Below are 51,803 nucleotides of genomic sequence, written 5' to 3'. Positions count from 1 at the left end.
ACTTCGATGAGGACCGTCTCCCGCTTCTTCGCCAAGCCAAAGCGGAGCTAACAACGCCAATGCCGGTGAGAGCGATGGGTGATCGCAGGCTCGATTGGCAGGCACTCAGATCTCTAGATAAAGAGGTTGAGGTTAGCAGCAACATCGACGATTAGATCCACGAAGAGATCAAGACCGCCGAGACGAAAACGTACGCGGTTCAGTAAGCCCTTGGGAGATGGAGTAATCGGCTACGGCACATAGGGTGGTAGCCATTGCCGGCCGGATGATCGGGAACGTTGTGGCGCAATGAGCGGGGCGGTTACGTGTGTCCGGCATTGGCTGAAGATTGAATTGGCAACCCACCGATAGGGTTCTTCAACGATGCGCACCGAAAAGGTGGACCGCACGGCAGCTGCCATAGGGGTGTAGCAGTGCAGCGGACTGCAAACCGTGCGGCCCGCCGCATAAACGAGCGGCGAGAGTCCTGAGTTCCCTTTAAAGTAGGGTGTTCGCCGGCATACAATAACGCCAGTAAATGGTCGCGAAGGCCGCTGGGCGGCGCCAAAGGGCAGTCGGATCGCGCAGATTAGAAAGGGGTGTGCGCGGAGACAGGAGAGCTCCATCTACGCGATCCGGAAAAAAACAGTATCATCAAAAGATGGTTGCCGTACGTTTTCGTACAAATCAATCGCTTCGTAGACCCTCGATAATTATAAGCAGCCTTAGTGCCGGAGGCAGACACTGGAAATCAATACCGCCAATTCGCTTCCCGAAATGATATCGTAGCGATTTTCTTCGCCATGGACGAAGACTTCGATGGCGTTAAGTTCGTCGGAATGTTCGCGGGCGTATTCGATGGCTTTTCCCAGACACTCGAAGGTTTTGTTCGGGGTGCTGACAATCCAGCTATGGACCGTGCTTCGTGTTGTAGAATAGACAGAAACCTTATCCATCATTGAAGCACCAGCCGATCTAATCACAATTCTTAAGATCAATTTTTACACCAAATCAACTTAAGACGCTAACCGGAACAGCAAGCCTGGTTACTGCACAGTTACGAAAGCTCGCAAGAATTGCGGGGCGATGAGCATTGGAAAGGAGGACGCGTAGAGAGGAACCCACAGATCAGCAACCGCAGCAATGCGTCATCGTTCCTTCACCCATGCTGAATGGCTGGATGATCTAGCTGGCCAACCCTTACGCAGGCGCTTTTTCGTGATGCGTTTCCCCGAGATAACATGGTCATAGATCCGCTGACAAAGAGCCAGCTCGACGTCATTTCAACGCTGCGCAATCACAATGGAGCCGCGCAGAGGGTTGGAGAAGGAGTGGACTAATTGACCTCTGCGCGGCCCCAACCCCTTGAAAGGGGTATATCGCGAACAGTGGAGGGCATATCGCCATCCGACGATCCAAGCACGTAACCACCTGCCCGAAGTCGCGGTTCCTGTACCGTTCCGCACCAATCGTGTCGCTGCGTTGCTCGATGTCCGCGCGAACCCCTCTCGCAAAAATTTTCTTGCGACGGCGGGATGGACTTCTCGTAGCAGAAGCCTAGGTCCACTGTATCGTCAGCAACCGAAACGTAGGCGCTGGCGGCTGAGGGTTCTCGTGTGCCTCCGCCTGCAAGTAGCGGTGTGCGCCTATGGACAAGGTCTTCCAGCCTGCGATTTCATCCTCCCTTTCTCTACTGGGGCAATCATACAAGCTGCTGAGATCAGCCGGAAAGGAACCTTCTCGGGCGCCAGAGAAAGGCAATTGCGCCGCGCCAGGTGCCGAGCAACGCGATAATGGGTCTCCCAAAAAGCCAAAGCCTCCATAAAATGAGCCACAGATGGAGCGGTCGGCGCGCTGGACGCGCTGCTAACGCGCGGGGCGAATCAGTATGGCATTGCTGTTCCATCGTTCGCACGTTGGACCGGAGGTTGAACGTTCGAAACATTTGATGGCGGCTTGCGGCGCGCTGGTTGCGGGAAAGACAGCCATCGGTAGTTCCTCGCAGGTTCGCGTTATCGCTAAACGCATTCATTCAGTGCCTACTCCGCCGCGATCGAGATGCGATCAACGACCCCCGTCGGCTCGAACACAGGATCCTTTCGCGATCGAGATCTCGCTCGCTACACAATGGATCCACCAAATCCGGTCCATGGTCTCGTTAGCCAAGCTCAAACTGCCGATCAACCCGATACGACGGCGGCAACCCATCGCCGCAGGCCCGGCTTTTAAAAAGGCTACTGGAAGATCTTGCGATCGCCACCGGACTTATCGTCGCGGAAATCGCCGCTGCAGAGGAACCGGGCACGCAAGTCCCGGGCAATTCATACGCATCGAGCACGCTCTCGCTTGAAAGGCGTCGAGCCGGCAATTGGACTGGCCCTGCTTGTCGCGGCGCACGTAGCGCTTTTCCGTTCCGGTGTCGATCATCTCGCGTCTAGACATGTTCTTCTCACTACCGGACCTACCTGGACAACCAGGAAATTTTGGATTTGACCGCAACCGCCCCGATCCTGCCGACGGACTTCGGTCTGAAGTGACAAACGATGTTCACTTCGATACTTTAGCCTCGCCCCAGAAGGAGAAGCATGACCACCATCCTCATCCTTGAAGACGAACCGTTCATCGCGCTTGATATCGAGACGATACTGGAGGAGCGTGGCCACGGCGACTTTGTTACGTTCTCGACCAAGACAGAGGCTGACATCTGGCTGAAGGAGAATACGCCGCCAGTGGCAATCGTCGACCCCCGTCTTTCGGACGGCGTCTGCACGGGCGTCGCACGCCATCTCGTCGATCGCGGGATCCCCTTCATCGTCTATTCGGGGGAGACCGAGTCCGTTTCGGAGCTGGAGCCTGCGTTCGCGCAGGGCGAGCTACTGATGAAGCCGACGGCACCGGAAGTCCTAGTGGATGCCGTCGAGAGGGCCTTGAACTGCTTCGAGGCCCGGCGTAACTCGGCATCATGACGACACGTTAACTCTGGCCGCTTGAACGAGACCGCCTCTCGACCCGCAGCGGGCTCGACACTCTCGACAAGTTCATAGCGGCTCTCGTTGCCGAGGATGCGCCGGGCGCGACGCCCGCGACTGGGGCGTCCCATTAGTGCAGATCGACGCCGATCTCGAGGGCTCTGTGGTGCACGAGTCCCTGCAGCCGGACGCTTCGATTGCAGAAGTCGAGAGCGTAGCTCGTTTCGCTGCCAGTCTTAATGTTCTATACGGCACCCTTCCGAAATGCTTTGTAAGGCTGCCGATCCCTCCGCTGCCATTCTAGAACACCTTACCGGGTGCAGCGGGATGGCCTCAGGCGGGGCTTCTTTTTGTCAGCCCGCAATCTTCGTTTCGGTCATGTCGTCGGGGAGGACGTGCATTCCCGCGGCATGAGCTGCCTTCACGAAGGCGCCGCGAGCGACCTCGGGATCGAGGTATAGTTCCATCGCGTCGAGCGACGTCGCAAGCGCTTGGTGAAACTCCGAGGATTGTTTGCCGCCGGAAGGCCAGCTCACGCTGAGCAGAAGCAGGGCGAGTTCATCCACGCTGTGTGCCTGTCGGTAGCGCGCGAGACCTTCGATCTCAACGTGGAGCGGACGAATAGGAACCTTGATCTGGGAGTTGTTCATGACGCGAGCCTCTCCTGACGTGTAGCCAATCAAAGCGTGAACATCGATTCGGTTCCGTGCCGGCCCGACCCACGGCGACAAGCACCCTCGCAGATGCCATAGCAGTCCTCGGCCATGGCAGCGGCCTGGCTGCAACTACGCAGATGGACATCGGATACCGCGTCATGGGCCCCCTGTTCTAGCTGGTCGGCCGGGGGCATTCCTGTAGGCAGTTCCGGTCGTCGCCGTTGCAACCGTCAAACGCTTCCGAGGGCAATCTCACACCGGCACGTTCACATATTCCGCATATCCTCTGCTGCCGCCAGCAAGACCGCTCGGAAAGCGCACCATCGAATAGACCTCGTCTCCGATCGCGAAATCTTCGACGTCGTCTGCGATGGCGTCGACGACGTCTGAGATATCGGTCCCTAAAATGACGGGGAATGCCACCTTCGGCTGCCACTCGGCCGGTAGCATCTTATATCCATCGCGCAGATACCAGTCGGGCGGATTAAGTCCGACCGCGCGAACGCGGACGAGCACCTCGCCGGCCGCAAGTTCCGGCTTCGGTGCATCCTCGTACCGAAGCACCTCAGGACCGCCGAATTCATGAAATCGAACTGCCTTCATCAACTGGCTCATAGAAATCTCCATGGTTTGTTGTCGCTCCCATCAGATATGTCGCGCCCTGCGGATTGATAATTGTGCCGAAGTTCGCATCTGTAGTGCCATGAAGGAACCAATGGCACTTGAACGCTTGACCGGCCTTGTCGCATTCGCGCGGGCCGGGTCGATGGGAAGTTATGCTGCTGCTGCTAGTGCACTGGGGGTCTCGCCGTCCGCCATCAGCAAAAGCGTGCAACGGCTTGAGCAGCGGCTGGGAGTGTCTCTCTTCACCCGCACAACCCGAGCGCTTACGCTGACCCCAGAGGGCCGAGAACTTTTCGAACGCGCGCTAAAACTCCTGAACGATGCAGAGGCAATCGAGCAGGTCGCAACGGCGGCGCGGTCCGAGCCGTCGGGCACGCTGCGAATTGCTGCGTCACTGCCAATCGGCATACATCTGATTGCGCCAGCGCTGCCGGCGTTTTGCCACCTCTACCCCAAGGTAACTGTCGATCTTCGGCTCGGCGATCAAATTGTCGATATGATAGAGCAAGGCATCGATGTCGCGGTGCGCATCGGCGACCTTGCGGACTCGCGGCTTTTGTCGCGCAAGCTTGCGCCGCACCGGCTCTGCGCTTTCGCATCGCCGGGCTATCTTGCAGAGCGCGGAAACCCCACGCATCCAGATAGACTGGAGGAGCTGATACTATCGGTCTACGCTACCAAAGCACTGGCCAGGTTTTCCGCTGGCCATTTCAGATGGGCGAGCGGACAATCGAGATTGTGCCGCGATCAAAGGTTATCGTGGATGCAAGCGATGCACTGATCGCCGCGCTCGCTGCTGGCGGCGGTATCGGCATGGCTGCGACCTTCGCAGCGGTGCCTCATGTAGTACGAGGCGAGCTGGTTCCGGTGTTGTCGGCGTATTCTGTTGAGCGGCACAACATCACCGCCCTTTGGCCCGAAAGCCGCCGTAGCAACCCCGCGGTCCGCGCCTTTATCGTTCAACTTCAGGAAACGTTTCAGGCACGGATGATGGCTGTGGCGACACTCGGCACGACCGCGCCTCGGTGATGTCTGCTGACCTTGCCCCGTTGAAATAATCCATTTTGAAGTAAGCTCTGGCCCATTGAGAGGACCAGGGAATGAAGCGCAATCGTTTCACAGACGAACAGATCATCGGCATTCTGAAGGAGCACGAGGCTGGCACGCCGGTCGCGGAGCTTTGCCGCAAGCACGGCGTCAGCGATGCCAGCATCTATAAATGGAAGGCCAAATTCGGCGGCATGGAGGTATCCGAAGCCAAGCGGCTGAAGACGCTGGAGGACGAGAACACGAAGCTGAAGCGGCTTCTGGCGGATGCCATGCTCGACAATGCCGCTTTGAAAGACCTTTTGGGAAAGAAGTGGTGACGCCCGCGGCCAAGCGGAAAGCTGTCGCGCATCTGATGAGCCATCATGAGATGAGCGAACGGCGGGCGTGTAAAGCCATTGGTTTTTGCCGAATGACGATTCGTTACGAGACCAGGCGCGACGATGATCATGAGCTTCGCGAGCGAATGAAGGCGTTGGCGCATGAACGCCGCCGCTTTGGATATCGACGCATTCATGTGCTGCTGAGGCGGGAGGGTCACCTCGTGAACCACAAGAGGCTCTTCCGGCTCTATCGGGAGGAGAAACTGACGGTGCGCAAGCGCGGCGGTCGCAAGCGAGCGATAGGCACGCGAGCGCCGATGCTGGTGCCGATGGTGGCCAATGACCGTTGGTCGCTAGACTTCGTGTCGGATCAGTTCACCGATGGGCGCAGGCTGCGGATTCTGACCGTCGTCGATGATTGCACGAGGGAGTGCCTGGCGCTCGTCGCCGATACATCGCTTTCCGGTCTTCGCGTCGCACGGGAGCTTGACCGGATTATCGAGGAGCGCGGCAAGCCGAGGATGATCGTCAGCGACAACGGCAGCGAGTTCACCAGCAACGCGATCCTGCAATGGGCGGACCGGACCAAGGTTGACTGGCATTACATTGCGCCTGGCAAGCCTATCCAGAACGCTTTTATCGAAAGCTTCAACGGGCGGCTGCGAGACGAGTTATTGAATGAAACTCTGTTCTCGTCGCTTGCTCACGCCCGGTCTGCGCTTTCAAACTGGCGTAGCGATTACAACGATCAACGCCTGCATTCAGGCCTTGGCTGGCTGACACCGGCCGAATTCGCTCAGATACTCAACCCGCGACGTGATGCGGTGCTGCGCAGCCGAAATGGCTCCGCACCGCAACCCGCCGCTACCGAACCAACAACAGCAACCAAAAACCGCTGGAGCGAACGCAAAACTGGATAAAACTTGGGGGCAAGGTCACTGCTCCAGCCGCCTGGAGCATCGTGGCAAATCTCTGTCCGCATGCCGAGGCGGCCCAACCCGTTATTCACTCCAATCTCAAGTCGCCGCCGTAAGTGGCCTGATGGGTGAGCACGCACCCTGACCCGATTCTCCAGGCGCTTGAATGGTCTGGCTCAGCGTCGGCCTGCAAAATACCGGGACGGTTATGAATGCACAGGGCCGTTGATGCCGCGGCCGTTGATGCCGCGGCCGTCGTTACCGCTCGGCTCGTCACTCCGGTCAACCGTGGCTTCTACCGCCAGAAACGCGATTTCCACCACTTCCTCCAGGGTGCGACGGTCGGGGGTGCCGAGCCAATCCGCAACAAACTGGAGATCCGGAAGTTTAGGAAAGATATCGAGATCCACCAATCTTCCATCCGCCGATTCAGCCGTAACGATCGAGGGCGGGATGACGGCAATTCCAAGGCTGTCCAACGCCATACTACGCCTCTCCATTGCAGCGGTGTCCTTCTCAGCCCGTCGTTGACCATCCGATGGGAACTTCGGTAGGTCGGCCAAGTTAGTCACAGGATTGCGGGCCGAGAGAGATGAACGATGGGCAGTGCCGATACAACCACTGATCACACGAGTGGGCGGCGCGCGATCGGCGACCGGTCACCCCCACGAAAGGGAGGAATGGGCTGGGACGGGTTCTTCGAGATTTTCGACGAAGCAACTGACCTTCCTCCATCATGAGCCGCAAAAATTCCGTGAGAGGTGATGAGCCTCTGTGATCGCCCGCTGTGGCCCGAACGCACCATCAGAGATGACAAGAGAGTGGTCATGCAAAAGTCCGGCAGCGGTCTCGACAGCCCAACAACCACAGCCCCCGAGGGACTGAACCCAGCGCTTGCACGTAACATCGACGCGGTCATGCAGCGTCGTCGTAAGAATCAGGAGACGGCGAGCGCACAGGAGCGGGCAGCTGCCGCAATCAGCAAATTTGCTGGCTCGATGATGTTTATCTACATTCACATAGTCTTTTATGGGGCGTGGATCGTTGCAAACCTAAGTTTGATTCCCTCGCTGCAACCGTGGGATCCTTCATTGGTGATTTTGGCCATGGAGGCATCGGTAGAGGCGATTTTCCTATCTACATTCGTGCTGATCAACCAGAACCGGATGGCGGCCGAGGATGACTTGCGTGCTGATCTCGACCTGCAGGTCAGCTTGCTAAATGAACACGAGACAACCCGTCTGATCGCAATGGTAGAGGCAATCGCGAACAAGCTGAATGTGCCGAGCGGAGCGGACGACGAACTGCACGAACTCAAGAAGGATGTCGCCCCCGAGGCCGTGCTGGATCGCCTTGAGGAAGGCGAACGATAAGGCGAGGAGAGGCGCTGCTACAGACCTTTTCAAGCCTTGTCTTCAGGCTGCGCACTTGTTTCAGCATTCAGTTGATCACCGGCTCCGCGACGATCTTGCCTGTGCGTCGCGAAAAAATGGAGCAGCTCCTGGCGAATGAGAGCGGCGGACCGGCGCCCAATACCCGGGATCTCTAGCAATTGCTCATCTGACAAGACGGAGAGCATGCTCATACGCTTGATCCCGCTTTGTCTCAACGCTGTTTTGATCCATCGCGGCAGACTGCTCCTGATCACCAAATCGTTAGGCGCCGCCGCTTTCCTCTTCTCCCAATCAAAACGCCTCCGCATTCCCGGCTCCTATCGTTTCCACTCATAAACCGAGGCTTTCAAAGCATGGTTCCGCAGCTCCGTGGCGCAAGTCGCCTTTATCTTGTCCCGTCACAAACCTCGCGACTATCGCCGTTGTAGATGCGATCGATGACCTCCGAAATCGCCACGAGACGCTCGGCGGCAGGATCGAACCGGGCCCTCCGGCAATTGCTGTAGCCGTGCGACGGCAGCACGGCCAACTCATTCGTCCGGCGCCTCGAACAGCCGGTCCCGACTTTTCCGATTGAGCGCTCGCCAGTGAATTTGTAAAAGCAGCCATCGCCATTGCAAGACTGTCCGATCCGTTGGAATCGCGTCCTTCTGCCCATGGAGTGAGGTTCGCCGCAAAAACGCTTCCTCAAGCGTCCCCCGTACCTCGCTCTAACTTGTTGGCGCAGCGAAAGCCCGAGCGATCGAGCGGATTAGCTCACCGCGACGGCTCCTGCGGCCGTGGTTTCACACTCCCACTATGTTCTGATTAGCTACCGCCACTCGGCAGATATAGCGGCAACGAAGCTTCTATGGATTTTGAGACGCCCGAGTGACATTCGAACGCACAAGCCTGACCGCTTCCTGCTTACCGGAATATTTTCTTTTGCCAACCGCACAGATTAGGCGCACGGTGGGTCTTCAGTAGCCGTTTATCCGGGCGCTACTGCGTGGAGGTCGGTCGTTGCCTTCGCCCCAAATTGAAGGAGGACGGCATGTCTTCCAATCTCAACATATGTGTGCGGACTTCCGACCTAACTGTATTGCAAGGCGTCCTCGACGACGCGGGATACGATTCCACCAGTAGCGTCGCAAATCCGAAAGATTACAACATCGCCGTCAGACTGCTGTTCAAGCTTTATCGCGACGGAATGATCTCGCCCGCTGCCCTTTCTATCGAACTCAGCCGGCACTTTGCAAAAACACACCTGCCCTCGAAATAATCCGTGGAGTTCGGACAACGTTGGGGAAATCGTATTGAAGCTATCGAAGTTCGCTCCCAGGCAATCAGAGGTGTGTTTCGGCGTGCAGATTTTGGACGCCGATTGACACCTTATGGGCCCCGAGGTCACCGCCTGGAATGTTGTGGCGTCTGCTCCTGACCGCCCCCACCTTTTCCTCGTTGCTACGACGGCACCGACCTCTGAAAGACCCGTGCAAGCCGCTCGGCAAATCGGCGGGGATCTGCTGGCCGATCACCATCCAGAATACGCGCCTGGTCGAGCAATAAGAACGCGGCGTCCTCCTGGTACGGGGCATCATCCTCCACGCTCGCAATCGCTTTGATCAAGGGGTGCAGCAAATTGATCTCCAGGATCGGCTTGGCGGCATCTTGAAGGCGACCCGCGTTTCGCAGGATTTTTTCCATCTGCCTGTCATAGCCCTCTTCGGGCGCAACGAGGCAGACCGCACTCTCCGTCAGACGGTCGGAGGCGCGGACATCGGCAATCTGGCCGGCAAGTTTCTCCTTGGCGAATGCAAGGAAGGTCGCCGCGCTTTCGTTGTCCCCCTCGGGCATTGTGTGGCCATCAAGCTTTGCAAACTGTGCCAGATCCGCAGCACCCTGCGTGATGGACTTGAACGCCTTGCCTTCATAGTCTGGAGCATTCATCGTCCAGAAGCTATCGATGGAGTCCGTCAAAAGCAGCACTTCGATGCCGCGCGCCCGGAACCCTTCAAGCTGTGGTGACGCCTTAAGCTGATCGAGGCTGCCTCCTGCCAGATAGTAGATGGCGTTCTGGCCTTCCTTGGCGTCTTTGACGTAGTCGACAAGTGATCGGTAGCCTTCGTTCGATGCGGACGTTCGAAACCGAGCAAGCGTCAAGAGCTGAGGGCGTCGCTCGATATCTTCGTAGATGCCCTCCTTGAGGACTGGTCCAAAGTTCTCCCAGAACTTGAGGAAGGCCTCGGCGTCCCTTTCAGCCAGTTTCTCGATCGCGGTGATGATCCTGCTGGTGATGCCTTTGCGGATCGCCGTCAGGATCGGGCTTTCCTGGATCATCTCGCGAGAAACGTTAAGCGGGAGATCGGCGGTATCCACCAGCCCACGAACAAAGCGCAGGTATCTCGGCAGCAGATCCGCATCATCGGTGATGAACACCCGCTTGACGTAAAGCTTCATCCTGTCTTTGCGTTCGGGATCGAACATATCGAAAGGCTGCGTTCCGGGTATGAACGCCAAAGCCGTATATTCCTGCCGGCCTTCAGCACGGAAATGTACGGTCAGAGCTGGTTCATCGTACTGCCCCGAGACGCTACGATAAAAGTCGGTATACTCTTCCTTGCTGACATCGCTCTTCGACTTCGTCCATAGTGCGGTGCCGTCCGTTATCTGGACTGGCTCTTTGCCAGGTTTCTCGACAAGGCGTATCGCAACTGGCACGTGGCCGGATTGTTCCTTGACGATACGCTCGACGGTCCAGCGGGACGTATATTGCTTAGCGTCCTCCATCAGATGCAAGACAATACGTGTTCCCCGGGATGGAGCTACAGTGAGGGTGGTTTCAGGGCTGACGCTATAACTTCCCTTCCCGTCCGAAGTCCATGTCCAGGCTTCCTGCGTTCCGGCTCGACGAGAGATCACATCGACACGCTCCGCCACCATGAAACAGGAATAGAAGCCGACGCCGAACTGCCCGATCAGTTGAGCACCTTCAGCGGCTTTGTTCGCTTCAATTCGCTCCATAAACACACGAGTACCCGATCTCGCGATCGTTCCCAGCGCCTCGATCATTTCGTCGCGGCTCATGCCGATGCCATTGTCCTCGACGACTAGCTGCCGGTTATCTTCGTCGAGCGTCAGCGTGATCCGGTTTTCAGCATCAGCCCCAAGGAGTAACGGTGTTTCGATCGCCTCATATCGAAGTTTCTCGCAGGCATCGGCCGCATTCGAAATCAACTCACGCAGAAACACATCCCTATCCGAATAAACGGAGTGGACCATCATGTGCAGAAGGCGGGCAACGTCGGCCTCAAAGACGTGGCTTTCAGCGATCTGTTCTGCAGTCTTTGTCATGTGCTCGGGTTCTCCAGAAAAGCGAATTAGCGCCGATCAAATGGTGAAACAGGTTTGAAAATTCAAGGTGGGAACAGCCCCGATCGTGATGAAACGAGCAGGCCAATCCTCGCAACGTCTCATCGACAACCGCCTGGCGAATGCAACCTCCAAAAGGGTTCGCGCCTTTCACTTGGAGCAGCGAGTTTCCAACAATTGCCGCTGCCTCTATCAATGGAGCCATCCATCGGAACGCGAAGCCAACCCCTTTGTTACTAGCTCGACCACGTCGAGTAACCGATCGCCATGTGCGCCATTAATCAGGTGTAAACCAGCCCGGCGGTGACGCTTTACCGATTTTGCAAACGAACGGTGGCCTTGATCGGGAGCGAACCGGCGTTGGCTAATCGTAAAGCATCTGATAGGTCATACGCCGCCGAGTATGAGGTCTTGGCACCAACTTCAGAGAGAACCTCGGAGCGGACTGGAGAGCTTTTGATGGGCTGGAAAACACCGAAGATCGAATACGTGAATGGCTATAAGATCGTTGAAGTTGAGGGGCCGACCTTCAAAGTCTACGATGGCAACCGTCAGCTCGGGGACGATTTTCCCTACCCCGGCGAAGCTGCTGCTTACGCAACCTCGTTGCCAAAACGGGATCATCCGCGCAACTAAGCGAGAAGCCGCGGACGATTATTCAAAAACCCTTTATGGCAACCTTATCGAATGTGGAACTAGATTTGACCAGCCCCCACCTTTCTTCAGCTCTGGAACTGCTTGGGTGGTCTGAATTCTTCGCGGACCAGGTCCAGCCCAGCGAAACGGACTTGGTCCCCCGGCGCATCGCTTCAGTTCACCGGGCACGCATAGAGGCGATCGATGTCACCGGGCCGGTCGGATTGGGATTTCCATCCAACACCAGTACTGGTGACTACGCGGTGGGGGACTGGGTTCTTGCCGATGCATTGACTGACACGCTTACCAGGCGTCTCGACCGAAAAAGCGTCCTTCAACGACGCCCGGAAGGCGGACGTGGCCAGCAACTCGTTGCCGCCAACGTCGACACCCTGTTGATCGTGACCTCGTGCAACGCCGATTTTAATCTTGCTCGGCTGGAACGTTACCTGATCATGGCCAACCAGGCCGGGAGCAATCCGGTAATTGTGCTGACGAAGGCTGACACCGCGGAAGATGCCGGCATATTCCAAGCGCAAGCCGAGGCTTTGCGGCGCGATCTGCCTGTCATTGCCTTGAATGGCCGCTCCGCGGACGCCGTTTCCCTGTTGAGGCCTTGGTGCGGCGTTGGCCAGACGGTTGCGCTGGTGGGATCGTCTGGTGTCGGAAAATCAACGCTGGTGAACACCATGACTGGGCCCGGCTCTGACACAAAGCAAAAGACAGGGACTATCCGCGAATATGACGCGCAGGGCCGCCACACAACCACGGCGCGATCCCTGCATGCAATTTCAGGCGGCGGCTGGGTCATCGATACACCGGGAATAAGAACGCTTTACGTCAGTGATGTTTCCGACGGTATCGACACCCTCTTTGCTGAAATAACCGAACTGGCGCCGCTTTGCCGCTTTCGCGATTGCACGCATGCCCATGAACCGGGGTGCGCCGTTCAGGCGGCTGTCGCAAGCGGTGCCCTGGCCGCCGATCGCCTGGAACGCTGGCGGAACCTGCTTGCAGAAAACCGCGATCGAACACCGGTTGTGAGCGGACCCCGCGGCAACAAGATCGTTCGCAAGAAGAAATATTGAAAGTGTAGAACGTTTGCGACGGTGCTCATCGGCGTCAGCCATGGCCCGCCACCTGAATTGGCTGGGCTGAGGGATAGCGTAAGCGCTCAATGATTGGGATTGCGGTCACGAAGAAGACCCTGCAAGCGGCCGCTCCCGCTTGTGAGGGACATATCTTTAAACAATCGCGATATGAGGCGCGGTTGCAATCCTTGCCTCTCATCGATGAGGAGGAATGACATCCTCTTTATCTCGATCGTGATCACGCCTGCATTGTCATGGCGCCGATAATTTCCGGAATCCATCGCTTGGAATCCATTCTCAACCGCCCAGGCGGCTATCATATCCGCGTTCATCAAGGTCCTGCTTTAGGAGATAAGGACGTGCCATCTCTAGCTGTCCCGCTCGCGAAATCGCTTTGCGCTCCCACGGATACCGTAACTGAAACGCTTTAATCCATCCGAATCCGGCCAGAATCAAAGTTCCTGCTTATGTGTTGCGAGAAAGACTCGATGCAATGTTTGTAAATCCCTATTGCTGTGCCGCATCGAACATCATCCGGAGGATGGCGAAGACAGACAATACACATACCAGCCACGTGAAGGCCGAATTCAGGAGCAGCAGGGCGAGCTTTCTCAGATGGCCATGAACGTAGTCTTCAATGATCGTCCGCATGCCGAAGTCCATATGGATGGCGCTCAGGAAAATAAATGCAAAGAGGGCAGGGCCAATCCAGAAGCTGCCGATCGAAGCAACGACAAAGTCGCGATTTCGTCCAAACAGATAGATACCGATCCCGATCAAATAGGGGGTCAAGATACCTAATGCCAATCCCGAAGCTTGTTTGAGAACGTAGGCTCGGGTGCCTCCTTTAGCAGATCCCAAACCCCGAACGCGTCCGAGCGGTGTAGTCATCGTCGTTCTCCCGGTAGCGAGGCGCCTCTTGGTCGGCTCTCGGATGAAGGCATTCGCGCCTTGCACAGTAAAAGTGCCCATTTTTTGCTTACGTCGTCTGCATTGACCCATGAGGACATCGTTGGCGGGAAGACCTTCGCCAGTTCCCTGCAATGGTTGTATCTACCGGTAGGCGTCGTTTCCGCTCTTGCCAGGCTTTGCCGGGTCAAGCACATACGGTCGTCCCTCAGGTATCGCAATCGCCGAAAAATTTGCGGCGAGCTCGTGGAGACAAGCACGCATGTGTTCTCCCCGTACTGGCGGGCCGTGCCCCGTGATGACGAGTTCCGGTTCCAGATTAGCCAGCATGGCAACGGATCGTTCGGCATCTTCCCAATCGGGTGTCAGGTACCGCGGCGGCCCGTGCATCTCCGGTTTTTGCGTCATGACCTCGTAAATTGATTCCTGGCCTGTCGTGACGATCGCGTCGCCCGCGATCATGGTGCGGTCACTTTCACGGAACAACGAGATGTGACCGGGCGAGTGCCCTGGCGTGTGCAGCCACTTCCATCCTGGCATAGCTGGTACGCTCTGATCCGGCGGAAGCATTTTCAGCCACTGACGCACGTCAACGGGCGAGCGTGGAAAGAGAGGCGTCAGCAGCGCCATCGCGCCCCCTCCAACTAAGGCATCTGCTGGCGGATAGGAAGCTCGCCCGTCGAGGTACGGAAATTCGAGAGGATGTGCATATACCGGAACCTTCCAATGTCGTGCGAGCGCCTCCAGGGAGCCGGAATGGTCGAAATGGCCATGCGTCATGATGATTGCCGCTGGCCGTGTGCCTTGGCCGAAACGCGCTTGCGCCGTTTTGACGATCGTATTCTTCGACGTCGGCAGACCCGTATCGATCAGCACCCAGCCGTTACCCATTGCGGGGTCGCCATAGAAAATCACATTGACGATCGACATCAGGCGATATGCGAGATCGGCTGCGAATACTAACGCGCCAGAGCCGGTTTCCTCAGTGGGCGCAATGTCACCGGTTTCGAGCGAAAGCTGTACAACCATGGCCATCTCCTTCGTGAACGCAACGAACTTCGCCCCGACGAGAATGTTCCCGGGCGCCGCGCAATCTTGTTTTTTCTCGAAGAGTGCGCCCGAAGAAAAGGGAAACTATTGTTCGTGTGGTCCAAACAGAGAAGATTTCCCATGTTCATACCGCCGGTAAGCTTTATTAACCTGTCCGGGTCGAAACCCCTGCTCCATTAATCGCGCGAGCCCTGCAGCAGGCGATCGGGCGGCGAGGGCGACATATGTGCGCGATGGAATATTGTTCCAAGCGTGCAGCGGCGCGGCAATTCGAAATCCCGCGACCTGTTGATGAACGCGACTGCGGAACGGCTCGGTCCTATCGAAATCGTCGCGACCGCGGTTGCCATGAACTTCGAAGGCACGCCGCAAAAGCTCAAGCTTTGGCGGCTCGCGCTTTCGCGTGTACGCTTCCTGACCGAAGCCTTGACCCTGCAGATCCCGTAACCATCTTGAGGTCGCAAGGCCGCCACAAAGAGCGCCTTTCTGGAGGCATAACATGTCGGAAAAATGGAGCAAACCGGTCGAGGTCGCCTTCGGTGTCTCCGGATACAGAACCGTCACCGGTCCATTCGACGCGATGATTGTCCTCACGGACCTGTGGCCAAAGAGATCGGGCCTGCGTTTCATCAAGGCTCGCAATGCCTGTAGCGCAGCCATTGCTGGTCGCATTGGTGCCGAGGATGCCCGAAGGGAATTTCTAGCCGCAGCAGAAGAGGCCGAACTCAGCACCCACTGAGGCGGATATCTTTCGATGTGTTGTTCTGCGTTATCGCGCGAAACGGAAGTTCAACTTTTTCGCGGTTCTTTTTTGCGCCGTCGATCAGGACCTCCCGCGCCGGTTAGAATAGCGTCTTTCCAAGCTTGCCCGCGCTCCCACGCTTCGTTGTAGACGAGCGCCAAGTCGGCAGATCGTCTTGTCTGCTGCAGGGCTCCAAAGAGCAGCGCAGCTTGACGAATGTCCTTCTCTCGCTTCGCCAGCCCCTGCCCGTCAGTGTGTCGGCGGCACCAAGGGCGGGCATCTCCGCCGGTTGGTCGACGTAGTCATCGGAACCACGGTTCCACGTATGTCTTGAGACCGCGGCTGAAGGTCGGCTTTCCAGCGCTGAAGCCAGATGGCCGCGACTGAACCTACAGACAGCATCAGGGTGGGCGCATTCGTGTGGCCGTCCCGCGCATTGGGGTTGGAGATGGCGCGGCAACCGCACGGTCCCTCATTGTGTTCTCGTTTGAGACGAGCCGCTTATTCGGCTCACCCTCATCGAAGCGCTGCGCAATGCCGGTTTCCAGGTAACCGAAGCATGGCCACCGCCGTGGCGTCGCGTGCGCGGCCCGGCGCCACGGTGTCGACGCCGCTCACCACAGGTGAAGTCCGATCTGGAAACTGGCTTACGATCCGCTGCGTGCCGGCGCTGCTTCCCAAAAGCTCAGCCCGTCAGAACTATCGGACTGCGATTGATCGCTGGAGCAGGCAATCAAGCGGCTCGGAAAATCAATGCGGGCATCCTGGTCACGAGGGGCACGCCCAATGAAACCGAGGACTCTTGCTCGCCGCCCTGAGCGCCGTCTTCGTGGCGTCGCTCATCACCCTCATGTTCTCGCTTTATCTGGCGGAACCCAGGGCCCGTCCGCTTGATGCCACCTTAGCGCTGATCGACGACCAGGGGCAGCCCGTCGATCAATCGCTCTTCAAAGGGCCATCCCTCGCTGGTATATTTCGGGTCCACGCGTTGCCAGGAGGTCTGCCCTACGACGCTTTATGAAATGGCCCACTCGATCAATGCGCTGGGGCGCTGAAGGTGCCGGTCTCCGAGAAGCTGGCAGCCGGCAAATCACCGTCGAATGGCAAGCGCTTTCGAACGACGGCCATAAGACCAACGGCAGCTATAGCTTTACCGTGACGCCGTGATCGGCCCCGACGCGGCGCTCTTCGTCTGCCGCTTCCTCTTTGACGGCGCTGGCCTTTTCCTATGGGGTGCCGGCGCCTATCTATGCACGATGGTGCCACAGGATCTGCAACGGCAGATCTGGGCGCAGCTTGCGCCGCATCGGCGGATCGCAGTTGCCTGCGTCGGCGTATCGGCGATCGTCCTACTGCCGATACGGTCAGCAATGATTGGCAATGGCTGGCCGGATGCATTGAATCCGGACATGCTCCTTGCTATCGCGTTCGATACGACCGTCGGCACCGCCTGGTGCTGCCAAATCGTCGCGACCATCCTGCTTCTCTTCACGGGGTTCGTTCCAGGCAGCATGAACGTCGCTGCGACAGCAATCGTGAGCGCCCTTCTTCTCGCCAGCCTTTCTTTCACCGGACATGCGGTGATGAATGATGGCTGGCGCGGCGTCCTGCATCAGGCAAACGACGTCGTCCATCTGCTGGCGGGTGGCGCCTGGGTCGGCGCCCTTTTGCCCGTTTTTCTGATCCTGCCTCGACTTGAGGATTCCAGCACTCGCGATCAAGCACGAGCCGCGTTGAGCCATTTCTCGATGGCAGGACATCTTGCCATCGCCGGCGTTATTCTGTCCGGCGTCACCAACATGCTGTTCATCCTCGATGGACTTCCGACGGATTGGACGTTCGAGTATCAGCGGCTGTTGACAGTCAAGATCGGGCTGGTCGCGGCGATGATCCTGGCCGCTATCACGAACCGCTATATCCTCGTGCCCCGAATAGTCCGACATCGCGGTTCCCGCGCTCTGGCGATAGGAACCATGGCGGAGATAGTCCTTGCAATCGCCGTCATTGGTTTCGTCGCCTGGTCCGCTATGCTGGAGCCGGCAGCATAGCAACCGGCTTCGGTATGGCGACGATACGCCCGGCTGTGCTGCGGTGATCCGAGATGTCAGAGAAGGCCGGTGAGTAGCCCGACGCTAGCGATTGCGGCGATCCAGCCTGCCGATTGCATGACGATGCGCCAATGGCGTTCGCGGGCCTTGCCGATAAAAAACGCTACCGCGATACCGGCGGCATGCTATAGCGCCGTTGCGATCATGGTCGGCCGCAAAGGCAACACCAGTTGCATCGTCCGGCATCTCGGCCCATGGGCATCGTCCTGGATAATAGCAATAAACACAGGAACTCAGGAAGCCCACTCCTACGCCTTGACGGTATACGAACTGGGGGCCTGCACGTTTCTCCTGCACTATGGTCGCTTTCTTCCGTAGGACATGGCAGGATTGGCCGCCGAGATTTTGGATTAGGTCTAGAGAGCGGCGTGAAGAGCTGAGTCTGACAAAACTTAGGCCCAGCACAACCTGATGCGAATAAGCGTTGTCGTAGGGACCTTTTCAAGCGGCCTAACCGTCATCTCTTGAGAATGCCAACCATTCGATTGATAGCGCCCCCATATTCCTTGTGCATGGTTTCGGCTGCTTCCGAGATCGCCAGCTTCCACGCAGGCCCGCGATCCCATGCCTCTTCCAGGGCATCAACCAGTGAAGGCCCATGGCCCGTGACCGGCAGGGCGTCGAATAGCATTCCTGCCTGTCTGAGGTCTTTATCCCGCTTGGCTTGGCCGCCGGCGTCATTTTGGCGCCGACCGGCAATGATAAGCTTGTGCACCGCGTACCTGCAAGGATCAGGGATGACAACTGAGATACCGGCACCATGTAGCAAGATCGAACGAACGGGATCGCGGATCAAGAAATCCATGAATCTTAGCGGTTCGGCTGACGCACCACCAAGTGCGGGCATGTTGGCGGGTTTGTCCGAATATTCTTCGGCTCCCCTGTTCGTCGTCATGAACTCGACCCTGTAACCGGTTTGATTCCGAAAAGCATGAGATCGAGAGCTGCCGCTGATATGCGGCACGGCCCCGAACGTTGGATCAAGCCCTTTTAGGAGATCGAGGATCGGCGGCAGCGAATCCGCCACCTCAGCGGAGATCGCGAAATCCTGGGCTATGTCTGCATCACCTGTTAGGATCGCGGCCGAGGGCAGGCGGATGCCAAGATATGCCGAGTAGCATTGAAAAGCGACGGTCCCGATGAGAACACCGCGCAGCCGGAAGAGACCGGCCTTGGCAAGGACCTGTACGATATCGCCGGTAAAGCGATCAGCGGCAATCAAACCGGCTTCACGCGTTAGCGTGGAAACGAACTTACGGCGAGCCTTATAATCTGATTTCTCACCCTTGAAGGTTTCGACCCGTTCCGAAATCGAGGGATCGTCGGCAGGTCCGACATACCGGCGCTTCTGCCCACCCTCACCGTCGGGTTGGTCGAAATACCAATAACGCCGACCATCGACTGCCACCGGCACGAATCTACCCGATGGCGGGAAATCTTCCGCCCAATCATCATCAAATGCCCGTTGCTGGAGTTCCGCGACCATGGTGCGGAACATGAGATCAATCTGCTTAATCACGGCTGCCTCTATATCGTTTTTACAAATCTAGTATAGGAAAAACCCGAAAGCAAGCTTGGCGGCTTTTGCCCAGTGGACGCTGCCCCCTCCTCTCCAATAATCGGCATAACCAATTATACTAATTTATAAACTCTAGTATAGCACTACGGTTGAGATGCCACCGCGGCAATCGCTGCGGCGCTGGCCCTTGAGCCAGCACCCTCCGTTACGCAACATGGGAAGAGCGGTGGAACACGCGGAATTTGGATTTGTCCTGCCGGGCTCCACCGGAGGTGCGCTGGGCCGCCGCTGTAATCTTATCATCCGAGGACCCTAGCCGACACCGCCGCATCAACAAACGCGATGCGGGCAAGCTCCGGGCTACCGTGACTCGCGATCGCCTCGACGCAGCGACGCTTGGCGACCGCGTATTCCGGTTGACTGCTCGACGGCCAGCGGTGGAGAAGCGCCGCCAATGCCGCGTCCGGCCCGTCAATGCGTTCCCGCATGCCGTTGCCAATCCGGACTAAGACATTGCCAGGTGACGTGGAAAGCGACGTCGATGACCTTGTCCATGAAAGAACTCCGTTTGTTTCGTTACGACAAACCTTCGCATGGGATGCAAGTTCCAGAGGCTCCGAATTGGGTGCGGAACCGAACGGGCCGCACGATCTTCGCGACGACGAAGTTCCTGGCGTTGCAAAGCTTGTCGGGATTGGCTCGAAGCACGTGCTGCGGAAATCAACGGACGCGACTATGCCAGATCTCTAGCAGGGGTGAGCTCTCAGGTCTTGATCGGAATCGAACCAACGGCCCCGCGATTGCAGCAATCAGGCCGCGGCCAATCTAGTGAAAATTCCGGCTCTTGATCTTCAGCGTATCGATATGAAGATCCGGCGTGAACATATCCCTGGCCCGAACCCCTGCTGGGGCCTTTTCGCGCGAATCCGGGCTGCCGGGCGAGCCATGGGCGAACTCGTCGCCGCGCCCGGTCGGCGGATGAAACGCGCCGTCGCGCCCGGCAAGCCCTGACAGATCTGCCGATAGATCGAAGAGCTGCTGGGCGACCAGGTGAACAACCTCGCCTTCCCGCTGGATCCTGCCGTTGATTGCCATCATGCTGGCGCCGAGCACCACGCGGCGCGACCGCTCGAACAGCTTCGGCCAGACGACGATATTGGCTATTCCGGTCTCGTCCTCGATGGTGATGAACATCACGCCCTTCGCCGAACCCGGCCGCTGGCGCACCAGCACCAGGCCGGCTGCCATCAGCCACTGGCCATCGCGTGCCGTCATCGCCTCAGCACAGGTGACGATCTGGCGCTTGGTGAGATCGGCCCGCAGGAATCTCAACGGGTGCTCCCGCAGGGTCAGGCCGATGTGGCTGTAATCCTCGACGACGTTATGGCCGTCGGTCATCTGCTGCAGCTCGACGTCCGGCTCCTGCTGCTCGGCAATCGCCCGCGCCTCGCGTTCGGCTGCCGCGGTGAACAGCGGCAGCGGCTCGTCGCGCAACGCCTTGATCGACCAGAGCGCATCGCGCCGTTCGAGCCGCAATGACGGCAGGAAGGCGTCCGCTTCGGCAAGCTCGACAAGTGACGCCACCGGCACACCCGACCGCCTCCACATGTCGTCCACCGATGCGAAGGGTTCGTCAGCGCGCGAGGCGACAATACGTGCGGCGTCGGCAGTCGCCAATCCGCGTACCAGGCGCATGCCGAGCCGTACCGCATGCCGGTCGGTGCCCTCCACCTCCTCGAGCGTGCAATCCCACCGCGAGCGGTTGACGCAGATCGGACGGACCTCGACGCCGTGTTTCCTCGCGTCGGAAACGATCTGTGCCGGGGCATAGAAGCCCATCGGCTGCGAGTTCAGGAGAGCTGCGCAAAATACATCCGGAAAATGGCATTTCACATAGCTTGAGGCATAGGCGATCAGTGCGAAGGAGGCGGCATGGCTTTCGGGAAAGCCATAGCTGCCAAATCCTTCCAGTTGCGAGAAGGTCTTCTCGGCAAACTCCTTTGTGTAGCCTTTCCGGATCATCCCGTTGACAAGCTTGTCCTGGAATCGAGAGACGCCGCCGGTGAACTTGAAGGTCGCCATGGATTTCCTGAGCTGGTCGGCTTCACCTCCGGTAAACCCGGCACAGACCATCGCCACCTTCATCGCCGACTCCTGAAACAGCGGCACGCCCAGCGTCTTGTAGAGGACCGCCTCCAGTTCGGGCGTCGGATACTCGACCTTCTCCTTGCCTTCGCGCCGGCGCAGATAGGGATGGACCATATCGCCCTGGATCGGTCCGGGGCGAACGATCGCCACCTGGATGACGAGGTCATAAAAGGTTTTCGGTTTCATACGGGGAAGCATCGACATCTGCGCCCGGCTCTCGATCTGAAACGTCCCCAAAGTGTCGGCCTTGCGGATCATCGCATAGGTCGGCGGATCCTCCTGTGGGATGGTGGCGAGGTCGAGATCCTGATGCTTGTGCTCGCCGATGAGGGCAAAGGCCTTGGCCATGCAGGTCAGCATGCCGAGCGCCAGCACGTCGACCTTCATCATCTTCAGCGCCTCGACGTCATCCTTGTCCCATTCGATCACCTGGCGGTCGGCCATCGCCGCCGGTTCGATCGGCACGAGATGATCGAGCCTGTCATGGGTCAGGACGAAGCCGCCGGGATGCTGGCCAAGATGCCGCGGTGCTCCCATCAGCTGCTGGGCAAGCTGCAGGGTCAAGGCGAGACGACGGTCATCCGGATTGAGGCCGAGGGCGAGCACCTGGCTCTCGCCGACCGTCTCCGACCAGGACCAGATACCGGAAGAAAGCGACTTAATAAGATCCTCGGGCAGGGCAAGGGCCTTGCCGACGTCGCGAATGGCGCCCTTGGCGCGATAGCGGGTCACGGTGGAGCAGAGCGCCGCCTTGTCGTGGCCGTAGGTCTTGTAGATCCACTGGATCACCTCCTCGCGCCGTTCGTGCTCGAAATCGACATCGATGTCGGGCGGCTCGTCGCGCTCCTGGGAGACGAAGCGCTCGAAGAGAAGGTCGTTGGTGTCGGGATCGATCGAGGTGATGCCGAGCACATAGCAGACGGCAGAGTTCGCCGCCGATCCCCTGCCCTGGCAGAGAATGTCCTTCGATCGGGCATAGCGGACGATCGAGAACACCGTCAGGAAATACGGCGCATATCTCATGGTCTCAATCAGCGTCAATTCATGGCGGATGGTCTTGTCGACATGCGCCGGCAGCCCTTCCGGATAACGCGCCCTGACGCCCTTCCAGGTGTAGTGCTCCAGCGACTGTTGCGCCGTCATGCCCGGGATCAGCGCCTCTTCCGGATACTGATAGACGAGCTCTTCCAGTGAAAACCTGCAGCGCTCGACGATCTCCGTCGTCCGCGCCAGCGCTTCCGGATAGCGGGGAAACAGACGCGCCATCTCTTCGGGCGGCTTCAGATAACGGTCGGCATGCCGCTCGCGCTCGAAGCCGACATCGTCGATGGTTGTCCTTGTGCGGATGCAGGTGACGACATCCTGCAACTGCCGCCGGCCGGGCTCATGAAACAGCACGTCGTTGGTGACCACCGTCTTCACCCGGTGCTTTATCGCCAGGTTCGACAGCTCATGCAGCCGCAGTTGATCATTCGGGCGCCGGCGCAGACAGAGTGAGACATAGGCGCGGTCGCCGAAGATTTCTGCCATCTTCCTGAGCTGCACGGCGCAGGTGTCGTCTGGCATATCCGGCACCAGGATGCCGATTAGGCCTTCGCAATAGTGCGCCACATCGTCGAGCTGCAGGATGCACTTGGCCTTCCCGCCCCGGCCCTTGCCCAGGGTTAGCAGCCGCGTCAGCCGCGAATAGGCGGCGCGGTCGGTGGGGTAGACGAGAATCGACGTTCCGTCAGTCAAATCGAGCCGACAGCCGACGACCAGCCGCAGACCGGTGGCGCGCGAGGCCTCGAGCGCCCGGACGATGCCGGCCAGGCTGTTGCGGTCGACGATGCCGAGCGCCTCGATGCCCATCAGCTTGGCGGTCGCGAACAGCTCCTCCGCCGAGCTTGCGCCGCGGAGGAACGAGAAATGCGTGGTGACCTGCAGTTCGGCGTAGCGCATCAGGCAAAGACTCCATGCAGGAACCATGCGTGCGATCCGGTTTCCGTATCGACGCCGTCGCCGGAGCGGAAAATCCAGAAGCGCTCGCCCGCATCGTCCTCGACGACGAAGTAGTCACGCACGGCGACCCATTCGGAGCTGCGTTGCCACCACTCACCGAAGATACGCTCCGGGCCGTCGGCACGCTTCACCCGACGCCGCTTGCCGCGCCAGGTAAAGGAGACCGGCGGATGATCGGGCAGAAGCGCAATCACCTCGATCGCCTCCGGATGCGGCAAAAGCCTGGAAGGCCGCGGCCAATGGAGCGGCCAGGTAGCGCCGATCTCGTCTGCGGTAGGCGCAATGCGCTGGACGCTGCGTTCCGGGACGTCGCTTGCCACTGGCGCCACGCGAAAAATCCGCTGGCCTCCGCGATTGCCGAGCACATCGATGAGCGGCGTCACATCGGTGACCTGTTCTTCCATCAACGAGGAGGCCGACTGCACGTCAACGAGCGGTTCGGCAATGATAGCGGTCAGGCTCAGCTTGTCGATACCGAAGCCAGGCTCGATCTTCTCGATCCGATCACGGAAGAGTTTGGTCAGCCAGGCAATGTCACGGACCGGTTTGGCTGTGCCGGCCCGAAGCGACTGAAGCGTGTTGTCGACGCGGTGGACGATCAGGTCGGCGCGCCGCACCCCAAGTCCCCGCTTCTCGAGCTCCAGACAGAGCTGCCGCACCAGGCGGCTCACATATTTCTCGATGGTCTCCGGTGCGCCGATCGGTTCAGCAAAGGATTTTTGCACCTCGACGAGGTCGGCCGGCCGGATCGGATCGATCGGCTCGGCGATGCGGCCGAACATCTGGTCGAGGCGCCGCCCGATCTCCGGACCGAAACGCAGCGTCAGCGGCGCGCGCGGCGTAGCGGCAAGATCACCGACGGTGGCGAAGCCGAGGGTGCGGAGACTTGCGACGATTTCGACCGGCAGGCGCAGCGAGGACAGCGGCAGCCGGTTCACAGCCTTGGCGGTCTCGCCGCGTGAGATGATAATCGTCTCGCGATTCGTGGAGCGGGCGAGCGCATGCGCGGCGCCCCAGCTGTCGGCGACCGCCGCTCGCGCTGCAAGACCGCGGCCGCGGAAACGGTTGACGAGACCAGAGAGCATCAGGTCTTCGCCACCCTGCAGATGATCGGCGCCTGCGGTATCCATCACAATGCCGTCCGGAGGATCCATGGTGACCACGGGAGAATATTGCGACAAGGCCCATAACGTCAGCCGTTCGAGTGTTGCGAGGTCGGCTACTGGGTCGGCATCAATCATCGTCAGCCCCTGGACCAGCGCCTGCGCCTTGGCGGCCGGCATGCCGACGCGCAGCCCGAGTTTGAGGGCTGCCCGGTCGGCCGCCGCCACCCATCGCTTCGAGCCGCTCCTGGCGATCACCACGAGCGGCGTGTTAGGGGAGAGCGAAGGATCGGCGCGTCTGATCCGGTCGGTCGGCAGTGTCGGAAGAAAGACAGATACGACCCTGGCCATCACATGCTCCGATAATGAACTCTCCTCCCTCGCCTGCCCTCACCCGCATGAGTTCTGCGAGCCAGCGCGCGCGGCCGACACCCGGTACGGGAAGCGGCTCGGATGGCAGCACCGAGATCCGCCAGCGGGTTACAGCTGCCGTCGGCATACCGAAATCGGAGGCTTCCGTCTGGCGCCGCCATCGGCGGATCACCAAGCCCAATGTGCCGGACTTTTCCGCCGCAAGCTGCAGACGGCGCGATGCCGTCATCGGCAGGCGCACCAGTTCGGCGACGACGGCGCCGAGGCCGCCATAGCGCAACGCCTCTTCGAAGCTCGCCAGCACCGTCTCTTCCTTGTCGCATTCGACGAAGATGACGCGGTCGGGATGAAGCCCGATCTGGGCAAGTGCCGGAAAGAAGAGATCGAAGCGCGTTAGGCACCAGACCACCTTGCCGGTGGTGCGCGCCGCAATGCCGCCGATGAAGAGTGCCGCGGCCGCCCCGTCGATCGCGCCGTTTCCGCCGCCGGCGACTTCATGCAACGCGCCATAGGCCAGGCCGCCTCCCGGAAGCTGCGCATCGATCTCGCTAAGGCCGAACGGCAGGAAACTGCGATGGCGCAGGCCGGTCCCTTCCAGGCTGGCTATTTTCTCGCGCAACTCGTCGAGAACGGCATTCGAAGTGGCGACGGCTGTGGTCATGATCTCCTTACGGCAACCCGTTTTCGACTTGAGAAGAGGCGATATGTTCTTTATTTGTTCTCAAAGTAAAAACGAGTCAATGCGCGTCCGGCGCGCTCAAGTTGAGCGCGGGCGCGGCCCTGACGGATTCCATGAACGGATTCAACCCGATGACTGAATTAGGAATTTTTTCGCATGGCCGGACCCGGCCCATTGAGTGATCTGAGACTGAAGGATTATCGTGAGCCGGTTATCGAATTCATCTGTCGGCGATGTGACCGCCATGGCGCGATCGAGCGCAAGCTGTTGGTGAAAGCGTTCGGCGCCGGTGTGAGCTTCGCGGTCCTTCGCCGTCGGATGGCCATGGGCTGCGAGCGCATGCAAACGCCGGAAGGTGACAAATGCGGCGCGCACTTCCCATCTCTGGGGGACATAGATGGTCCTGATGGAAGCCAGTCATGACAAACGATGAAGGTCACGAGCGGCCGCGCAAGATCGTTCATGTCGACATGGATGCCTTTTACGCCTCGGTCGAACAGCGCGATAACCCGGAATTGCGCGGCAAGCCGATTGCCGTCGGTGGATCGGCCGCCCGCGGCGTGGTGGCGGCGGCGAGCTACGAGGCCCGTGCCTATGGTGTCCACTCGGCGATGCCGTCAGTGACCGCCAAGCGCAAATGTCCGGAGCTGATTTTCGTGCCGCCGCGCTTCGAAGTCTACAAGGCGGTGTCGCAGCAGATCCGCGACATCTTCACCGAATACACGCCGCTGATCGAACCACTCTCGCTCGACGAAGCCTATCTCGATGTCACGCACAATCTCAAGGGCATGGAGATCGCTACCGAGATCGCGATGGAGATCCGCGCCAGGATCAAGCAGGTCACCGGCCTCAACGCCTCGGCCGGGATTTCCTACAACAAGTTCCTCGCCAAGATGGCGAGCGACCTGAACAAGCCGAACGGCCAGGCCGTCATCACGCCGAAGAACGGGCCGTCCTTCGTCGAAGCGCTTCCCGTCAAGAAATTCCACGGCGTCGGCCCCGCCACGGCCGAAAAGATGCACCGGCTCGGGATCGATACCGGCGCCGACCTCAAGCAGAAGACGCTCGAGTTCCTGGTCGAGCATTTCGGGAAGTCCGGTCCGTATTTTTACGGCATCGCCCGCGGTATCGACGAACGCCAGGTAAAGCCGAACCGGGTGCGCAAATCCGTCGGCGCCGAAGATACGTTCTCCCAGGACCTCCATGCCTACGACCCGGCCCGCGAGGGGCTTCAGCCGCTGATCAAAAAGGTGTGGGGTTATTGCGAGGCCAATGGGATTGGCGCCAAGACGGTGACGCTCAAGGTCAAATATGCCGACTTCAACCAGATTACCCGCAGCAAGACGGTAGCGGCACCTCTGGCGGCGATCACCGACCTGGAGGAGATCGTCAGCTTGCTGCTGGCGCCGATCTTTCCGCCCCGAAAGGGCATTCGTCTGCTCGGCGTCACCCTGTCCTCGCTGGAACGGCGCGCCGCTTCAACGGAGCCGCAGTTGCGGTTGGCGCTTTAGACCGCCAGCATCGGCTGGGCAGATGCGCCCGCGTGGCGCTTGATCCGGAAGGTCCCGCTCGGCAGCGGCCGCAGGATTTCGTCTTCGGGGACGAGACCGTCAAGCCAGGCCATGCGTTGGTCCCTCGTCAGCACCGCCATCTGGCGGTCGTGGAATGGCGCGATATCGGCATTCGCCTCGATGGTCATGATGGCATAGGCTTCCGGCCAATCGTCGACCGCCGGCCGCCAGATCCCTGCGAAATAGAACCAGTCGCCATTGGCGAGCGAGAAGCTGAAGCTCTCATGACGAAACTCCGAGGCAGGGACGAGACAGCGGTGGTTCGGGAAGGTCCGTCCTTCCGATCGGACGACGTTGACGGCGCGCGGGCCGCCGTCGCGGGGACGAAGCCCCCATGGCAGCTCCACCATCTCCACATCGCCGTCATGGCGTCTTATGATGACGCGGCGCTCGTCGAGCGGCGCGTCGGACTGGAAAACCTTCGCGCTCATCATAGATAGAACATATCAGGAACGATTTTTCGAAGCAACCAACCTGTAATGGGGGACGCATGTGCAATGATTACCGGCTTATGGTGGATGCTGCTTCGATCGCGAAGGACTTCGCCGACCTGAAGATCAAGATCCGCTTTGGTGAAGGCATACCCAACCTCCAAGCGCGGGAGGATATCAAGATCACCGATCCCGGTCCCATCGTCAGGACGATCGATGGAGCCAACGATGAGGCCGAGCTCGTGCAGCGGCGCTGGAGCTGGCCCGGACCCAATAAGCGGCCGGTGTATAATTTCCGGTCGGAGGGTCGGGAGTTCGCCTCCAATCGCTGTCTCATCATTGCCGACGGCTTCTACGAGTTCACAGACCCAAAGGACCCGAAAAAGAAGCGCAAGGACAAGTGGCTATTCACGAAGAAGGACGAGCCGATCTTCTGCATCGCCGGCATCTGGCGCGAGACACCCGAGGTAGGCCAAGCCTTCACGATGCTGACGATGGAACCGGGGCCGGACATTGCGCCGTACCACGACCGTCAGATCGTCATCCTCGAGCGCGACGCATGGGCCGACTGGCTAGATCCGACCGTTTCGGCAAAGTCGTTGATCAGGCCGCTTACCGCGGGCACCCTCGCTGTGGAACAGGTTGGGTAATCCCCGGCGCGCAAAATTGACTCGCTCCAACGGTTTGTTTGAGGATGACGTGTTTTATCTGCGTGACATGCGGCACCCAGTTCAGCGAGAGCTCCGAACCGCCGGCCGCCTGCCCGATCTGCCAAGACGATCGCCAATTCGTGCCGAAAGCAGGCCAAGAGTGGACGGACAGTGCGGAATTGAGCCAGACGCACAGCGTCATCTGGAACGAGGAAGCGCGCGGCATTCACAGCCTGCAGATCTCTCCTCACTTCGGAATTGGTCAGCGTGCCTTTTTCATCGAAGGACCAGGTGGCAATATCCTGTGGGACTGTCTCAGCCTCATCGACGAAGCTAGCAAAGACCGGATTTCTGCCATGGGTGGGTTGAGCGTAATTGCAATCTCCCACCCCCATTTCTATTCATCGATGATCGAATGGAGCGAGGCCTACGGAGACGTGCCGATCCATATCCACGCCGATGACGGCGGATGGCTGCAACGATCTGGCGCGGCCCTAACGTGTTGGACCGGCGAGACGCTGCAGCTGGACCGGGCGACCATGGTCCGGTGTGGCGGCCATTTCGCGGGCAGCTCTGTGCTTCATTGCCCCTGGCTTGAAGGCGGACGCGGCGCACTCTTCGTCGGCGACACCATGCAGGTGACCATGGATCGCAACTGGGTCAGCTTCATGCGCAGCTACCCGAACCTCATCCCGCTCGACGCCCGAACAGTGAAAGGGATTTCGGACGCGGTGCTGCCATATCGTTTTGAAGCAATTTATGGTGCGTTCCCGGGCAGGACAATTGAAAGCAACGGCACCCGTGCCGTGGAGCGGTCTGTAGAGCGATATTTGACAGCCATTGAAGGCCGAGCGCCTTGAAGGGATACGAACTGCCGACCCGTGATTATTGCCCACCACGCCCCCCGTACGACCTTTGGGATGAATTCAAGAGGCTGTTGAGTTTGTGCTTGCATAATCAGCAAGCGTCTCTATATTTGCTAGCATGAACAGCAAGCAGAGAAAGACTCTCGCGGCGGTCTTCACGGACCCGGTCTCGGGAACCATTGAATGGGCCGCTATAGAGAATCTGCTTGTGGCTGCCGGAGCCGACCTCATTGAGGGGAACGGTTCCCGCGTTAAGTTTGAAAAAGACGGGATCATTGCGAGCTTCCATAGACCACATCCGGCCAAGGAAGCAAAGCGTTATCAGGTGCGCGATGCTCGCGAGTTCCTGATGCAGATTGGAGTAACGCCATGAACATCATGACCTACAACGGATATCACGCTCGCATCGAATTCGACGCTGAGGACGATGTGTTTTTCGGCAGGATTGCAGGTATCTCCGATGTAATCGGCTTTCACGGTGACAGTGTCGCTGAACTCAAGAAAGCCTTCCATGAGGCAGTCGATGACTACCTGGAGACCTGCAGGAAAATCGGCAAAGAGCCCCAGCGACCCTATTCTGGGAAGATGATGTTTCGTGTCGCTCCCGAAGTCCATCGCCGAGCAGCTCTTGCTGCTGAGCTTTCGGGAAAGAGTCTGAACCAGTGGGCAGAAGAGGTGCTGGAAGAGGCCGCCGACCATTATGCCGAGGCGCGCTTGCCGGCGTAGATCCCTTCACAGTACCGCCCATCGGCGTGTCCGATGAATTGGTGTTCCCGTCGATCCATTATGCGATCTTCTTGGCCTAAAACGCGAACTCTGTGGCAACAAGCCGATCGCTGCGCCGCGCCAGAACCGGCGACCGCGCTATCTCAGCGTCAGTGGCGTAAGGGGCGGTCGTGTCAACCGATCGACCACAGCGGCTTGCGTTCAGCTGCTGTCGGGTGCACGCAGTGGCCGACATTTACGCCGGCTCCGAGACCCCCTATAACCGATAGAAGCGCGCAGCGTTGTCGTGAAACAGTGCGAGGCGCTCGTCTGGAGAATAGCTGGCGGTGATGGATTTGAAACCGTCCATGATCTTGTCGTAGCTGCCGAACAGCTTGTCGACCGGGAAGTTCGAAGCGAACATGCACCTCTCGATGCCGAATGCTGCAATCGCCTCCTCGATATACGGCCTGATGCTTTCGACGGTCCAGGTCCAGTCTCCCATGCCAAGGCCGGAAATTTTGCATGCAACGTTGGGCGCCCGCGCGAGCACGCGCATTCCGTTTCGCCATCCCTCGAAATGGCTCGGGCCGTCAACCTGCATGCCCGTATGGTTCAGTATGATCTGCACATCGGGAAAGTCGCGGGCCAGATCGAGAAATTCTTCCATCTGCCAGTAGTAGACCTGGAGGTCGAAGCTGAGCTCCCTGCGAGCGAGCTCCTTGAAGCCTCGCCGCCATTCCGTTGTCCGGCTCACTCCGGGTGCCGTCAGGTAGGTCTTGGCGAGATCGTCGTGGAAGTTCATCGATTGCCGGATCCCGCGGAAATTCGCGTAGGACATGTGTTCGTCGAGGAGGTCGCCGACGTCGGGCTTGCGGAGGTCTGCATATCCGACGATGCCGTGGGGGAACCCGTGCTTGTCGGCCATGCCCTGCAGCCATCGCGTCTCGCCGGCCGGATCCTTCGGGTCGTATCCGACGTCGAGATGCACTGCCTTCACCAGGTTCTGATTCCTGGCGTCCGCCAGAAAGTCGCCGATGAGGTAAGTCTTGTTGATCGCGGTATAGTCGCCGAAGGCAGACGGTTTCACGCCATCCGACAGCCAGGGATAGTAGTTATTGTCGAGGTCCCAAAGATGAAAATGCGGATCGATGATCGGTAGGTCGTCCATAGATGCTCCTCGAAGACGATTTAGTTTAATGGACGCCGGCCACTGTGTCCGGCGTCCGACCGCACTTTAGTTGGCCGGCGGGAAGACGCGCGCGATGACGGCCTTCGCTTCAGGGCTTTCGACCTTGTCGGCGGTCACGAGCGGCATGACGAGAGCGAGATCCTTCTTCACCGGGGCACCGGAGATCGCGTTGAAGACCTGCTGCGTCCCATCGATTCCCTGTCCAACGGCTTCCTGGAAGAAGATGCCCTGGATCGCGTTCGACTTCAGCAGCGAGATCGTCGTCGGGCTGCCGTCGGCAACTGCAATCCCGACTTTGCCGGTAAGACCGCGGGTCTGCAGCACCTTAGCAGCGCCGGTGCCTGCCTCATCATACATGCCGTAAATGGCCTTGATATCAGGATGGGCCGTCAGCATGTCATTGGCCTGTGTGACCGCCTCGTTGACGGTAAGCCCCCTGGTCTCCAGCATCTGCGCCAGATCGCAGCCGCTCGACTTGAACGCCTCTTCGGCACCCTTCAGATATTTCTGGGCGTTCTCGCGGTCTTGCGGCAACGAGAGCATGCCGACCTGGTTGCCACCGCGCTCCTTGGCAAGCTTGCAGACGAACTCACCCTGCGCCTTGCCGGTCTGGTAATTGTTTGCCGTAACCGACGACGTGTAGTCGGTCTGGCCGGGCTGCGGGCCGATGCCGGCGAATGCGATCGGGATGTTCTGCGATTTCAGATATGCGAGGAGCGGTGGTGTGCTCGTCGAGCTGACGGGGCCGATTACGATGGCGTCGACGCCCTTGGTCACGGCGGTACGCGCGTTATCCATCTGCTTTGCGGGCGAGTTTTCCGAAGTGAACTCGACGTAGTCCATGCCGAGTTCCTTGGCCTTTTCCTTGACGCCGTAGCCGACCCACTGCCAGTAGGAGATGTCGAGCGATGGCGCCAGGTAGGCCACCGTTTTCTTCTCCCCGGCCTGGGCGGCCGCAGCAAGTGAAAGGGCCGCCATTGCGACGCCGGCAAACAGCCCAACTGCGCGTTTCGATTTTGTCATTTTCATTCCTCCTCCAAAGACCGGCTCGTGCCGGGTTGATGTCAGACGGCCCCCCGCCGCGACTTGCTGAAGCGGTCGATGAGGACCGCAATGAGAATGGCGACGCCGGTGACCGACCCCTGCCAGAAGCTGTTGATGCCTATGAGATTGACGCCGTTCTGGATGACCGTGATCATCAGGGCTCCCAGCACCGCGCCGATCGCGGTTCCTGTGCCGCCAAGCAGGCTTGCGCCGCCAATTACGACCGCCGCGATGGCCTGGAGCATCAGGCTGGACCCAGCCGTGGATTCCGCGTTCAGAATGTAGGAGATCGTCAGCAGGCCGGAGAACGATGCGAGCAGCGAAGACGCGACATAGGCCATGAACTTCGTGCGCTTAACCGGAATGCCGAGCAGATAGGCCGCCGTCGAACTGCTGCCGACAGCATAGAACCAGCGGCCGGCCACCATCTTCTTCAAGAAAAGCTCGATCGCGATCAGAAGGACCACGCAGAAGAGGATATAGTTCGGGACACCCGGTATCAAACTGCCGCTGTTGAGGAGCCAGAAATCCGGATCTCCGACTGGCATCGAGCGCCCGTTCGTGACGATGAAGGCGAGCGACCCGGCAACGGCAAAGGTGATGAGTGTCACGACGAACGGCGCCAAGCCGGCGATCGTGACGAGGAAGCCGTTGATCGATCCGAACAGAAGTCCAACTCCTAGACCGATCAAGCTTGCCGAGATCCCGCCAAATCCATTTGCCATCGCCTGCGCGGTCACCATGCCGGTCAAGGAGAAGACCGATCCGACGGACAGGTCGATACCGCCGGTGATGACGACAAGAAGGACGCCCAGTGACATGATGATAAGAGGCGCGCCTGCCTGCGTGATGTTGGCAAAGTTACCCCAGGTAAGGGCCTGAGGAACCTGCGAACCGACCGCAAGAGCCAGCAGTACGATGGCTAAAGCGATCGCGATCTCGGTCCTGTAGGCGCTAAAGAGGCTTTCCCTCTGTCTAATTTGGGTTGTCGGCGCCTCTGTCGGCGCGATTTGTACCTGGGTCTCGGTCATGCGGCCATTCCAGTCAAGCTGACAAGTTTCTCTTCACTGAAGACGTCCCGCTCCAGCATGCCGGCGCACCGTCCCTCGGTGTCGAAGGCGATGACGCGGTCGCAGACTTCCAGCAGTTCGACATTTTCAGTGGACCACCAAACGATCACTGTGCCCGAAGCGGCCATCTGTCTGATGAGCTGATAGATCTCACGCTTGGTTCCAATATCGACGCCTCTGGTCGGTTCCTCGAGGACCAGCAGCCGGGATGGTACGCCCAGCCAGCGAGCAAGCAGCAGCTTTTGCTGCGTGCCACCGCTCAGCGTGTTCGGCAGATCCCAGACCGAAGCCGCCTTGACCTTCAAAGCCTTCAGCAGATCGACGCATTCGGCCCCTTCTGAGCGGCCAGTGAGAAGCGAGCCTCTCGTCACGCGGCGGGATGCCAGGACGTTGTCGATGATCGGAAGGCTGTGAAGAACTCCCTTGTGTGCCCGATCGCCGGTCACGAATCCGGCGCCCAGACGGGCGGCCATGCGGGGCGATCGAAGATGGTCCGGCCATCCGGCCCGCGCTACCGTCCACCGCTTCTTTCGGGCGGCGCCTGTCAGCCCTTCGATGAGTGCCGCTGGTCCAGCCGGTGCGCCCGCAACACCGAGAACGGTGCCCGGCAGCAGTTCCAGCCTGAAACCGGCATCCTCGATGGTGATTATGTCCGTCGCAGAGCCGACGTCCCTCCTGTATTCAGGCAGCGGTGCTGCCCCCTCCGGCGCATGGGAAGTCGCCACCTGTCCCATCTTTTCGATGATGCCGGCGTCCGTCAGCTCTTCCATCGACTGGCGGTCGACCACTGTGCGGCCGTCGCGGATGATCGTGCAGACGTTCGCGATCTGCCTGATCTCCTTCATTCTGTGCGAGACGAACACAACCGACAGGCCGGTATCCCGGGTCAGCCGCCTCAGGACCACGAACAGTCTCTCCGTCTCAAGAGCTGTCAGATTGGCAGTCGGCTCGTCGAGGAGGATCAATTCCGCACCCGATGAAAGAGCCCTGGCAATTTCAACCATCTGACCTTCGTGGAGGCTGAGGCTTCCAACCAGCCTGTGCAAAGACCTCGCGGCAAAGTCCTGATCGATCATCCTCAACGCACCGTAGGCCTGTCCCGCTGCGGCCGCACGCCGAAACAAGCCCGCACCTCTCCTTTGATGCGGCAGGGCAATGTTTTCGGCGACGGTTAAATGCGGCAGGAGCGCAAGTTCCTGGTGCACGACGGCAACCTTCGCCCTGCCCTCGGCCTCGCTCCGTTCGCTGCCCTCGCTGTCGAAGAAGCGGATCTCTCCATCGTTCTTCGAGGCCGCACCGGTGATGATCTTGATCATCGTCGACTTGCCGGCCCCGTTACCGCCAAGCAGCGCATGAACCTCCCCTCGAGCAACGGAGAAATCGACGCCTCTGAGGACCGAGGTCGCACCGTAGGACTTTGTAAGTCCTCGGACGTTGATGACATTCGTTGACGTTTCACTCATCGAACGCTCCTCAGTAGATCGTCAGCGCGGGCACGAAGCTGACCGCAAGGAGGAGGAGCATGGCCATGCCGAAATACGGCCAGAGCTCGTTGGTCGTCGTCCCGAGCGGGGCCTTCGCAATCGACGAGGAGATGAACAGGGTCGTGCCAATCGGCGGCGTGTAGAGCCCGATCCCGAGGTTGATCACCATCATCAGGCCAAGCTGGACCCGGTCGAGGCCGATGGAATCGGCCAGAGGAACGAAGATCGGCCCGAGCAGGAGGATCGCCGGCGGCATGTCGAGCGGCATGCCGACCACCAGCATGATCAGGTTCATCATGAGAATGATGACGATCGGGCTGGAGATGTGCGTCGAGACCCATTCGGCCATGTGCTGCGGAGCCTGATCGAACGTCAGCACCCAGCCTACCGCCGCGCTGCCCATGATCACGAGCATGACGACGCCCGTCGCGACGCCCGCCTCCACCATGTTCTCGCAGAAGCGTTTCCAGGTCAGGTCACGGTAGAAGAGGATGCTGAGCAGCAGCGAGTAGACGACCGACAGGACCGAGACCTCTGTCGGCGTCGCCAGGCCGGATCGCAAAAAGATAATGATCAGGATCGGCAGCAGGATTGCCGGGAAACTTTGCAGTGCCAGCCGCGCCAGCTCGCGCTTGCGGATCTTCACGGCCTCAATGGCATACCCTCGCCTTACTGACACGTACCAGCAGACGAACACGAAGCTCGCCGCCATGATCAGCCCCGGAACAATGCCGGAGATGAACAAGTCGCCAACGCTGACGCCGCTGATCAAAGCGTAGAGGATCATCGGGATCGAAGGCGGGATGAGGACGTCGATGACAGCGGAGGTCGCGTTGTTGGCAGCGCAGAGCGCCGGTGGGAACCCATGCTTCTTCTGCCAGGGGATGAGAACGGAGCCGAGCGCACTCGCATTCGCCACCGCCGAGCCGGATACGCCGCCAAAGACGACGGAGGATACGACCGTGGTCGAAAGCGGCCCGCCCCGCCACCGCTGCATCGCGCGAGACGCGAGCTCCAGGAGCTGACGCCCAAGTTCGCCACCCAGCATTAGCGTGCCGGCAAGCATGAAGAACGGGAGCGCCAGCATCGGAAAGGACTGGGTCTGGTCGTAGACCTGCTGGGCGACGACCGAGAGCGGGACGTAACCGTTGAACAGGACGCCTAGGCCGGCTGCGATGATCAGCGCATAGCCGACGGGAACGGCGAGGACCATCAAGATGCAAAAGGACACGATCATGACAAGTGTCATAGCGCGATCTCCTCGGGCTTGATCTCGAGCCGGTGATCCCAGCCCAGCCGGAGAACACGGGCGGATGCAGCGATGGTGACGATGGACACGAGTACCGCGCCGATCGACAGCGAATAGTAGCCGATGCTGTTTGGAAGCTGCAGAACGGGGCTCCGTTCAGCGCCGGCGATCTCGGCCACCACGGTCGCCTGATACGCCAGCACCACAAATGCGGCGACGCTGATCGCGTTCGCTACGATCAGGGCCGTCGTGCGAGCGCCCCCGTCAAGCTTTTCGTAGAGCCATTCGACGGCCATATGCCCACCCGCATGGGCCGCGATGATGATCCCGGCGATGATGAACCAGGGGAACATCAACATCGGCAGCTCCTGGGCGAACGACAGTCCCCCGCTCGCCGAAGCATATCGGGCAACGACATTGGCCGTGGTGACCACCGTCAGCGCGATGCCACTGACGATGATGACCAAACGCGCAAAGATAACGATGATGCCGGCGACCAGATCGACGGCTGAATAGAACCTGCTCATGGGGCCTCCGGATTGTGGGTAGAGCGTTAGCCTCTCGTAGCCGCTTCCACCTGGGTGACAAAATCGCCGAAAGGCTTCTTCTTCCAGCTGTCCGCGACGGACGCGGTCGCCTTGACGAAAGCGTCGTGGTCCACTTCCACGACCTCGACGGCGGAGTTCTTCTTGAAGTTCTCGAGCACCTCAGCGGTCTTTTCGCTCGAGAGCTTCCGCTGCAGATCTCCTGCCTCCTTGGCCGCAGCCTTGACCGCCTCTAAATCAGACCCCAAGCGGGCCTGAGCCATCTTCGACATCAGGAACGGTGTGGATTCCCACTTGTGGGCGGTCAGGCTGATGTACTTGTTGACCTCGTGAAGCTTCGAGCTTTCGATATTGGCGAGCGGATTCTCCTGCCCATCGACAACGCCCTGCTGCAGGGCGATGTAGAGCTCGCCGAAGGCGATCTGTTCGGTGCCTGCTCCCAATGCCTGGAAAATGTCGATGGTCATGGGATCGGCCGGTGTTCTGATTTTCATGCCCGCCAGGTCGGCAGGCGAAATCACTTTCCGCTTCGAGTTCGTCAGGTGCCGGATGCCGTTGTCCCACCAGTCCAGGGGAACGACGCCCACCGCCTCGAACCGCTTGTTGAGTTCGGTCCCGACCGGGCCATTGAGCACGGCCATCGCCTTGCCGGTGTCCTCGAACAGGAAGGGTAGGCCGAGCGCGCTGAGCTCCGGTACGATCGCGGATGTGGCGCCCTGGCTGTTGGCCGTGAAATCAAGTGCGCCCGTCCTGAGGCTGGTGAGCATCGCGGAGTCGCTGCCAAGCGTCTCGGCGCCTGCGACGTTGATCTGGATACGACCTTCGGTCTTCTGCTTGACGAGTTCCGCGAATTTAGCGGCAGCGACGGTTCTGGGATTGCCGGGCGCGGCGCCATGGCCAAGGGTCAAGGTCGTGGCGGCAGCGCTGGCGGACCGGCTTGAAAGCACGATTGCCGGGGCCGCGAGCGCAGCAGTGGCGGTCGCCAGGAAATATCTTCTGTTAATCTGCAAGCTCATTTCATCCTCCATCACAAGCTTGTTTAAGCGGCCGACATCTCTCCTCAACCGGCCGAGGTCGTCAGGTCGAGAGCCAGGTCTTGACCGCCTCCGTCACCTTCAGGGTCGATAGCCCGTATTGGTCATGAAGCGTCGGCAAGGCGCCCGCCTCCAGGAACTGGTCGGGCAGGCCGATCTGGCGAAAGGCCGGCGGTGCGACGCCGGCACGCATAAGCGTTCCGGCGACTGCCTCTCCAAGGCCGCCGATGACCGTGTGGTTCTCCGCCACGACCACCAGCCTTCCGCCCTTGCGGCACTCGGCGACGATCGTCGCCTCGTCGAGCGGCTTTATGGTCGGGACGTGCAGGACGGCAGCGTCGACGCCGTCGTTTCGAAGCTGCTTGGCAGCCTCGAGCGCGCGCATCGTCATCAGCCCCGACGAGATGATGAGAGTGTCGTTGCCGTCACGAAGGAGCTTGGCCTTGCCGAGTTCGAACTTGTAGCCGTATTCCTCCAGAACCAGCGGAACGTTGCCGCGCAGCAGGCGCATGTAGACCGGGCCCTTATGGGCGGCGATCGCCGGAACCGCCTGCTCGATCTCGCTCGCGTCGCATGGATCGACGATTGTCAGGTTCGGCATGCCGCGGAACATTGCGAGATCTTCCGTCGCCTGATGGCTCGGCCCATATCCCGTCGTCAGGCCCGGAAGGGCGCAGACGACCTTCACATCAAGCATCTCCTCGGCAATCGCCAGGCAGATGAAGTCGTAGGCCCGCCGGGAGGCGAAGACGGCATATGTCGTCACCCAAGGCTGAAAGCCTTCGCGCGCCATGCCCGCGGCAGACATCATCAGCAACTGTTCCGCCATCCCCATCTGGTAGAAGCGGTCGGGATGGGCAGCGCGGAACACATGAAGGTCGGTATATTTTGCAAGGTCGGCGGACATGCCGACAATGCGCTCGTCATTCCGCGCCAGAATGGCAAGCGCGTTGCCGAAGGGTGCCGGTCTCGTCGGCTGATCGGGACCGGCGATCGATGCGATCATCGCCGACGTCGTCAGGCGGGGCTTGTCGATGCCGCTTTCAAGATGGGCAGGCCGGATGTACTTCGAGCGCCTCATGCTTGCACTCCCGCATCGATGATCCTGAGGGCCTCGGCCCATTCGTGGGGTTCGACGCGCAGGAAGTGGTTTCGATCGCGCGCCTCGAGGAAGGGGACGCCCTTCGCCATCTTCGTGTCGCATATGATGACGCGAGGCGCCGCCTCGGCGTGATGACGAGCGGCATCGAACGCCTTAACGAGCGCATCGATGTCGTTGCCATCGACACGTTGGACGAACCAGCCGAAGGCTTCGAACTTGGGGCCGAGCGGTTCGAAATTGAGCACGCCGATCGACGGGCCGTCAGCCTGCATCTGATTGACGTCGACGATGCCAATCAGATTGTCGAGCTTGTAGGAGCCTGCCGACATCGCGGCCTCCCAGGTCGAACCTTCATCGAGTTCGCCGTCGGAAAACAGATTATAGACAAAGGAAGAGGACTTCTTCCGCTTCAGCGCCAAGGCCATGCCGACAGCAATGCCTAGTCCGTGTCCGAGCGACCCGCCGGTGATTTCCATGCCGGGCGTGTAGGCGGCCATGCCTGACATCGGCAGCCGGCTGTCATCCGTGCCGTAGGTTTCCAGCTCGTCCTCGGGCATGATCTTGGCTTCGATCAGAGCTGCGTAAAGCGCGATCGCATAGTGGCCGATCGACAACAGGAACCTGTCGCGGCCTTCCCAGTCGGGATCTTCCGGCCGGTAGTTCGTGGCGTGGAAGTAGGATACGGCAAGGACGTCGGCGACGCCGAGCGCCTGGGCGATATAACCCTGCCCCTGCACTTCGCCCATACGCAGCGCGTGACGGCGGATGCGCCGGGCGCGCTCTGTCAGGCTGATGTTGTGGCCAATCTGGCTCATGTCGGTCTCTCTCCGGATTGAACCTCAGTGGATCAGCATGCCGCCGTTGACGTCGATGACCGCGCCGGTGACGTAGGCCGACAGATCCGAGGCAAGGAACAGGTAAATATTCGCGACGTCGGCGGCCTCTCCGAGCCGGCTCAGGGGGATGCCCTTGATGATGTCGGCGCGCATCTCATCGGTGAGTTTGCCACCGGTGATATCCGTCTGGATGAGGCCAGGCGTGACGGAGTTGACGCGAATGCCGGCTGGACCGAATTCGCGGGCCATCGCTTTGGCGAGGCCGAGCACCCCTGCCTTGGCTGCGGAGTAATGAGGTCCGCCGAAGATGCCGCCGCCCCGCTGCGCCGACACCGAGGACATGCAGGCAATCGATCCGCCACCATTGTCGCGCATGTATGGGATGAAGGCCTGGCTGAGGAAGAGCACGCCGGTCATGTTGACCGCGACGATCCGCTGCCAGTCGGACGCGGTGATATCGAGCGTGCCGACCGGCTGGGTGATGCCGGCATTGTTGACGAGCGCGTTCACCGAACCGAACGAGGCGATGACGTTGGATGCGGCATCCGCGCAGGATGCCTTGTCGGCGACGTCGCAGCGCAATCCCACGTGGCTACCGGCCTTGACGCTCGGCAGTGCCTCGGCGGCCTCCGCAGCGGCGTCGGCATCTATATCGAGGATGGCGACGCGAGCGCCATGCTCGGCGAAAAGCCGGGCCGTCGCACGGCCGATGCCGCGCCTGCTCGCCGCGCCCGAAATGACCGCGGTCTTCCCATTCAGTAGCATGTAATCTCCTCCCGATGCTTCCCAGCATCTGGCAAATCTTTGACAAGTCAGTTGGCTGGCGGGGTCGAAACTGACCGAGTTGACGCCGTTCGACAAACGCGAAGTTTACAACGGTGGGTGAATCTGGTTCACTAATCCGATGTTACAAATGGCGTCACTCTCCGCGGTCCGCATCTTTGAAGCCGCAGCCAGGCTGGCATCTTTCCGCGCTGCAGCCGAGGAGCTGCACCTGTCCCCGAGCGCCGTAAGTCACGCCATTGCGAAGCTCGAAAAGGACCTTGGAACCTCTTTGTTTGAGCGAAGCACCCGCAAGGTAACATTGACGCTAGCGGGTCAGACTTTGTTGGGCCACGCGTCAAACGCTTTCGAAGAGCTACGTCGTGGTGTTGAGACAATCACATCCAACAAGGCTCATCTGCTCCGAGTCCATTGCGCCCCGAGCTACGCCGCGCAGGTGCTCTCGGCACGTCTTCCCGACTTCCTGGGCAAGAACGAGGGGGTTGAGGTCCGGGTGGCCGCAAGCACAAATTATGCGCGTTTCGTTGACGGCCTCTTCGATGTCGACATCGTCTACGGCGAACCATCGAACAGAGAAGATTTGATCGTCGTGCCGCTCGGAGAAGAGATCATTTCTCCGCTGTGTTCTCCAAAGATGGCTGAAAGACTGAAAAACCCGCGCGATCTCGCGCATCTTCCCCTCATCCGCAGCGACCTGAAAAGGATCCAATGGATCGACTGGTTCGAACTCAACAATCTCGGACCTCCACCCCTCCCCGCCATGAGCTTCGACCGTAGCTTTCTCGCTGTCGACGCCGCGGCAAACGGGCTGGGAGTGGCGCTAGAGTCCAACACTCTGGCAAGGCGCGAACTGGACAGCGGGCGTCTGGTTCGCCCGTTCAGCAACAGCCGCGACAACCGCTACATCGGCCACTACCTCGCTTATCCAAAAGCCGGCAGCCAGCGGCGGCTATCGAAGATTTTCGCCGATTGGCTGACGTCGCAGGATTTCTGACAATGTGTTTATCTCGCCGCGCTCGCCGAATTTGAACGGGCGCTGATTGTTGAGCTAACAAAAGCCGGATTGGAAGTCGCTCGTGCGCGTGGCCGAAACGGTGGCGCGCCGTTATGACAACCGCGAAACTGCGCCTCGCCCAAGGGGCGATGGGAAAGCCGGAACGAAAGTGGCAGACCTTGGTGCTGAAGTCGGCACAAGCGCGGAATCTGAGTCATGCGGGGTAGTGAGCCTTGTCATGGCCGCGCTCGGGACCTTGCGCAATGGGCAATGGCCCCGCTCTCAGACAGAGCGGGTGCGGGCTACCGAGAGGCCGCCCAAGCATCCACGTATGCTCCGACCAACGCCACTTGATCTAAGACGTAGGCCGGGAAGCGAAGTCGATTTGCCATGCGGCCCTGGCGTCGTTCAGCTAAGTATTCGGTTGCGGGATTGCCAGGCCGTCCACCAGAGTAGCGATGGCTGCGTCCAGCGGCGCCGATCCGACCTTTTCTGGCACCAGAAGTCCATCGATCGCGAGCAAAGTGATGCCGTGAATGAGCGCCCATGCGGCGGTTGCCTGCCCCCTGACTGGCCGCTTGCGAATGGTCCCAGCAGCCTGACCGCGTCCAAGCATGTCCAGCACTACGTCGAATACAGCGAGCGCCCTTTGATCGAGATGCATCCCTACGGCCCGCCCCTCCTCCGGGCTGAACATCAGGCGATATAAGGCCGGGTTGTCGGTTCCGAACGCGACATATGCCAGAGATATCGGAGTGATTTCCTCGAGCAGAGATCGGGGGGCTTGGGGTTTCGCCTCCACCAGCGCCTCGCGCAGTCGATCGAAACCAATCATGGCGAGTTCGACCAGAAGGGCAGTCCGATCCGGAAAGTGCTTGTAGGGCGCAGCGTGGCTGACGCCGGCCCGGCGGGCGACTTCCCGCAGTGTGAACTGCCAGTCCTTCTCTGTCCGAAGCATGTCCAGAGCAGTTTCAATAATCGCACGGCGGAGATCACCGTGATGATAAGGGCGGTGGGGTGTAGCCTGCATGGTACCTCGAAGTTTCTCATAGAAACATTGTTGACACTGGTAACATTGCGCTCTATATAGATCTCAATGTTTCTTTTGTCTACATCGGATTGCACCATGAACGCCATAGCAAAAATCACAGACGCCGATCATATGGACGGCCTTCTCGCTCGCCAACGCGCCGCGTTCCTGCGCGATGGAGCCCCATCACGCGCTCATCGTCGCGCCGATCTCGCTAAACTGAAGCAGGCGCTGATCGCTCACCGCGCGGCTCTTGAGGCGGCCGTCGCGTCGGACTCTGGGCATCGTGCTCGGCACGAGACGGCGATCATGGAGGTCCTCGGTGTAGTCAGTGGCATCGATTATCTAAGCAAAAACTTGCGCCGCTTTATGCTGCCTGAGCGCCGTCATGTCTCGCTCCTGATGCAATTCGGCCGGGCCTGGATCGAGTATCAGCCCGTTGGCGTCGTGGGCGTGATCTCGCCTTGGAACTACCCCATCCACCTGTCACTGATGCCGCTGGTTACCGCGATCGCTGCGGGGAACCGCGTCATGCTTAAGCCAGTCCAAGCTCACACCGGCGACCAATGACGTGCTCGCGTCTGTGCTTGGCGAACTCTTCCCTGACGAACAGGTTGCTCTTGTCAACGGAGACGGTTCTGCATTCTCTGCACTGCCATTCGATCACCTTGTCTTCACTGGTAGCACCGCCGTAGGGCGCGCGGTGATGAAGGCGGCGAGCGAAAACCTCGTTCCCGTTACGCTCGAACTTGGCGGCAAGTCTCCGACCATTGTCGCCAAGGGCAGCGTGCAGGACCGATATTTGTCCGACATCGTCTGGGGGAAGCTCCTCAGCGGCGGGCAGACCTGCATCGCTCCCGACTACGCCTTGGTGCATGAATCTGAAATCAACGCGTTCGTTGACAGCTATGACAGGCTGGTCAAGGCCGCCTACCCCGACGGCCCAAGCTGGTCGAGCGCATCCTGAACGTCCTGCTCCGGTGAAGATTCAACTTTGCAGGGGCGAACAAGCACGACCTGGTGTCAGCTCCTTCGAAATATCCATGCAATTGAAAGGAAAACAAATGCAAAATATTGCTAACGCGGAAACGCAAACATCCCTCGTAGGAAAATTGAATGGTGCCGCAGCGAAGCGGGCCTTGATCACCGGTGCGTCCAGTGGCATGGGTCTCGAATATGCAGAACTCTTGGCAGCGCAGAAGGTGAATCTCGTGCTTGCCGCCCGGCGCAGGGAGCCGATGGAAAAGCTCGCCATAGAGCTTCGACAGAAATATGGTGTCGAGATCGTTGTCGAACCAATCGATCTTGCGGTCCCTGGCGCTGCCGCTCGCTTGAAGAGCAGTCTGGACGACAAGTCGCTGCAGATCGATATTCTGGTGAACAATGCCGGCTATGGGTTGCACGGGGACTTTTTAGACACCTCACTGGAGCGCACGACCGCTATGATACAGCTCAACATCACCGCGGTAACGGAGCTGAGCTTTATCTTTGGGCAGGATATGGCAACCCGCGGGTCTGGACAGATACTCCTTATTGCAAGCATTCTGGCATTCCAGCCCGTTCCTGGGTTTGCCGCTTATGCCGCTACGAAGTCTTACGTCCTGTCCTTTGGTGAAGCGCTGCACGACGAGCTGCGCCCTCGCGGCGTAACTGTCACCTGCCTTTGCCCGGGCCACACCGAAACAGGATTCGATTCGGCCGCTAGCGCCCCTGTCTCGCGCATGCTGCGTATTCTGACGATGAAGCCCCGTCCTGTCGCCCAAAGCGGTCTTCGCGCGCTGTCACAAGGCAAGGCCTCCGTACTTGCAGGGTTCATGAACAAGATCATCATCTTTTCAAATCGCCTGACACCGCGTTCGATGCAGCGAGCCGTCATGAAAAGCGTTACGGGGGGATGAACCGCAGTCGGCCGGCGACCGACGCGTCCGTGCCGGTCTGTTGATCTTGGCGGCCGGTCTGCATTCGGGTAGGCCGGCCTCCGGATGGCGACGGCGAACGCCGCCCGAACCACCATACCGTATCTGTGCCCGTTAATGTTCGGGGTCAAGATTCCTTGAACTCCAGCCAGGCCAAAGGTCGTGTCGAGCGGATGAACCGGACACTGCTTCAAGCGTCTTAGTCAAAACTTTTCCGGTCGGCATTTCGGCACACTGGTCGACCGCATTCTGAATGACATGTTGCGCTAACACCGAGAGTTTCGGGTATAATGCTGGCTCTCTTCGCAAACCTATATGACGACCGTGGCAGTTAGCCTGCAAAGCAGGCGGGCCATATTTGAATTCAGCCGCGAACTTCCGGGATATGCCCCGCAGCGGCTTACAAGGAGTAGGAAATGACGAACCCGATCTTAGTCACCGGTGCCGCCGGCGCCGTCGGTCACGCCGTGTGCGATCACTTGGTGAAACGCGGATGTAAGGTAAGGGCGATGGTCCGCAAGGCCGATGAGCGATCAGCCAGGCTGGCGGAACGAGGCGTCGAGATCGCGGTTGGCGATCTTCTCGATCTGCATGCCGCCCATCGCGCGATTGAAGGCTGCGACCGGGTATACTTTGGAATGAGCGTATCGCCGTCGTATCTTGAGGCAACGATCAACTTGGCCGCCGTGGCGAAACATCACAAGGTCGATGCATTCGTGAACATCTCCCAAATGACGGTGTCGCAGATGGGTATCACGTCGACCACTGACAGCCCGCAGCAAAAGCTGCACTGGCTTGCGGAGCAGGCGCTGAATTGGTCCGGATTGCCCGTTGTGCATATCCGTCCAACAGCTTTCCTCGATACCTTCTTTCTTCGCTTGTCCATGCAGTCGATCCGTCAGCATCAGCAAATTCGGCTTCCCTTCGGCGATGGTAAGATTTCGCCGATCGCAAGCGACGATGTCGCGAGGGTCATTGCCACGGTGTTGGAGGCGCCGGCCGACCACATCGGCAAGATCTATGAACTGACCGGTGCGCGATCACAGGACATGATCGACATTGCCGAGGAGTTCTCAAAAGCGCTTGGTCAAACGATCAGCTATGTGGACGTGCCTTGGGAACCCTGGCGCAAGGCGTTGGAGGACAGCGGCATGCTGACCCCGCATGTGCTCGCTCATCTCGCCACGATGGCGCTCCTCATCCAGCAAAACCGCTATGATCGGCTGACCCAGGACGTGGGACGGGTCTCCAAAACGCCGCCGCTCGGCGTTCGGGAGTTTGTCCACCAGCACGCCCAAGCATATCGCGCAGAACGTGATGGCAGTAGCGCGTTCATTGAAAGGAAAACAGATGCAACGCACAGCTAATGCGAGAACACAAATCTCCGTTGTGGAAAAGTTGGGCGTCGCGCCGGGAAAACAGGCCTTGATCACAGGCGCATCAAAAGCGGCCTTGGGCTTGAAGTTGCCGAACTGGCTGGCGGCGCAGAAGGTCAATCTCGTGCTCGCAGCGCGGCGGGCGGAGCCGATGGAAAAGCTCGCCTCTGATCTTCGCCGGAAATATGGCGTCGATATCCACATCGAACCGATCGAAAATCTCGCGCGTAAGTAAATCATGTCGCTCCTACAACCTGCGCCAAGCGCGTACGGATTGACCAGCTGAACAGCCGACCGACAGGCCTAAACCGGTTAAACTTCGCTTATTGGAATCCAGCGCCCGTCCGAAAGGGCCTTACGATGGGATGCCTCTCTTCCCTACTCAGCCGACCGGCCACAGGAAATTTCCTTCTACAGTCGTGGATAGGACCAAAGCCTGACCCGGGAACTCTCACCCGAAGGCTGCGTTTTGTGGCTGAAGCCATTTTTACGGAGTTGCCAAAATGAAAACGTTATTGATCGCGACCATGTTGGGGCTGGCATCTATCTTCACATCAGCAAGCCCAAGTTTGGCCGATAGCGTAACGGTAACGATTGGTGATCGTCACGGGAGTTCATGGGATCGATACCATGATCGTCGCGATTGGCGCCGTTCCCATGGGCGTGATTACTACCGCCACGGACCCCGCTGTCGTGTGAAGGTAGTTCGGCACCGTTACCACCATCGCTGGATCTACACCAAAAAGCGCGTCTGCCGCTGGTAGCATGCTTCGCACAACTCGGCTCCAGCCTCTAGGTTGGCATCCGACTTTTCGAGGGCGATTGTGATGAATCATCAAAGCATACTCGATTTCGACCGACCGCCTTCGCCTCATAGAGCGCACTATCGGCTTTCGAATAAAGGATGTCGAAAGAACTATCCATTTCGTTTCGCCACGCAACGCCGATCGAGACGGTAATCTGGAATGTGCCCGCTGTTGATAAAACATGCCGGCGCTCGATCTCGAGCCTGATCTGCTCGCACGTTTCATGCACCGCCTCTGGCGCCATGCCCGGCAACAGGATCATGAACTCTTCGCCGCCGACGCGGGCGAGCGTGGCGTTCAGGGACGGGTCAGCTTCGATGACCGCCTGGATGGACTGCGTCAACATTTTGAGAGCGGCATCGCCGGCCGAGTGCCCGTAGGTATCATTGACACGCTTGAAGTGGTCGACGTCCAGGACCGCAAGCGCGAGCCTAGGAGAAGCGGCATTCCGTGCGTCGAACAACCGGTGGCCAATCGTGAAGGCGTGGCGGCGATTGAATGCTCCCGTGAGTTCGTCAGTGACCGCCAGCAGATGTAGTCTGTCCTGGATGGTCTTTAGGTCTGTTATGTCTTGGAGGAGAAGTTGCACGACCGGGTTGCCCTCCCAAGGCAGCGCGCCCGCGATGAGTTTGATGGTCCGCGTTGGGCCCCCGTTAGTTCTGACCTCGGCCTCGGTCGGCTCCACGCTAATTCTGCCGTGAAAGGCTTCCTCCATCTGCTTGGCAGCCTCTTCGACATGGGTCGCCAGAAAGTCCAAGAAATGTCGTCCCACCACTTCATTTTGCCGGACCTGCAGAAGGCGCGCGGCCTCCTGGTTCCCAAAAATGATGCCCTGTTTGGTATGGATGAGAAAGCCCATGGGCATCAGGTCGAGCATCATACCCATCCTCTCTTGCGTGTCCACAAGCGTCTGCTTCGTGAGTTGGGCTGCTTCGAGCGCTTCGTCGTCATCTAAGAACATAGCTGGTCCTTCACACGAGCACGTTCCCGCCCCATCGCCTCACACGCTCGGCACAAACAAGGAGTATCGGACGAGAATTATGAAAACATAGATAACCTCATCAGAAACGACGCTTGAAAGTGGGACATCAGATCTCAGCTCGCCTGATGCCTCTCGTCGTATCGTAGACGGACTGGGTCGGCTCCAGTCCCAACTGGTTGTACCAGCATCGCGCTGTCCGCCATTACCGGCATGACAGGCTACTTCACAGGCGTGTCCAGGCACGATTGGCGGCCTCGTCATCATCCCGGAAGTGAGTGGCGACATCAGGTGATCATCCCAATCATTGCGGTATCGGTGATCGCCAAGTGACTTCACACATTCATTAACGCGAGCCGCGTCATCATGGCCTTTCGCGGGTTTTCCTCGCGGCGGCGATCAGGCGGCGTGTGGTCGAAAAAGAATCGCAGTAACGTTAGGTTTACACCAACCGCGGGCGGGTCCACAGCGGATGGATTTTCGCATAGGCTTATTTTCATGAGGAGCGAGAAATGAAACGATCAGCATGCTGCTCATGCGGCCAGCTTTCAATCGCCGCCGAAACAGATCCCGTCAAGATTTCCGCCTGCCATTGCCGCGCGTGCCAACGTCGCACAGGCAGCGCGTTCGGAGTGGCGGTGTTCTTCAATAGGGAGGAAGTTAAAACGTCCGGAGAGTCGACCAGCTATATCCGCTCCGGTGACAGCGGACAATCGATCGAGTTCCACTTCTGCCCTGCATGCGGATCGACGGTTTTCTGGATGCCGGAATTCAGGAAGGAACTGATCGCCGTCGCCCTCGGGTGCTTCACCGAACCGTCCACTCTAGTTCCTGCGCAAGGGGTTTACGAGGAAAGCCGCCTCGGGTGGGTTTCATTAGAGTTCGACTAAGAGATCCGCCGTGGGCATTGCCGTCACCCCGTGACGATGCTTCCCATTCCCACCGCCCGACTCCGCCCGCGCCCGTTGGTGGTTTGCTCACCGGCGAAAATCCGCATCGATCAACGTCGCCGTATCGCACGGGCGAGTTTACCCGCCTCTTCAAGTCAGATGCCTTCCCCGTGGAGTTTCATTGGAATTAGGTGGCGGACGACTGCCCGTGGGCAGCAAAGGTCAGAACGGGACGCCCGGAATGGCTCACCTAATCAGACTTTTTTCGCTCCACCTGTCTTTTTGAAGCAGCGTCGCGCTCGTCATGCCACGTGCATGGACAGGCCAAAATGTGCGATCATCTCAGAAGCAATCTGCGGCTTGCCGAAAAGATAGCCTTGCCCGGTTTGGCATTCAAGCTGTCGAAGCAATGCCTCCTCCGCCTCGCCTTCCACGCCTTCCGCGACGATCTCAAGGTTGAGACCGCGCGCCAGAAACACGATTGCTTTAACGATTTCCAGAACGCCTTGAGCTCCAGTCATTCTGCGGACGAATGATTGGTCGATCTTGAGTTTGTCGAGCGGGAGATCGGCAAGGTAGCTCATTGACGAGTAACCCGTTCCGAAATCGTCCAGCGCTAGTGAAACGCCCATCCCGCGAGCCGCCGCCATCTTTTCGACCGATCGGCCACTGTCGTTAAGGAAGACGGATTCGGTGAGCTCGATACAAAGCCTTGATGCAGGCAATCCGCTAGTCGACAGCGCGAGGCGAACGTCCGCCTCAACATCGGACCGGTCGAACTGAACAGGCGACATGTTCACCGAAACAGTACCGAACGGCCATCGCGAAGCCTCGGCGCAAGCTTCCGTCAAGACCCATCGGCCGATATTGCAGATCAATCCCGAAGATTCGGCGATCGGTATAAATTCTGCCGGCGAAATGACGCCAAGCTCCGGATGACGCCACCGCAACAACGCCTCAGCCCCAACGAACCGTCCGCTCGAAAGATCGACCTGCGGCTGATAGAGAAGGAAGAATTGTTGGTCGCGCAGCCCGGCACGGATATCAGTCTCGAGCCGTCGCAAGCGAGCCTGCCGAAGAGCGATCGCCGGATTATAGATCGACCAGGCCTCAGAAGTCTTTTTCGCGGTATCGAGGGCCGACTCGGCAGCGCCGAGAGCGGCTTCGGCGCGCAATGGTCCAGCCTGCACAAGACCCAGTCGAAGGGCGATAATCACAGACGTTTCGTCGATGACAACAGGCTCCTCAAAGAGGCTTAGAAGCCTATCTGCGCAAAGTGCGGGATCGTCCTCCTTCCCAGTGAGCAAAGCAAACAATGCCCCCTCGATCCGCCCAAGCAGGCCATCAGGAAAATTTGTTTCAAGTCGCGCTCCGACGGCCCTCAATAGGCTGTCACCGGCGTCTCGTCCAAGGACGGCACATATATCCGAAAAACGCTCGATCTCAAGAACCACAACGAGGCCAATGCGTCCTTCGAGACGTGCAAGGAACTCTCGACGGTTGAGAAGCCCAGTAAGGTCATCCTCCTCCGACATCCTCTTGAGTTTGGCTTGATACCTCTTTTGGACGGTGACATCGCGGATAATGATGCAGCCACAGAACGAATGTGCCGCCTTCGGATCGTGTCCCTCGACCGGTGAAAGAGTAATGCGGGCTTCATAGGCGATTTGGTCCTCGCCACCATACGTCACGAATTCCACGACATCGGTGTGAATACGGCCGGAATCGACATCAAAACGGGCCATAAGGCTGGCGACGGCCTCGGTCACCGACCGTTCCGGACTGGTCAGCAGATCAGCACCAGCGCCCAGTTTTAAGACCGCCTGAGCGGATATGCTGATTTCCGCAATCTTCATGTCGCTGGTGAAGGCCACGATACCGTCAGAGCTATCCGCAATGATGCGTCGCATCAGCCGCCTTGTATTGCGGGCATCGATGCCGGCAAATGTCGCCATCGTCTGGCCGAGATCGATACGTTCGTTGAAAGCGAGCACCCATGCGAGAGCGAGCAGCATCCAGTGGACACTTGTCCCGCTGACGACCGCAAAATCTTTCTGAAGACAGAAAGCCACTGCTTCACCGACCAATCCCGCCGCGGCCAGCAGAACCGACATTTTTGCCATACCCGCCCTTCGAGACGAGAAAATAGCGACGATCAGGATTGCGGCTATGAGAAGATCGAGCGGTCCCTGATCGTACTGTCGTAGACTACGGTTTTGAAGAAGGGTCTCGGCCGCAAGAACGTGGAGCAGCGGGCCCACAATCGAGCCCTCAAGAGGTACCGGAAATATGTCCTTTAGTTCTGCGGCCGAAGCCCCGACGACGATCGAACGACCCTCGAGTTGCTCGTCAGCCACCTTTCCGGAAAGAACATCGATCAAGGAGTAGGTCGGCACACTTTCCTGTCGGATCGAAAAATCGATCAACCGCCGCCCGGAGGTGTCAGGACTACCGCTGAGGGCTGCGGCGGCCGATTGGGTAGACCTTCCGTCGAACTCGTTGCCGAGATCGAATCCACGAATGATGCCATCAGCGTCCATGGGGACATTCGCGAAAACCGGCCAGGCATTCGCAAGCAAAGCAGCGATCGGCTTCGAAATTTCCGTTTCAGATGATCCTGCGGCAACTTTCTGACGAAAGATGGGTAGTAGGACGCCGCCACCGGCCTTCTCGAGCGCCGCTGCAAGAGCGCCGTCTTCGGCGGGGCTCGAGGGCGTCGAAAAGTCAATATCGAGAAAAATGTCGGCGGCGTTTGCAGCCGTCAGCTTCTCCAGAAGCTTCCCATATTGACTGCGCGGCCATGGCCAGATGCCGACAGCGTCGAGAGTACGCTTGTCTATGGCAATAAAGACGATCTTTCCGGAAGCATCGCGTGGCGCCCATTCAAAGCGCTTGGCAATGAGACCGTCATCCAATTGTGTGACGGCAGCGATTTTACTGGCAACCACCGGAAGCGCTAGCATCGCCGCAATCAGCAGGGCACGTAGAGCGATAGGGCCAGCTCCTCCAGAGGTAATTTGCCGGAGAGCCGAAGCCAAAGCCCTCACTTCTTGCCCTTGCCGTTTCCGTGGTTGCCGCCGTTGCCGTTTCCGTCGTTGCCCTTACCCTTGCCGCCTCCGTTGCCGTTATTACCGGTGTTGTCGCCACCGCCGTGGCTGCCGTGGTTGGAGTCGGCGGAACCGCCACCGTTTCCGCTGTTGCCGCCGCTGCCATGGCCGTTATTCCCACCGCCGTTGGCGTTGCCGCCACCATCGCCGCTACTGCCGGAATTTCCTTTGCCGCTGCTATTCCCGCCAGAGGCATTTTTGCTGGTCCTTCCGGCTCCTTGTGAGGATTTGCTGTTATCTGGTGCGGTTTCGGCCTGGCCTGCCAAGGTTGTCGCTCCAACAGCCTGAACGACGGCAACGGAGGCAGGAACGGACGAGATCGAAGGTTTTGCGATTGCGCCTGCGACGGTCATGCCGCTCCGCCGAGCCACTGAGGCGCTCTGGCGCGGGCCGACATTCGCCTGTTGGCCGCTCGCGAATGACGTAACCTGCACGAGGCCGCGATCGACGGCGACCGATGCCTTGGTTTTGCCAACTGTGACATGAAAGATCGTTCCCTTCACGACGGCTGCGAGGTAAGGCGTT

At 59.3% G+C, this 51,803-nt stretch carries 47 protein-coding genes and 9 pseudogenes (1 of these 56 only partly in view); 26 read left to right on the top strand and 30 right to left on the bottom strand.

The window, feature by feature from the left end; translation table 11 throughout:
- Positions 1-704: 704 nt before the first annotated feature.
- A complete protein-coding gene (locus CO657_RS36565; RefSeq protein ID WP_245293101.1) occupies positions 705-938 on the bottom strand; it encodes a hypothetical protein in 234 nt (77 codons plus the stop codon).
- A 1,626-nt stretch (positions 939-2,564) separates the two neighbouring features.
- On the opposite strand from CO657_RS36565, the gene CO657_RS36555 reads away from it, so the two are divergent.
- A complete protein-coding gene (locus CO657_RS36555; protein WP_054186212.1) occupies positions 2,565-2,945 on the top strand; it encodes a response regulator in 381 nt (126 codons plus the stop codon).
- A gap of 356 nt (positions 2,946-3,301) precedes the next feature.
- Here CO657_RS36555 and CO657_RS36545 read toward each other — a convergent pair whose 3' ends face one another.
- Entirely contained in the window at positions 3,302-3,598 is a 297-nt protein-coding gene (locus CO657_RS36545) for a DUF982 domain-containing protein (protein ID WP_054186213.1), read from the bottom strand.
- A gap of 264 nt (positions 3,599-3,862) precedes the next feature.
- Positions 3,863-4,219 (bottom strand): annotated as a pseudogene (locus CO657_RS36540) (alcohol dehydrogenase catalytic domain-containing protein); the annotation flags it as partial.
- 88 nt (positions 4,220-4,307) lie between these two features.
- On the opposite strand from CO657_RS36540, the pseudogene CO657_RS36535 reads away from it, so the two are divergent.
- Together CO657_RS36535 and CO657_RS36530 are read left to right on the top strand one after the other, a co-directional pair.
- Positions 4,308-5,257 (top strand): annotated as a pseudogene (locus CO657_RS36535) (LysR substrate-binding domain-containing protein).
- Between the two features lie 71 nt (positions 5,258-5,328).
- Positions 5,329-6,518 (top strand): IS3 family transposase gene (locus CO657_RS36530; RefSeq protein WP_128715660.1). Its coding sequence is split into 2 segments (ribosomal slippage): positions 5,329-5,578 and positions 5,578-6,518, totalling 1,191 coding nucleotides; the frame shifts between segments, so codons are not numbered across the junction.
- Positions 6,519-6,721: 203 nt separating this feature from the next.
- Here the strand turns inward: CO657_RS36530 and CO657_RS36525 are convergent.
- A complete protein-coding gene (locus CO657_RS36525) occupies positions 6,722-7,000 on the bottom strand; it encodes a type 2 periplasmic-binding domain-containing protein (RefSeq protein WP_054185808.1) in 279 nt (92 codons plus the stop codon).
- Positions 7,001-7,342: 342 nt separating this feature from the next.
- Between CO657_RS36525 and CO657_RS36520 the strand changes: the two genes are divergently transcribed.
- Positions 7,343-7,888 carry a DUF1003 domain-containing protein gene (locus CO657_RS36520; RefSeq protein ID WP_054185846.1) on the top strand — a complete coding sequence of 182 codons (546 nt, stop codon included), beginning with the start codon at positions 7,343-7,345 and terminating at the stop codon, positions 7,886-7,888.
- Positions 7,889-7,917: 29 nt separating this feature from the next.
- Here the strand turns inward: CO657_RS36520 and CO657_RS36515 are convergent, their stop codons facing one another.
- On the bottom strand, positions 7,918-8,217 hold the full coding sequence (locus CO657_RS36515) for a hypothetical protein (RefSeq protein ID WP_054185809.1): 300 nt from the start codon (positions 8,215-8,217) through the stop codon (positions 7,918-7,920).
- A 725-nt stretch (positions 8,218-8,942) separates the two neighbouring features.
- Between CO657_RS36515 and CO657_RS36510 the strand changes: the two genes are divergently transcribed.
- Positions 8,943-9,170 carry a hypothetical protein gene (locus CO657_RS36510; RefSeq protein ID WP_054185810.1) on the top strand — a complete coding sequence of 76 codons (228 nt, stop codon included), beginning with the start codon at positions 8,943-8,945 and terminating at the stop codon, positions 9,168-9,170.
- A gap of 182 nt (positions 9,171-9,352) precedes the next feature.
- Here CO657_RS36510 and htpG read toward each other — a convergent pair whose 3' ends face one another.
- On the bottom strand, positions 9,353-11,242 hold the full coding sequence (htpG, locus tag CO657_RS36505) for a molecular chaperone HtpG (protein WP_054185811.1): 1,890 nt from the start codon (positions 11,240-11,242) through the stop codon (positions 9,353-9,355).
- A 477-nt stretch (positions 11,243-11,719) separates the two neighbouring features.
- On the opposite strand from htpG, the gene CO657_RS37055 reads away from it, so the two are divergent.
- Together CO657_RS37055 and rsgA are read left to right on the top strand one after the other, a co-directional pair.
- The gene (locus tag CO657_RS37055) at positions 11,720-11,896 is read left to right on the top strand and encodes a hypothetical protein (protein ID WP_164918712.1); all 177 of its coding nucleotides are present in this window, start codon (positions 11,720-11,722) and stop codon (positions 11,894-11,896) included.
- Positions 11,897-11,931: 35 nt separating this feature from the next.
- The gene (rsgA, locus tag CO657_RS36500; RefSeq protein ID WP_054185812.1) at positions 11,932-12,984 is read left to right on the top strand and encodes a ribosome small subunit-dependent GTPase A; all 1,053 of its coding nucleotides are present in this window, start codon (positions 11,932-11,934) and stop codon (positions 12,982-12,984) included.
- An 86-nt stretch (positions 12,985-13,070) separates the two neighbouring features.
- Here rsgA and CO657_RS36495 read toward each other — a convergent pair whose 3' ends face one another.
- From CO657_RS36495 to CO657_RS36485, 3 genes are all read right to left on the bottom strand, one after another.
- Complete coding sequence (locus CO657_RS36495) at positions 13,071-13,319, bottom strand: hypothetical protein (protein ID WP_054185813.1); 249 nt, start codon at positions 13,317-13,319, stop codon at positions 13,071-13,073.
- A gap of 175 nt (positions 13,320-13,494) precedes the next feature.
- Positions 13,495-13,878, bottom strand: coding sequence for a succinate dehydrogenase, hydrophobic membrane anchor protein (gene sdhD, locus CO657_RS36490; RefSeq protein WP_054185847.1), 384 nt, complete (start codon positions 13,876-13,878; stop codon positions 13,495-13,497).
- A gap of 162 nt (positions 13,879-14,040) precedes the next feature.
- Positions 14,041-14,925, bottom strand: a complete 885-nt coding sequence (locus CO657_RS36485) for an MBL fold metallo-hydrolase (RefSeq protein WP_082366375.1) — start codon at positions 14,923-14,925, stop codon at positions 14,041-14,043.
- Positions 14,926-15,125: 200 nt separating this feature from the next.
- Between CO657_RS36485 and CO657_RS38370 the strand changes: the two are divergent.
- Positions 15,126-15,327 (top strand): annotated as a pseudogene (locus CO657_RS38370) (manganese catalase family protein); the annotation flags it as partial.
- Between the two features lie 118 nt (positions 15,328-15,445).
- Positions 15,446-15,685: a DUF982 domain-containing protein gene (locus CO657_RS36475; protein ID WP_054185816.1), complete on the top strand. Its 240-nt coding sequence runs from the start codon at positions 15,446-15,448 to the stop codon at positions 15,683-15,685.
- Here CO657_RS36475 and CO657_RS36470 read toward each other — a convergent pair.
- Positions 15,672-16,058: pseudogene (locus tag CO657_RS36470) on the bottom strand (hypothetical protein); the annotation flags it as partial. The gene CO657_RS36475 and the pseudogene CO657_RS36470 sit on opposite strands and share 14 nt — an antisense overlap.
- A 180-nt stretch (positions 16,059-16,238) precedes the next feature.
- Between CO657_RS36470 and CO657_RS38365 the strand changes: the two are divergent.
- The 4 genes and pseudogenes from CO657_RS38365 to copD all read left to right on the top strand — a co-directional run.
- Positions 16,239-16,441: pseudogene (locus CO657_RS38365) on the top strand (hypothetical protein); the annotation flags it as partial.
- 182 nt (positions 16,442-16,623) lie between these two features.
- A complete protein-coding gene (locus CO657_RS37880) occupies positions 16,624-16,743 on the top strand; it encodes an SCO family protein (RefSeq protein WP_342637206.1) in 120 nt (39 codons plus the stop codon).
- Positions 16,706-16,855 carry a copper resistance protein CopC gene (locus tag CO657_RS38360; protein WP_425376000.1) on the top strand — a complete coding sequence of 50 codons (150 nt, stop codon included), beginning with the start codon at positions 16,706-16,708 and terminating at the stop codon, positions 16,853-16,855. The genes CO657_RS37880 and CO657_RS38360 overlap by 38 nt, the downstream gene beginning before the upstream one ends.
- Positions 16,852-17,736 (top strand): copper homeostasis membrane protein CopD, encoded by an 885-nt coding sequence (gene copD / locus CO657_RS36455; RefSeq protein ID WP_156339808.1) that lies wholly within the window; start codon positions 16,852-16,854, stop codon positions 17,734-17,736. The genes CO657_RS38360 and copD overlap by 4 nt, the downstream gene beginning before the upstream one ends.
- A gap of 517 nt (positions 17,737-18,253) precedes the next feature.
- On the opposite strand, the gene CO657_RS36450 is transcribed toward copD, so the two are convergent.
- The 5 genes and pseudogenes from CO657_RS36450 to CO657_RS36430 form a co-directional block, all read right to left on the bottom strand.
- Complete coding sequence (locus tag CO657_RS36450) at positions 18,254-19,312, bottom strand: nucleotidyltransferase family protein (protein WP_245293060.1); 1,059 nt, start codon at positions 19,310-19,312, stop codon at positions 18,254-18,256.
- A gap of 302 nt (positions 19,313-19,614) precedes the next feature.
- Positions 19,615-19,870 (bottom strand): annotated as a pseudogene (locus tag CO657_RS36445) (DUF982 domain-containing protein).
- A 270-nt stretch (positions 19,871-20,140) separates the two neighbouring features.
- A complete protein-coding gene (locus CO657_RS36440; RefSeq protein WP_054185819.1) occupies positions 20,141-23,404 on the bottom strand; it encodes an error-prone DNA polymerase in 3,264 nt (1,087 codons plus the stop codon).
- Positions 23,404-24,918, bottom strand: a complete 1,515-nt coding sequence (locus CO657_RS36435; protein ID WP_082366376.1) for a Y-family DNA polymerase — start codon at positions 24,916-24,918, stop codon at positions 23,404-23,406. Before CO657_RS36435 ends, CO657_RS36440 begins: the two co-directional genes overlap by 1 nt.
- Complete coding sequence (locus CO657_RS36430) at positions 24,839-25,600, bottom strand: ImuA family protein (protein ID WP_054185820.1); 762 nt, start codon at positions 25,598-25,600, stop codon at positions 24,839-24,841. Before CO657_RS36430 ends, CO657_RS36435 begins: the two co-directional genes overlap by 80 nt.
- Positions 25,601-25,774: 174 nt before the next feature.
- Here CO657_RS36430 and CO657_RS36425 point away from each other — a divergent pair, with 174 nt between their 5' ends.
- Positions 25,775-26,041, top strand: coding sequence for a hypothetical protein (locus CO657_RS36425; RefSeq protein WP_082366377.1), 267 nt, complete (start codon positions 25,775-25,777; stop codon positions 26,039-26,041).
- Complete coding sequence (gene dinB, locus CO657_RS36420; RefSeq protein ID WP_054185822.1) at positions 26,038-27,129, top strand: DNA polymerase IV; 1,092 nt, start codon at positions 26,038-26,040, stop codon at positions 27,127-27,129. Before CO657_RS36425 ends, dinB begins: the two co-directional genes overlap by 4 nt.
- On the opposite strand, the gene CO657_RS36415 is transcribed toward dinB, so the two are convergent.
- Entirely contained in the window at positions 27,126-27,623 is a 498-nt protein-coding gene (locus tag CO657_RS36415) for an SOS response-associated peptidase family protein (protein WP_054185823.1), read from the bottom strand. The two genes, dinB and CO657_RS36415, sit on opposite strands and share 4 nt — an antisense overlap.
- A 56-nt stretch (positions 27,624-27,679) precedes the next feature.
- On the opposite strand from CO657_RS36415, the gene CO657_RS36410 reads away from it, so the two are divergent.
- The 4 genes from CO657_RS36410 (at position 27,680) to CO657_RS36395 (ending at position 29,862) form a co-directional block, all read left to right on the top strand.
- Positions 27,680-28,270 carry an SOS response-associated peptidase gene (locus tag CO657_RS36410; RefSeq protein WP_054185824.1) on the top strand — a complete coding sequence of 197 codons (591 nt, stop codon included), beginning with the start codon at positions 27,680-27,682 and terminating at the stop codon, positions 28,268-28,270.
- A 44-nt stretch (positions 28,271-28,314) separates the two neighbouring features.
- Positions 28,315-29,130 (top strand): MBL fold metallo-hydrolase, encoded by an 816-nt coding sequence (locus tag CO657_RS36405; protein ID WP_054185825.1) that lies wholly within the window; start codon positions 28,315-28,317, stop codon positions 29,128-29,130.
- A 124-nt stretch (positions 29,131-29,254) separates the two neighbouring features.
- Complete coding sequence (locus CO657_RS36400; protein WP_054185826.1) at positions 29,255-29,509, top strand: type II toxin-antitoxin system HicA family toxin; 255 nt, start codon at positions 29,255-29,257, stop codon at positions 29,507-29,509.
- Positions 29,506-29,862, top strand: coding sequence for a type II toxin-antitoxin system HicB family antitoxin (locus CO657_RS36395; protein WP_054185827.1), 357 nt, complete (start codon positions 29,506-29,508; stop codon positions 29,860-29,862). Before CO657_RS36400 ends, CO657_RS36395 begins: the two co-directional genes overlap by 4 nt.
- 256 nt (positions 29,863-30,118) lie before the next feature.
- Here CO657_RS36395 and CO657_RS36390 read toward each other — a convergent pair whose 3' ends face one another.
- From CO657_RS36390 to CO657_RS36345, 10 genes are all read right to left on the bottom strand, one after another.
- A complete protein-coding gene (locus CO657_RS36390; RefSeq protein ID WP_054185828.1) occupies positions 30,119-31,012 on the bottom strand; it encodes an amidohydrolase family protein in 894 nt (297 codons plus the stop codon).
- A gap of 66 nt (positions 31,013-31,078) precedes the next feature.
- Positions 31,079-32,056: a substrate-binding domain-containing protein gene (locus CO657_RS36385; protein ID WP_054185850.1), complete on the bottom strand. Its 978-nt coding sequence runs from the start codon at positions 32,054-32,056 to the stop codon at positions 31,079-31,081.
- A 41-nt stretch (positions 32,057-32,097) separates the two neighbouring features.
- A complete protein-coding gene (locus CO657_RS36380; protein ID WP_054185829.1) occupies positions 32,098-33,108 on the bottom strand; it encodes an ABC transporter permease in 1,011 nt (336 codons plus the stop codon).
- Positions 33,105-34,610: an ATP-binding cassette domain-containing protein gene (locus tag CO657_RS36375; protein ID WP_054185830.1), complete on the bottom strand. Its 1,506-nt coding sequence runs from the start codon at positions 34,608-34,610 to the stop codon at positions 33,105-33,107. Before CO657_RS36375 ends, CO657_RS36380 begins: the two co-directional genes overlap by 4 nt.
- 10 nt (positions 34,611-34,620) lie before the next feature.
- A complete protein-coding gene (locus CO657_RS36370; RefSeq protein ID WP_054185831.1) occupies positions 34,621-35,880 on the bottom strand; it encodes a TRAP transporter large permease subunit in 1,260 nt (419 codons plus the stop codon).
- Positions 35,877-36,407 carry a TRAP transporter small permease gene (locus CO657_RS36365; protein WP_054185832.1) on the bottom strand — a complete coding sequence of 177 codons (531 nt, stop codon included), beginning with the start codon at positions 36,405-36,407 and terminating at the stop codon, positions 35,877-35,879. The genes CO657_RS36370 and CO657_RS36365 overlap by 4 nt, the downstream gene beginning before the upstream one ends.
- A gap of 26 nt (positions 36,408-36,433) precedes the next feature.
- Entirely contained in the window at positions 36,434-37,441 is a 1,008-nt protein-coding gene (locus CO657_RS36360; RefSeq protein ID WP_054185851.1) for a TRAP transporter substrate-binding protein, read from the bottom strand.
- A gap of 61 nt (positions 37,442-37,502) precedes the next feature.
- Positions 37,503-38,540 (bottom strand): transketolase family protein, encoded by a 1,038-nt coding sequence (locus CO657_RS36355; protein ID WP_054185833.1) that lies wholly within the window; start codon positions 38,538-38,540, stop codon positions 37,503-37,505.
- Positions 38,537-39,376: a transketolase gene (locus tag CO657_RS36350; protein WP_054185834.1), complete on the bottom strand. Its 840-nt coding sequence runs from the start codon at positions 39,374-39,376 to the stop codon at positions 38,537-38,539. Before CO657_RS36350 ends, CO657_RS36355 begins: the two co-directional genes overlap by 4 nt.
- Positions 39,377-39,400: 24 nt before the next feature.
- Entirely contained in the window at positions 39,401-40,162 is a 762-nt protein-coding gene (locus CO657_RS36345; protein ID WP_054185835.1) for an SDR family NAD(P)-dependent oxidoreductase, read from the bottom strand.
- 139 nt (positions 40,163-40,301) lie between these two features.
- Here CO657_RS36345 and CO657_RS36340 point away from each other — a divergent pair, with 139 nt between their 5' ends.
- On the top strand, positions 40,302-41,174 hold the full coding sequence (locus CO657_RS36340) for a LysR substrate-binding domain-containing protein (RefSeq protein WP_054185836.1): 873 nt from the start codon (positions 40,302-40,304) through the stop codon (positions 41,172-41,174).
- 15 nt (positions 41,175-41,189) lie between these two features.
- A pseudogene (locus CO657_RS38025) lies at positions 41,190-41,338 on the top strand (recombinase family protein); the annotation flags it as partial.
- A gap of 248 nt (positions 41,339-41,586) precedes the next feature.
- Here the strand turns inward: CO657_RS38025 and CO657_RS36330 are convergent.
- Positions 41,587-42,204, bottom strand: coding sequence for a TetR/AcrR family transcriptional regulator (locus tag CO657_RS36330; RefSeq protein ID WP_054185837.1), 618 nt, complete (start codon positions 42,202-42,204; stop codon positions 41,587-41,589).
- Between the two features lie 96 nt (positions 42,205-42,300).
- On the opposite strand from CO657_RS36330, the pseudogene CO657_RS36325 reads away from it, so the two are divergent.
- The 4 genes and pseudogenes from CO657_RS36325 to CO657_RS36310 all read left to right on the top strand — a co-directional run.
- Positions 42,301-43,153: pseudogene (locus CO657_RS36325) on the top strand (aldehyde dehydrogenase family protein); the annotation flags it as partial.
- A gap of 115 nt (positions 43,154-43,268) precedes the next feature.
- Complete coding sequence (locus tag CO657_RS36320; protein ID WP_054185838.1) at positions 43,269-44,102, top strand: SDR family NAD(P)-dependent oxidoreductase; 834 nt, start codon at positions 43,269-43,271, stop codon at positions 44,100-44,102.
- 434 nt (positions 44,103-44,536) lie between these two features.
- Positions 44,537-45,487, top strand: coding sequence for an NmrA family NAD(P)-binding protein (locus CO657_RS36315; protein WP_054185839.1), 951 nt, complete (start codon positions 44,537-44,539; stop codon positions 45,485-45,487).
- Positions 45,471-45,713 (top strand): annotated as a pseudogene (locus CO657_RS36310) (SDR family NAD(P)-dependent oxidoreductase); the annotation flags it as partial. The gene CO657_RS36315 and the pseudogene CO657_RS36310, both read left to right, overlap by 17 nt.
- 575 nt (positions 45,714-46,288) lie before the next feature.
- Here CO657_RS36310 and CO657_RS36305 read toward each other — a convergent pair.
- Positions 46,289-47,263 (bottom strand): sensor domain-containing diguanylate cyclase, encoded by a 975-nt coding sequence (locus CO657_RS36305; RefSeq protein WP_054185841.1) that lies wholly within the window; start codon positions 47,261-47,263, stop codon positions 46,289-46,291.
- A 530-nt stretch (positions 47,264-47,793) separates the two neighbouring features.
- On the opposite strand from CO657_RS36305, the gene CO657_RS36300 reads away from it, so the two are divergent.
- A complete protein-coding gene (locus CO657_RS36300; protein ID WP_054185842.1) occupies positions 47,794-48,171 on the top strand; it encodes a GFA family protein in 378 nt (125 codons plus the stop codon).
- Between the two features lie 302 nt (positions 48,172-48,473).
- Here the strand turns inward: CO657_RS36300 and CO657_RS36295 are convergent, their stop codons facing one another.
- Both CO657_RS36295 and CO657_RS36290 read right to left on the bottom strand, forming a co-directional pair.
- Positions 48,474-51,218 carry an EAL domain-containing protein gene (locus CO657_RS36295; protein WP_054185843.1) on the bottom strand — a complete coding sequence of 915 codons (2,745 nt, stop codon included), beginning with the start codon at positions 51,216-51,218 and terminating at the stop codon, positions 48,474-48,476.
- On the bottom strand, positions 51,215-51,803 hold the 3' portion of the coding sequence (locus CO657_RS36290) for a FecR family protein (protein ID WP_054185844.1). It continues 368 nt past the right edge of the window; only the last 589 of its 957 coding nucleotides appear in the window; the start codon falls outside the window, past its right edge; the stop codon is at positions 51,215-51,217. Before CO657_RS36290 ends, CO657_RS36295 begins: the two co-directional genes overlap by 4 nt.

Source organism: Rhizobium acidisoli, from assembly GCF_002531755.2.
GTDB lineage: Bacteria > Pseudomonadota > Alphaproteobacteria > Rhizobiales > Rhizobiaceae > Rhizobium > Rhizobium acidisoli.
Note: the sequence above shows the minus strand (reverse complement) of the source record. Positions and strands in the feature narration are given on the sequence as shown.

Bases quoted from the DNA above. Each gene is read 5' to 3' on its own strand.
- CO657_RS37055 (WP_164918712.1), top strand. From the start codon at position 11,720: ATGGGCTGGAAAACACCGAAGATCGAATACGTGAATGGCTATAAGATC.
- CO657_RS36395 (WP_054185827.1), top strand. From the start codon at position 29,506: ATGAACATCATGACCTACAACGGATATCACGCTCGCATCGAATTCGAC.
- CO657_RS36370 (WP_054185831.1), bottom strand. From the start codon at position 35,880: ATGACACTTGTCATGATCGTGTCCTTTTGCATCTTGATGGTCCTCGCC.
- CO657_RS36300 (WP_054185842.1), top strand. From the start codon at position 47,794: ATGAAACGATCAGCATGCTGCTCATGCGGCCAGCTTTCAATCGCCGCC.
- CO657_RS36510 (WP_054185810.1), top strand. From the start codon at position 8,943: ATGTCTTCCAATCTCAACATATGTGTGCGGACTTCCGACCTAACTGTA.
- CO657_RS36320 (WP_054185838.1), top strand. From the start codon at position 43,269: ATGCAAAATATTGCTAACGCGGAAACGCAAACATCCCTCGTAGGAAAA.
- CO657_RS36485 (WP_082366375.1), bottom strand. From the start codon at position 14,925: ATGGTTGTACAGCTTTCGCTCGAAACCGGTGACATTGCGCCCACTGAG.
- CO657_RS36545 (WP_054186213.1), bottom strand. From the start codon at position 3,598: ATGAACAACTCCCAGATCAAGGTTCCTATTCGTCCGCTCCACGTTGAG.
- CO657_RS36355 (WP_054185833.1), bottom strand. From the start codon at position 38,540: ATGAGGCGCTCGAAGTACATCCGGCCTGCCCATCTTGAAAGCGGCATC.
- htpG (WP_054185811.1), bottom strand. From the start codon at position 11,242: ATGACAAAGACTGCAGAACAGATCGCTGAAAGCCACGTCTTTGAGGCC.
- CO657_RS36515 (WP_054185809.1), bottom strand. From the start codon at position 8,217: ATGCGGAGGCGTTTTGATTGGGAGAAGAGGAAAGCGGCGGCGCCTAAC.
- CO657_RS36360 (WP_054185851.1), bottom strand. From the start codon at position 37,441: ATGAGCTTGCAGATTAACAGAAGATATTTCCTGGCGACCGCCACTGCT.
- CO657_RS36495 (WP_054185813.1), bottom strand. From the start codon at position 13,319: ATGAACGCGGATATGATAGCCGCCTGGGCGGTTGAGAATGGATTCCAA.
- CO657_RS36525 (WP_054185808.1), bottom strand. From the start codon at position 7,000: ATGGCGTTGGACAGCCTTGGAATTGCCGTCATCCCGCCCTCGATCGTT.
- CO657_RS36400 (WP_054185826.1), top strand. From the start codon at position 29,255: ATGAACAGCAAGCAGAGAAAGACTCTCGCGGCGGTCTTCACGGACCCG.
- CO657_RS36345 (WP_054185835.1), bottom strand. From the start codon at position 40,162: ATGCTACTGAATGGGAAGACCGCGGTCATTTCGGGCGCGGCGAGCAGG.
- CO657_RS36330 (WP_054185837.1), bottom strand. From the start codon at position 42,204: ATGCAGGCTACACCCCACCGCCCTTATCATCACGGTGATCTCCGCCGT.
- CO657_RS36390 (WP_054185828.1), bottom strand. From the start codon at position 31,012: ATGGACGACCTACCGATCATCGATCCGCATTTTCATCTTTGGGACCTC.
- rsgA (WP_054185812.1), top strand. From the start codon at position 11,932: ATGGCAACCTTATCGAATGTGGAACTAGATTTGACCAGCCCCCACCTT.
- dinB (WP_054185822.1), top strand. From the start codon at position 26,038: ATGACAAACGATGAAGGTCACGAGCGGCCGCGCAAGATCGTTCATGTC.
- CO657_RS36430 (WP_054185820.1), bottom strand. From the start codon at position 25,600: ATGACCACAGCCGTCGCCACTTCGAATGCCGTTCTCGACGAGTTGCGC.
- CO657_RS36415 (WP_054185823.1), bottom strand. From the start codon at position 27,623: ATGATGAGCGCGAAGGTTTTCCAGTCCGACGCGCCGCTCGACGAGCGC.
- sdhD (WP_054185847.1), bottom strand. From the start codon at position 13,878: ATGACTACACCGCTCGGACGCGTTCGGGGTTTGGGATCTGCTAAAGGA.
- CO657_RS36375 (WP_054185830.1), bottom strand. From the start codon at position 34,610: ATGAGTGAAACGTCAACGAATGTCATCAACGTCCGAGGACTTACAAAG.
- CO657_RS36380 (WP_054185829.1), bottom strand. From the start codon at position 33,108: ATGACCGAGACCCAGGTACAAATCGCGCCGACAGAGGCGCCGACAACC.
- CO657_RS36365 (WP_054185832.1), bottom strand. From the start codon at position 36,407: ATGAGCAGGTTCTATTCAGCCGTCGATCTGGTCGCCGGCATCATCGTT.
- CO657_RS36425 (WP_082366377.1), top strand. From the start codon at position 25,775: ATGGCCGGACCCGGCCCATTGAGTGATCTGAGACTGAAGGATTATCGT.
- CO657_RS36475 (WP_054185816.1), top strand. From the start codon at position 15,446: ATGTCGGAAAAATGGAGCAAACCGGTCGAGGTCGCCTTCGGTGTCTCC.
- CO657_RS36405 (WP_054185825.1), top strand. From the start codon at position 28,315: ATGACGTGTTTTATCTGCGTGACATGCGGCACCCAGTTCAGCGAGAGC.
- CO657_RS36565 (WP_245293101.1), bottom strand. From the start codon at position 938: ATGATGGATAAGGTTTCTGTCTATTCTACAACACGAAGCACGGTCCAT.
- CO657_RS36340 (WP_054185836.1), top strand. From the start codon at position 40,302: ATGTTACAAATGGCGTCACTCTCCGCGGTCCGCATCTTTGAAGCCGCA.
- CO657_RS36440 (WP_054185819.1), bottom strand. From the start codon at position 23,404: ATGCGCTACGCCGAACTGCAGGTCACCACGCATTTCTCGTTCCTCCGC.
- CO657_RS36350 (WP_054185834.1), bottom strand. From the start codon at position 39,376: ATGAGCCAGATTGGCCACAACATCAGCCTGACAGAGCGCGCCCGGCGC.
- CO657_RS36410 (WP_054185824.1), top strand. From the start codon at position 27,680: ATGTGCAATGATTACCGGCTTATGGTGGATGCTGCTTCGATCGCGAAG.
- CO657_RS36315 (WP_054185839.1), top strand. From the start codon at position 44,537: ATGACGAACCCGATCTTAGTCACCGGTGCCGCCGGCGCCGTCGGTCAC.
- CO657_RS36305 (WP_054185841.1), bottom strand. From the start codon at position 47,263: ATGTTCTTAGATGACGACGAAGCGCTCGAAGCAGCCCAACTCACGAAG.
- CO657_RS36520 (WP_054185846.1), top strand. From the start codon at position 7,343: ATGCAAAAGTCCGGCAGCGGTCTCGACAGCCCAACAACCACAGCCCCC.
- CO657_RS36385 (WP_054185850.1), bottom strand. From the start codon at position 32,056: ATGACAAAATCGAAACGCGCAGTTGGGCTGTTTGCCGGCGTCGCAATG.
- CO657_RS36555 (WP_054186212.1), top strand. From the start codon at position 2,565: ATGACCACCATCCTCATCCTTGAAGACGAACCGTTCATCGCGCTTGAT.
- CO657_RS38360 (WP_425376000.1), top strand. From the start codon at position 16,706: ATGAAATGGCCCACTCGATCAATGCGCTGGGGCGCTGAAGGTGCCGGT.
- CO657_RS36435 (WP_082366376.1), bottom strand. From the start codon at position 24,918: ATGGCCAGGGTCGTATCTGTCTTTCTTCCGACACTGCCGACCGACCGG.